The following is a 57,160-nucleotide window of genomic DNA, read 5'->3' as shown; positions in this document are numbered from 1 at the left end:
GGCACATGGCGCGGTCGTCGTCGGAGGCCTTGGCGAAGGCGCGGTTGTAGCTTTCCTTGATCCAAGTCTCCTCGGCACCGGCGCTGTCGCGCGCCAGCGTCAGCCACATCAGGCCGCGCGCGGCCTGCCGCGGCAGGCGGTCGCCGTTGAACAGCATCTGGCCGAGCAGCGCCTGGGCCTCATGCTGGCCCTTCTGGGCGGCAAGGCCGAGCCAGCGGGCGCCATAGCGGAAGTCCTCGCGCGAGGCGTCCGGCGTCTTCAAGTACAGCCGAGCGAGGTCGTACTGGGCGTCCGCGTTGCCGAAATAGGAGGCCGCGTAGGAGAACATCTCCCGCGCCCGCTCCGGATCGGCCTTGATCTTCGAGTTCGGAATGCCGCTGAGGTAGTAGCGGCCGAGCGCGACGAAGGCGTTGGCGACGACCTGTGCCTGCGGCGCCGACGGGCTGTCCTCGGCATGCGCGTTGGCGATCCGGCTGAAATATTCGAACGCCCGCATGTCGTCCTGGGCGACGCCGTCGCCATTGGCATACATGCGGCCGAGCTTCCACTGCGCGATGGGATGACCGCCCTCGGCGGCATATTGCAGGGCGCTGAGCGAGGTTTCCTGGGTCGCCGGCGGCACCTTGCCGCGCACCGCACCCGCGGCGCCCGGCAGCGTGGTCACGACGGGGATGGTCGCGTCCTTCTGGTTGACCGGCGCGCCGTCAAAGGCGAGCGCCGGCGCGACCAGCGCACTGGCCCCCAACACAAACGCAACTATGGCACGCCTAGATGTCCGCATAGCACTGTTTCTCGTGCGCGCCGCCCGGATGGGTCACAGCCCCCCCGACCGCTGGTCCAACCTGCTGAGCATATTTCCAGAGCGCACCCGACGTGTGGTTAGTCGCGCGAGCGCTCCATTTGGTTTTGCGCTGGGTGAGCTCCTGGTCGCTCAATTTTACGTTAAGGGTACCGGCGTCCGCGTCGATCTCGATGATGTCGCCGTCCTCGAGCAGCGCGATCGGACCGCCGATGGCGGCCTCAGGCCCGACATGGCCGATGCAGAAGCCGCGGGTGGCGCCGGAGAAGCGGCCATCGGTGATGAGCGCGATCTTGCCGCCCATACCCTGCCCGGTCAGCGCCGCGGTGGTCTGGAGCATTTCCCGCATGCCGGGGCCGCCCTTGGGGCCCTCGTAGCGGATGACGATGACTTCGCCTTCCTTGTAGGTGCGGCTCTGAACAGCCTCGAACGCGTCCTCCTCGCGGTCAAAGCACCTGGCTGGACCGGTAAACTTGAGGTTGGACATTCCCGCGACTTTCACGATCGCACCTTCTGGCGCCAAATTGCCCTTCAGACCGACCACACCCCCCGTGACGGTGATGGGTTTGTCTGCCGGGTGCACCACGTCCTGGTGCGGATTCCATTTCACGCTTTTGAGGTTTTCGGCGATCGTTCGACCGGTGACCGTAATGCAGTCGCCGTGGAGAAATCCGTTGTCGAGCAGCGTCTTCATCAGAAGCGGTATGCCACCTACTTCAAACATGTCTTTGGCGACATAACGGCCGCCCGGCTTCAAATCCGCGACATAAGGTGTCTTTTTGAAGATTTCGGCGACGTCGAATAAGTCAAACTTAATGCCCGCCTCATGGGCGATCGCCGGCAGGTGCAGCGCAGCATTGGTCGAGCCGCCGGAGGCTGCGACGACGGCGGCGGCATTCTCCAGCGCCTTGCGGGTGACGATGTCGCGCGGCCGGATGTTCTCGGCGATCAGGTCCATGATCTTCTCGCCCGCAGTCATGCAGAAGGCGTCGCGGATCTCATAGGGCGCCGGGGCACCGGCAGAGTAAGGCAGCGCAAGGCCGATCGCTTCCGAAACCGTTGCCATCGTGTTGGCGGTGAACTGCGCGCCACAGGCGCCCGCCGAGGGGCACGCCACGCGCTCGATCTCGTCGAGGTCCTCGTCCGACATGGCACCGACCGAGTGCTTGCCGACGGCCTCGAACATGTCCTGCACGGTGACCTGCTGTCCCCGGAAATTGCCGGGCAGAATCGAGCCGCCGTAAATGAAGATCGAGGGCACGTTGAGGCGGACCATCGCCATCATCATGCCGGGCAGCGACTTGTCGCAGCCGGCAAGGCCGACGAGCGCGTCGTAGGCGTGACCGCGCACGGTCAGCTCGACGGAATCGGCGATGCATTCGCGCGACGGCAGCGACGAGCGCATGCCGTCATGACCCATGGCAATGCCGTCGGTGACGGTGATGGTGCAGAACTCGCGCGGTGTGCCGCCGCCGGACGCGACGCCCTTCTTCACCGCCTGCGCCTGGCGCATCAAAGCGATGTTGCAGGGGGCGGCCTCATTCCAGCACGAGGCGACGCCGACGAAAGGCTGGTGGATCTGCTCGGTGGTCAGACCCATGGCGTAGAAGTAGGACCGGTGCGGCGCGCGCGCAGGACCTTCCGTCACGTGACGGCTCGGCAGCCTCTGCTTGATGTTAGACTTCGCGTCCATACAACCAGTTTCCCCGGTCAACCCTTTCAGACCCGAAAAATCAGAGCCAAGATTTGAATCGACCTTGGGATTTCCCGTCGCCTTCGCGGACCGCCGCTCCCGCTGAAAAACTTAGAGCGATTTTATTCATGTTCGGGTGTGGCCAAAAAGCGGCGGTGATGCGAACGGCCGGCGATGACGGTTTAATCCGGAATGGGTGTGGCGTAGACAGCACAATCGTTACCGGGAAGACACGGAGATAGCTACTTGGGTACCGTCGCGAAGATGACAATCCACAATTTGAGATTTTATGTCGTGGTCGTCTCACCCCGACAAGACGTCAAGAACCGAACACGCCTCAACTGAGTCGGCGGCCCGCATTGCCAACCCCGTCATCCTGACGACCACATGATCGCCCTCCCGATGAGCCGGGATGGGCGACACATACGACAAATCAGAATTCGGTAAAGCGGAATATACTTACGATGACGGTTGACAGCCGGGACACAGCCCAGTGCCGTAGCCCGGATGGAGCGAAAGCGAAATCCGGGACCGCTCGTTCGGCGAGGCAGCTTTCCCGGATTTCGCTTCGCTCCATCCGGGCTACGAGTGGGTCGCTCAGGCCGACATCGCTCCCTTGCGCCCGAACGGAGCGACCAAGCGGACGATCTCGCAGACGGCGACGAGGCCGGCGAGCCAGACTGCGCTGAGGAGCCCAAGCCGCGTCACGGTGGCGGCTGTGAAGGCGCCCTCTCCACCTAAAACCGGCGTTGCGGCGAACAGCACGAGCTCATAGGTCGCGTAGGCGACAGCGAGCGTGCTCGCCAGCATCAGCGGCGTGCGCCCCTGCGGCAGCGCGCGGAGCACGGCGAACGATGCCGCGGTCGCAACCAGCGCAGCGACACCGATCACAAATCCCCAGGCGAGAGTGCTGCCATCGACCGGATAGTGCAGCATCCCGAAGCCGATGCTCTGGTTCACCAGCCATGCGCCGGTGACGACGAGCAGCGCCGGCCGCAGCGGCAACATCGCGGCCGCCACGACGGCCAACGCGGCAAACGGTGTTGCGCAGGCGAGCGCGAAGCTTGCCAGCGCGCATGACGCGGTCAGCAGCGCAAGGCAGAACATCGGCGCAAGGCGCGGCGCGACCGGGTGAAGGCGGAAACGATCAACGTCGGGCGAAAGCATCTCGGCAGGCATCATGGATCTCCGTTGGCGATCCTAGCACATGCGCCGAGGGGGTCGACATGACATGCACGCGAGAAGCGGACCGACCGGGCTACGCCGGCTCTTTCTCCGCAGGCGTCCTGATCATCGCCCGCTCGCCGGCGTCGACGAGCTGGCCGATGCCGGTCCGCCCTGCCAGCGCAGAGCGGATGATGTTTTCGGCGACCGATCTGCGGAAGCCATGGTCCTCGCCGTCGGGGCGATTGCGGCAGACCCGGTCCAGTGCCAGCTTCATGTTGATGCGGGTGCGGGTGTCGAAATGCTCGCTGATCATTCGCACGGCCTCAGTCGCGTTGATATCGGAGGCGGAAACGCTTCGGTGACCGGCCGGGTTCCAAAACAGAAGCGAGCGATGTGCCGGCCGCTACGTCCGGCCTCTCGGACGCTGCGCCAGAGCCCAGGCCACAGCAACGTCGCGCGGCGGGACGTCGACGCGCCGGATCGGCGTCAACTCGCCCGAGGCGGAGACGATCGCGGTCTCCTCGCGGCGGCAGCGCGGGCACACGAAGCGAACCTCATGCGGGGACGCCGACCAGCTCGAACGCTTCACATTGGCGGCCATCGGCCAGGCCTCGCATTGCGAGCACGACACCAGAAACCGCCCGGGATCGAGCATACCCATTCCATCGGACTCCGCGTCCTGCCTGCCCCTTCAATGATTAACCCATGTGAATCGTTCCGGTGCCTTGGCACCGTCAGCCTCGCCCCAGCGAAGCCAATGGACTCGCTGTTCCCGATGCCGGCCTCCGGCTTCGAACGGCTCAGTGCGCGCCCTTGAGGGTGCAGGAGGTGGTGCAGGTGACCGTGGTGCCGTGGTCGCACGCCTTGCAAGCGGCGACGCACTGGTTCATGTCGCGCGCATTGTACGAGCTGTAGTTGCGCATCGGGCAGGTCGACGTCGACCCGGTAATGTCCTGCTCCTGGTTGCAGGCTGCCATTGCGAGCGCGAGACCAAGGACTGCAAGAAGGCGCACGGGATTGCCCTGTAGAAGCGGCAAAGCGATGTCGGCGGGGCACGTCGCACCGCAACGGACCCCGGCATTCCCACTGGAGCAACCGTGGAAGCCCGACGCTCGCATTCCCGGAGGATGCGCGCGAAAGATTAAAAACGGATTGCAGCCGGCATCAGGCCGCAGTTTTGGTCGCGATCGCCTGCCGCATGTCCACCGCGAGTTGGCGGTACTGTTCTGACAGTTTCAGATAGAATGCGCGCTTGGTGCTGTCGGTGGCGAGCTTGGCGATCAGCTCGCATTCGGCCGTGAGCGTCTCGAACCGTTCCAGCCTGTCCTCAAGTTCTGTCATCGGCGTGTCCCCATCAAACGCCTAAGGGACAATGAACCTAAGCCCGGGAAATAGGTCACGGCGAACATCGTTATGGGGTAGCATCAATTTTCGCTGCCGCATGTAGCGAGAAGAGGACGCCGCTACCTATTTCTGCTCCAACCGCCATGCGCCGTCCCATTCCTCGCCCGGCGGATCGGACTCGAACTGCGCGATGCGGGCGAGCAGCGTGCGCGAAGGACCGTCGCCCGGGACGGCTTCGAGCGCCGCATTGAACGCGGCGCGCGCATCGTCGAAACGTTGCGCGCGATAGGCGGCAAGGCCTTCGCTGTAGCGCGTGCGCAGGCTCTCCTGGGGGACGCTGAGTCCGTGCGCCTTGCTCATCACCTCAAAAATGGCCTGCGGTACGCTCTGGCCGGCCACTGCGAGGCGATCGATCTCGCGCAGCTCGAGGTTCGATCCGATCGCATCCGCGGTCGCCTGCGAAATCAGGATTCGGGTTCCGTAGACCTTGTTGACCATCTCGAGCCGCGAGGCGAGGTTCACGGCGTCGCCCATCACGGTAAAGCTCATCATCAGCTCGGAGCCGATGCTGCCGGTCAGGACCTCGCCGGTGGCGATGCCGATGCGCAGGTCGCAGGGACCGGGCATGGCGCGGATGCCGAGCAGGTCCGGCAATTGCTTCTGCAGCGCGGGCACCTGGTCTGCCATCTCGATGGCGGCGTAGCAGGCGAACAGCGCCGGCTCGTCCTCCTCGATGAAGGGCGGGCCCCAATAGGCCATGATGGCGTCGCCGATATATTTGTCGATCACGCCACGATGGCTCCTCACGGGAGCGGACATGACCGTGAAATAGTGATTCATCACCTTGACGAGGCCGCGCGGGGTCATGCCCTCGCTCATCGAGGTGAAGCCGCTCATGTCGCAGAACATGATGGTCATCACCCGGCGCTGGCCGTCGATGGCGACCTCCGGCCGGTCGATCAGGCCCTGCACTACCTTGGGATCGATGTAGCGGCCGAAGGTCTCGCGGATGCGCTCATTGTGCCGGAGCTGCTCGATCATGCGGTTGAAGGCGGCGGCGAGTTCGCCGATCTCGTCTTGGGTGGAGACGGTGATGGGCTTGTCGAAGCGACCGGCCTCGACCTCGCGGGTGCCGGCGAGCAACAGCCGCACCGGTCGCGTGATGCCGCTGGAGACGAGGAGCGCGAAGGCAAATCCGACCACCGCCGCGAGGATGGTGACGATGCCGGAGATGATGATCGCCTTCCGCTGGTGGCTGACCACGGTCGACGTCGAGGCATAGACCTGCTTGAGCATGTCGGCACGAATGCCGTCGATCCTCTGGTTGAACTGGTCGCGCAGCGCGTCGAGATGCTCCAGCGTGCCGCGCGCCTCGGGCATCTGCTTGGCATCGATCTGCTTGAGGAGCTTGGCGTGCGCCTCGTTCATGCCCTGGCGCAGCTCGGTGACGGCGGTCTCGATGCGGGTGTCGATCCGCGCCAGCGCAGCATTGTCCGAGGGCGTCCTGGTGTCGTCGATGATCGCGTTGATGTGGCCGCGCGCGTCCGAGGTCTCCGCCTCGATCTTGCGGTCAGCCTCCTCGAACTCTTTCAGCCGAGCAGCGTACGCCTCCTCGTCCGGGGCTTCCTGCATCTTCATCATGACCATGCGCCGCAGCGCCACCGATCGCTCCAGCGAACGGATGTTGGCGCGCGCCAGATCGCCATAGGCCGGGATGTAGCGATTGGTCAGCTCGTCAAGGAGGACGCCGACCTGGCTCGACATCACCATCGACAGGATCGAGGTGACCAGCATCAGGACGATGAGTCCGAGGGCGATGCCGACGATCTTGCGCCGGATCGACTGGTTGAAAATCGGCATAGGTGCGGGGCAAAGGCTGCAAAGACGGGTTAGGGAACTGAATACACCGGATTTGGCGGCGGGAACACGCGCAATCTGGCCGCTGCGACGCTCCAGACGCCCACAACCGTCGCGCGAGCCCAAACCGTTAACAAAGGTTAAAGCGCCTGCCCTTTTCTCCTTTGCGGAAGTTCCCTTGCATCATCCGTATTTTGCCGCATTGTTGCGACAGCGTGAGACATGCGAAACGATGCCGTGGCATCGTTTTCGGTGTCTTTGATTCTCGAGCCGCATACGATCGCGGACCTTGGTTTGTAGTGGTTTCGCAGGGGGACCATCCAATGAACCAGTGCCTACGCTCGCTCGCGTGTGTCGTTGCCGTGGCCGCTTTGGCCCTCCTTCCGTCGGAGCTGGCGGCGAAGAGCAGTCACAAATCGTCTGCGTCGAAAAAGACGCATGAGGCGAAAGCCGGCAAGCAGCGCCATGCCGCGGCGAAATCCCGTCACGGCAAGCATGCCGAGGCCAAACGCAAGTCGAAGAAGCAGGACGACGCGCCCGCGGACAGGCCGGCCGCCCCGCCGCTCACCGGCGATCTCGCCGCACTGAAGGACGCGATCGATCTCGCGCGCAAGGGCAAGTCCGACGACGCGAGCGCGGCGCGCGACCGCATCGCCGACCCCGCCGGGCAGAAGCTAGCCGACTGGTTCATGCTGCGCCATTCCGAGAGCACCGCGAATTTCAAACGCTATGCCGGCTTCCTCGCCATCAACCCGGACTGGCCGAGCAGCGCCCTGCTCCGCCGCCGCGCCGAGGCCCGGCTGTGGCAGGAGAAGGCCGACGCCGCCACCGTTCACAAATTCACGATGGATCGCCCGACCAGCGCCAAGGGCAAGTTCGCACTCGCCCGCGTGCTGCTTGCTGAAGGCGAGACCGACAGGGCCGCGCGGCTGGTCCGCGAGGCCTGGCGCACGGACGAATTGTCCGAGCGCAGCGAGGAGGATTCCTACGAGGCGTTCCGCGATCTGCTGAACCGCGACGATCATCGCGCGCGCATGGACAAGCGCCTCGGCGCCAAGGACTACGCCGGCGCAAGGCGCGCGGCCAAACGGCTCGGCGAGGATGCGCTCGCGATCGTCAAGGCCTGTGCCGCGGTCACGGGCAAGGCCGACAAGGCCAAGGACTATCTCGACGATGTCGCGAGCGAGGCGCGCCGCGATCTCGGCTATGTGCTGTGCCGCGCGCAATGGCATCTGCAGAAGGACCGCATCGACGATGCGGCCGAAGTGATCCTCGCCGCCGCGCCCGAGACGATGGCGGCGCAGGACACCGACGCCTGGTGGCGCGAGCGGCGCCTGCTGGCGCGCAAGCTGCTCGACCAGGGCAAGTCTAGGACCGCCTACGACGTGGTCCGCACCGCGGCCGTGCCGGCGATGGAGGTCTACCGGGTCGACTATCACTTCATGTGCGGCTGGATCGCGCTGCGCTACCTCAACGATCCCAGGACGGCGATGGTGCATTTCGCAGCGATCGACGAGGGCTCGGCCAACCCGATCGCGCTGTCGCGCGCACATTACTGGCGCGGCCGCGCGGCGGAGGCCATGGGTGCGACCGCCGATGCGCGCATGAGCTACAAGGCCGCCGCGCGCTATTCGACCGCCTATTACGGCCAGCTCGCCCGCGCCAAGCTCGGGCTCGACCGCATCGAGCTGCGTGCGCCCTCGCCCGTGCTGGCCTCTGCCGACACGCCTCCCACTGATGAGCGCGTGCGCGCCGCCGACATGCTGTACGGGATCGGCGAACGCGACATGGTGTTCTACTACGCCGAGGATTTCGCCAAGGAGAGCACCGACGTCGCAGCGCTCGAAGCGCTCGGCGAGCTTGCCGGCCGGCGCAACGATGCGCGCGTGATGCTGGAGGTAGGCAAGTCGGCGCTGGCGCGCGGGCTCGCGCTCGACCATTACGCCTTCCCGACCATCGGCATCCCCGAGCACAAGCAGCTCGCTCCGCCAATCGAGACCAGCGTGATCTATTCGGTGGCACGCACCGAGAGCTCGTTCGACCAGCGCGACAAGTCGCCCGCCAACGCGGTCGGGCTGATGCAGGTGACGCCTGAAGCCGGCCGCGACACCGCAAAACGCTTCGGCCTGACCTATGACTGGGACAGGATGGTCTCCGATCCCGTCTACAACACGCAGATGGGCGCGGCCGAACTCAGTGCGCTGCTGTCGGAATATCGCGGCAACCAGATCATGACCTTCGCCGGCTACAATGCCGGCCGTGGCCGCGTGCGGGAATGGGTGCAGGCGCGCGGCGACCCCAGGGATCCCAATGTCGATCCGGTCGACTGGGTCGAGCGCATCCCGCTGTCGGAGACGCGCAATTACGTGCAGCGCGTGATGGAGAACGTGTTGGTCTACCGCGCACGATTCGAGGGCAGCGGCATGGTCGCGTCGAAGTCCGAGCAGCGCGTCACGACGCAGGAGGTGAGCGCGGAGCCAAGCGTATCGGCCGCAGCCCCGTCGCCCTAACCTCGCGACCGCCGGGGCTGGACGCGGCGCGAGTGGACGCGGTAGCTGCGGCCGACGGCTCTGCGCGGCCGGCAACGGGCAGTTAGCGGTCACCTCCTTCCGTGGTCAGAAGGACGTACTCGCGCAGATAGACCTCAGCCAGTGAGCGCGACAGCGCGCTCATCTGAATCATCCAGCTCCAGCCCGCCATCGCAGTCAGCACCGCGATCGCCTCGAACGGGCTACGCGGCCTCAGCATGTCCATGGCCGTCTGCTGGCGGTAGCAATCGTAGTCGCAATACCGTTCTTGCTTGGACACATGCCGGACGTAACTCGAGCCCAGCGGCTGGGCGCATGCGCTGCAGGCTGAGTTGTGGCTGGGATGTTCCTGATTGACGAGCATGAACCTCAATGTCGTGTCCTCTCTTGCCTAAGGCACGTCCGCCGATGCGTCCCGCCGGCCTGTCTGCTCAGGATGCCGCGCGCGTACGCCCCTCGATCGACCGCCCTGATTCCTGATGAATCGCGTAGCACTCGTAGCCGCAGTAGGGCAGCAGCGTCCTGGCGTCGCGCAGATATCCGCCCTCGATCTCCTCGCAGCACCACAGGCACGACGTCTTGCGGAACGGGGTTCTGCCATTCACCAATATGAATCTCACGTGGCACCTCCCAGCGCGAAGCAGTAGACCGTGTCGATCAGAGAGGCGGACGGCGGCGGCGCGCAGATATGGTTGCGGCCGTCGGGATTGTCTCTGTTGCGCTCGACCTTCTGGGACGGGATCAGGATGTATTTCCCGTCTTCCCGGCGCCGCGCGTAGATCCTGCCGTCGACGTAGCGTACCTCGGTCGGGTAGCAATCCGCATTGTTGCAGCAGCTCAGAACCGGATTGTCCGGCATGTGCCAGTTCGAATAGAACTTCTCGTGGAGCAGCTGATCCTGAGGCGGATGGTGGCGATGTGAACCATCTCGTACGACTTCCTCGGCCTTGACGCCCGTCAGCAGCAGAAGCGGCAGCGCGATCGCCAACAGGAGCTTGCAGCTACGGTTCAACTCACAGCCTCCGGGCGAAGACATGACCTGACGGGCTAGGTGCGGCGGCCGATCCTCATGCCGCTTGACATCGGAACAGCCAGAGCCGGTCGCGTTCGCGACGCGCCCTGAACCGATCGAGACATTTCCGCGAGCAGAGCGGCGCCTGCCAGGAGTAGTATCGAATCAGGCCAAACTTCCCGGCGCAGACGGCACAGCCTTTGGATTCGGAACGGCGCTCGGAGTACTCGGGGCTATCGCACATGATCCTCTCCTCTTGACTTCTTGGGTCCTGGCTTCCTGATGCGCAAAGGCAGAGGTCGCCACGGTCGTCACGGAAAATGCGGGCTTCTCAATCGTGTGGACGCAGAGCCTGGCTCTTTTGGGTGCAACACGCCGGGCGTTCCGGCAATTTGTGCTCCGCAATCGTCTCCTCTCGATTGACTGCAAGACTAGGCTCCTTGCAACGCACCGCTCAATTGTACGGAGGTAAATGCGCGCTAGAACTAGGATTGTGCGAGCTATACGTAGGTTTGTGCCGTAGTTTTCCGGACATCCGCCGCAACGAGACGGCGCAACGCGTGCAAGCTGCACGGCAATCGGGAATTTTGCGAGAGTTCGACTTTGGTCGGAGGGAATTGCCCCTGTAATGGCAAAGTGCTCTACTCGCTTTGACGCCAGCGAGCCGGGACGCTTGCGATGATGCCTGGCCAGATCACGAAAATCGGGAGTTCGGCCGCGCAATTCCTGCTCGGCGGCCTTGCGGCGCTTCGATCATTCGGCAACGGCGTGAAGGACCGCCCCGCCGTCGCGGACGCCTCGCGGCAGAACACCGATCTGCGTGACGCCATGAAGCAATGGCGCGAGGTGTTCGAGCACAATCCGGTCATGTACTTCATGGTCGATCCGGCCGGAACGGTGCTCAACGTCAATACGTTCGGCGCCGCACAACTGGGCTACACCACGGATGAGCTGATCGGCCAATCCGTGCTGAACGTCTTCTTCGAGGAGGACCACGACTTCGTTCGTCAATGCGTCGCCTTGTGCCTGACCACCGTGGACCAGTCGCACACCTGGGAGATTCGTAAATTCCGGAAGGACGGCTCGGTGCTCTGGGTCCGTGAAAACGCCAAGGCGATGCTGCGCGGCGACGGCACGCCGATCCTGCTGGTCGCCTGCGAAAACATCACCCAGCGCAGGGAGACCGAGGACGCGCTGCGCCAGAGCGAGGCCTATCTCGCCCAGGCCCAGGAATTGAGCCACACCGGCAGCTTCGGCCTGAACTTCGCGACCGGCGAGGCGGTCTGGTCGAGGGAGACCTTTCGCATCTTCCAGTGCGACCCGACGAGGAAGCCGACCCTCCGCTTCGTCTTTCAGCGCATTCATCCGGAAGATCGCGACACGGTCCGCAGCACCCTTGAGCGGGCCTACCGCCTGGCTGAGGATTTCGACCACCAATACCGCCTGCTGATGCCCGACGGATCGGTCAAATATCTCCATTCCGTGGCGCGCGCGGTGCGACATCCATCCGGGCGCATCGAGTTCGTCGGGGCCGTGACCGATGTCACGGTTGCCAAGGAAGCGGAACAGAGGCTGCGTCGTAGCGAAGCCTATTTGAGTGAAGCTCAACGCCTCAGCCATACGAGCAGCTGGGCCTGGGACGTTCATCGCCAGGAGTTCGCCTACCGATCGGCTGAACTCTACCGCCTGTTCGGGTTTGAGCCGGACCAGATCGATGTCCCGGCCCGGGCATTTCAGCAACGTATCTTGCCGGAAGACTTTCAGCGGATTATCGAGATGGAACGCGAAGCTATCAGGCAGAAGCAGCCCTTCCAGATCGACTTCCGGATTGCGCGCCCCGACGGCTCGATCAGACGCGTCCATAGCGAGGGACACCCCGTGATAGGCCACGACGGCGAGGTGATGGAAATCATCGGCACGCACGTGGACGTCACCGAGCAGTTCGCGGCAAAAGATGCGCTGCACAAGGCGTTCGACGAGCTCAAGGCATCCGAGCAGCGATTCCGCGACTATGCCGAAACCGCATCGGACTGGTTCTGGGAGACCGGCCCGGACCACCGCATCACGCGGATATCGGAACATGCCGACACCTCCACCGCCCCGCCGACGGGCTTGATCGGCCTGACCCGCTGGGACATCCCACCCGATGCCGAGCTCGAGCCGGAGAAATGGGAGCAGCACCGCGTGGCGCTCGATGCCCATGTCCCGTTCCGCGATCTGATCTACCGCAGCAGGGATCGTAACGGATCTCCAATCTACGTGCGCACCAGCGGCAAGCCCTTCCATGATGCGCAAGGCAATTTTCTCGGCTATCGCGGCGTCAGCAGCGACATCACGGCGGCGATCCGCGTCGAGCAGGCGGAAGAGGCGCTGCGCAAGGCGCAAGGCGAGCTTGCCCATGTCACGCGCGTCACGACGCTCGGCGAGCTGACCACCTCGATTGCCCACGAAATCACCCAGCCTCTTGCCGCCGTGATCTCCAATGCGGACGCCTGCATCGCCTGGCTCGACCGCGAACCGGCCGATTTGAAAGCTGCGCGCCGGTCCGCTGAATGGATTGTCGAGGACGCCAATCGGGCGACCGAGGTGATCCGCCGTATCAGGGCGCTTGCGAAGAAGACCGAGATCGAAGTCGTTCCGCTCGACATCAACCAGGTGGTCAGGGAGGCCGTGGCGCTCGTTCGGCGCGAGCTCGCGACCCACGCGGTATCGGTGCGCATGGAGCTGGCGTCCGACCTGCCCCGGATCTGCGGCGACCGGATCCAGCTCCAGCAGGTGCTGATCAACCTGGTGATGAATGGCATTGAAGCCATGCAGGGCAATCTCGATCGTGCTCGCGAGCTGGCGATCCGCTCGTGCCGGGCGGACGACGACGACCGCCTGCTCCTCACCGTGACGGACCGCGGCGTCGGCCTCGCCAAAGACGTCAAGGAACGCATCTTCACCCCCTTCTTCACGACGAAATCGAGCGGTCTGGGAATGGGACTCTCGATCTGCCGATCGATCATCGAGGCTCACGCGGGCCGGCTTTCGGCCTTTCAAAACGAGGGGCGCGGTGCAACATTCCAGATCGCCCTGCCCTTGCCCTTGCCACACAAGGACATGTCGTGACTGACCATGCCAAGCAGGCCGAGGGGAGCGCCGGTGATCCGATCGTCCTTATCGTCGATGACGATCCGTCGATGCGCCGTGCGCTGACCAATCTTTTTCAATCGGTCGGCCTCAAGGTCGAAGCCTTCAGCTCGGCGGCGGAGATCCTGGAAGCCAAACCGCCTGCGGTCCCCAGTTGCCTCGTGCTCGACATCCGCCTGCCAGGCGCGAGCGGCCTCGACCTCCAGGCCGACCTCGCCAAGGCCAATATTCACACGCCCATCATCTTCATCACCGGTCACGGCGATATCCCCATGACCGTGAGAGCCATGAAAAGCGGTGCCGTCGATTTCCTGACCAAGCCGGTGCGCGACCAGGACATGCTGGACGCAGTGCAAGCAGCGATCGAACGGGATCGCAAGCGGCGCGATGCCGAGAAGTCCATCTCGGGCGTGCGATCCCGTTTCGAGGGGCTGACGGCACGTGAGCGCGACGTCCTCGCTCTGGTTGCATCCGGCCTGATGAACAAGCAGGTCGCCGCTGAACTCGGATTAGCCGAAATTACCGTAAAGATCTATCGAGGGCAGATCATGCGGAAAATGGGGGCAAAATCGTTGGCCGATCTCGTCAGAATGACGGACGCGCTCGGAATCCCGCGCAACAGGGGTCACCTGCAAACCTAAGTATGCTTTCCAAGCTCGCTCTGGTGGCCCACTTTCCCTGAAGCGGCTGAACCGCGGCCGGCGGCTCCCCGTTCAGGAGCGATCATCTTGTCAGTGCCTTCGATCATTTCCGTCATCGATGATGATGCCTCCGTTCGCCTTGCGACGAACAACCTCCTGACGTCGCGCGGGTACACGGTCTACACCTTTGGCTCCGCTCACGAATTTCTCCAATCCGCCGAACTGGAGGCGACCTCCTGCGTGATCGCGGACGTGCAGATGGCGGCCATGAGCGGCGTCGAGCTGTTGACGCATATGCGCGGCCTCGGGCGCATCACGCCCTTCATCTTCATGACGGCTTTTCCCGACGAGGCCGTGCGCGACCGCGCGCTGAAGGCCGGCGCGATCGGCTTTCTCGCTAAGCCGTTTTCAACACGAGCCCTGATCGAGTGCCTCGAGACGGCACTTTCGGACGCCGGTGACGACACGATGTGATGCGGCGCCGCGTCGCGCCGGTCCTCACGGCAAGCACTGCGTGCTGCGGCCACAGCGAGGCACTCAATCCACCTTGATGTTGGCCGCCTTGATGATCGGCCACCACTTTGCAATCTCGGCCTTTTGCCGCGCACCAAGCGCCTCCGGCGCGAGCTGGTCCTGCGGCGTCATCTCCAGGCCCTGGCTTTCGAGCTGCTTCTTCACGGCGGGATCCTTCAGCGCCTCCACGGCCGCGGCGTTGAGTTTCGTCACGATCGCCTTCGGCGTGCCCTTCGGCACCCACATGCCCGACCACAGCGTCATGTTGAAGCCCTTCAGCCCGGCCTCCTCCGCGGTCGGAATGTCGGGCGCGGAGGCCAGGCGCTTGTCGTCGGTGATGGCGTAGGCACGGATGGTGCCGGCGCGGACCTGGTTGATGGAGTTGGAGGTCTGGTCGACGATGATATCGATCTGGCCGGCGATCAGATCGTTCAGCGCGGGCGCGGTGCCGCGATACGGGACATATTGCAGCTTGATGCCGGAAACGCTCTCGAAATAGACACCGGCGATGTGGCTGCCGGAGCCTGCGCCGGCCGTGCCCGCCGTCGGGGGCGAGGGCCGCGACTTCAGCCATTCGATCAGCTCTTTCAGCGAGGTCGCGGGCACCGCGTTCTTGCTGACCACGATCATCGGGTTGCTCGGCAGCAGCACCACGGGTTCGAGGTCCGCGACGAGATCGTAGCTGAGCTTGTAGACGGCGCCGTTGGCGACGTGAGTGCCGAGATGGCCGAAGGAGATGGTGTAGCCGTCGGGCGGCGATTGCACGGCGCGGCCGACGCCGATCGAGCCGCCCGCGCCGGTGACGTTCTCGATCACCAGGGGCTGGCCCAGCGAGATCCGCATCCGCTCGGCGAGCACGCGCGCCATCGCATCCGACGGGCCGCCAGCCGCAAAGGGAACGATGATGGTGATGGGGCGCGAGGGATAGTCGTCGGCGCGCGCGGCGCCTGCGATCGCGAGAATACCGATCAGTCCGGCCCAGACGGCCTTCTTCATTGTGCTCTCCCCAGCGATGTGTCTTTGTTGTTCTTGTGCCCTCCCGCGTACGGGAAGAGGGATCGGTCGTGAAGAGACGAAATGACGCGCCGGAGCGAGATCGCCGCGCTCCGGCAGTATGGTCGTGCCTAGAACTGCGAATAGTCGATCGGCTTATGGCGATCGAGCGTGCGGGTGACCGGCGGCAGCGGGTATTTCAGGCCGGTCGCGCAGTTAAACAGCATCACGCGATCGGTCTTGCTGACGCGGCCGTCGGCGAGGCTCTCCTTGTAGGCGGCGTAGGTTGCGGCGCCCTCGGGACACAGCAGCAGCCCCTCCTCGCGCGCGACCTCGTTCAGCGCCGCCGAGATCTTGTCGTCATCGACTGCAATGGCAAAACCCTTGCTCTCGCGCACGGCGCGCAAGATCAGAAAATCGCCGATCGCCTGCGGCACGCGGATGCCTGATGCGATGGTGTGGGCGTCCTCCCAGCGCGTGGCGTGCTCGGTGCCGGCCTCGTAGGCGCGTACCATCGGCGCGCAGCCCGAGGCCTGCACCGCGACCATGCGCGGGCGCTTGCTTCCGATGAAGCCGATCTTCTCTAGCTCGTCAAAAGCCTTCCACATGCCGATCAGGCCGGTGCCGCCGCCGGTCGGATAGAAGATCACGTCGGGCACGTCCCAGCCGAGCTGCTCGGCAAGCTCGAGGCCCATCGTCTTCTTGCCTTCGATGCGGTACGGCTCCTTCAGCGTCGAGGTGTCGAACCAGCCGACCTTGGCCTTGCCCTCGCCGACGATCTTGCCGCAATCGTCGATATAGCCGTTGACGCGGTAGACGGTCGCGCCCTGCAGCTCGATCTCGCTGACATTCACTTCAGGCGTATCGGCCGGGCAGAAGATCGTGGTCTTGATGCCGCAGGAGGTGGCGTAGGCCGCCAGCGCCGCGCCGGCATTGCCGTTGGTCGGCATCGCCATGTGCTTGATGCCGAGCGCCTTGCCCATCGACACAGCCATCACGAGGCCGCGGGCCTTGAAAGACCCGGTCGGCAGACGCCCCTCGTCCTTGACGATGATCTCGCCGCCGCCGAGCTTTGCGCCGAGCTTCGGCAGGCGGATCAGCGGCGTGGTGACTTCGCCGAGCGAGACGATGTCCTTGCATTTGCGCACCGGCAGCAGCTCGCGGTAGCGCCACATATCGCCGGGGCGCTGCGCCAGCGCGTCCTTGGTCAGCGCCTTCTTCACGCCCGCGAGGTCGTAACGCACCAGAAGCGGCTTGCCGGCCTTAGAGAGATTGTGGACCTGATCGGCGGCGTAGTGATCGCCCTCCATCGCGCATTCGAGATGGGTGACGAAGGTCGGGCGTTCGATGGTGAGGTTGTCGTTGTCGTGCATGGGGTGATTTCCTTCTTATTTTGAAAACGCTCTCTCGGCCCGTCATTGCGAGCGCAGCGAAGCAATCCAGAGTCTTTCCGCAGAGGCAGTCTGGATTGCTTCGCTTCGCTCGCAATGACGGCGGCGGGCGACGCGCTCGTCCATCAAATATTCAACACCCGTCCATACGCATCCAGCACGGCTTCCTTCATCATCTCCGACAGGGTCGGATGCGGGAAGACCGTGTGCATCAGCTCTTCTTCCGTGGTCTCCAGGTTCATGGCGACGACGTAGCCCTGGATCAGCTCGGTCACTTCCGCGCCGACCATGTGGGCGCCGAGGAGCTGGCCGGTCTTCTTGTCGAAGATCACCTTGACCAGACCCTGGTCCTCGCCGAGCGCGATCGCCTTGCCGTTGCCGACGAAGGGGAAGCGGCCGACGCGGATCTCGCGGCCGTTCTCCTTGGCCTTGGCTTCCGTCAGGCCGACAGAGGCGACCTGGGGATGGCAATAGGTGCAGCCCGGGATCATGTTCTTGTCCATGGGATGCGGATGCAGGCCCTTGATCGCCTCGACACAGATTACACCCTCGTGCTCGGCCTTGTGCGCGAGCATCGGGGGACCGGAGACGTCGCCGATGGCATAGATGCCGGGAACGTTGGTCTTGCCGTAGCCGTCGACCACGATGATGCCGCGATCGGTTTTGACACCGAGCTTTTCGAGTCCCAGATTCTCGATGTTGCCGACGACGCCGACGGCCGAGATCACGCGCTCGAACTCGGTGGTAACCGGCTTGCCCTTGCCGTCGTCGATGGTGGCGACGACGCTGTCGGCCTTCTTCTCCAGCTTGGTCACCTTGGTCGAGGACATGATTTTGATGCCCATCTTCTCGAAGCGCTTGCGGGCAAGGCCTGCGATCTCGGCGTCCTCGACGGGGAGGATCTGCGGCAGCACCTCGACTACCGTGACGTCGCTTCCCATGGTGTGGAAAAAGGAGGCGAACTCGATGCCGATCGCGCCGGAGCCGACCACCAGCAGCGATTTCGGCATCCGCTCCGGCACCATCGCCTCAAAATAGGTCCAGATCAGCTTCTTGTCGGGCTCGAGCCCGGGCAGCACACGAGGCCGTGCGCCGGTCGCAACGATGATGTGCTTGGCCTGATAAGTCCCCTCGCCCAGCGCGCCCTTCGGGCCCTCGACATCGGACTTCTTCACGGTGACCTTGCCGGGCGCATCGATCGAGGCCGCGCCCCAGATGACGCTGACCTTGTTCTTCTTCATCAGGAAGCCGACGCCGTCGTTCAGCCGCTTCGAGACGCCGCGCGAGCGCTGCACCACGGCCTTCGGATCGAACGAGACTTTCTCCGCCGACAGGCCGTAATCCTTGGCGTGCTGCATGTAGTGGTAGATCTCGGCCGACCGCAGCAGCGCCTTGGTCGGAATGCAGCCCCAGTTCAGGCAGATGCCGCCGAGATAGGATTTTTCGACGATCGCGACCTTGAACCCGAGCTGGGCGGCGCGGATCGCGGTGACATAGCCGCCGGGACCGGAGCCGATGATGATGACGTCGAAGGATGTATCGGCCATGGCGGCTCCCATTCAACTCAAGCGGTCGTTGCGCCGCGGGCGCGGCGTTTGAAGATGTAGGTTCTGATCAGCCATTCGATGAGAATGACCACCGCCATGATGGCGAAGATGGTGAGCGCAATCGGCGCCCAGATGTTGCGCGACAACGCCTCGCCGGCAAAGAAGGCGGCCTCAATGATCTCGCGGCCATGCGGGCTGAGCGTGAGGATCAGCGAAATCAGCATCGAGATCCAGGGCCAGCGCGACGTCATGCGCCATCTCAGACCATCATCATGACGGGGTTTTCGATCAGCTGCTTGAACGCGCCGATCAGCTCGGCGCCGAGCGCACCGTCGATGGCGCGGTGATCGCAGGACAAGGTCACGCTCATCATGTGCGCGACCTCGATCTTGCCGCCGCGCACGACGGGACGCTCCTCGCTGGTGCCGACCGCGAGGATGGTCGCATGCGGCGGGTTGATCACGGCGGTGAAGTGGCTGATGCCGTACATGCCGAGGTTGGAGACGGCCGTCGTGCCGCCCTGGTATTCCTCGGGCTTGAGCTTGCGCGAGCGGGCGCGCGCGGCAAAATCCTTCATCTCGTTGGAGATGGTCGAGAGCGTCTTGGTCTCCGCTTTCCGGATGATCGGCGTGATCAGGCCGCCGGGCATCGCCACGGCAACGCCGACGTCGGAATGGTGATGCTTGACCATGCCGCTTTCGGTCCAGCTGACATTGCAGTTCGGGATCTTCTGCAGCGCGACCGCCATCGCCTTGATGACGAAGTCATTGACCGAGATCTTGTAGAGCGGCTTCTTCTCCTTGTCCTTCGGCGCAGCGGCGTTGATTTCCTCGCGCGCGGCGAGCAGCTTGCCGATGTCGCAGTCGATGGTGAGGTAGAAGTGCGGGACATTCTGGATCGACGCGGTCAGGCGCTGCGCGATGGTGCGGCGCATGCCGTCATGCGGGACGATGTCGTAGGAGCCCGGCTCGAACAGCGACAGGATCTGCTTGTCCGACATGGTCGGCGCGATCGACGGCGCACCTGACGGCGCCGCGGCAGGCGCCTTGAGGCCCTTGCCGGACTTGGCCTGCTCGACGTCGCGCGCGACCACGCGGCCGTGCGGACCGGTGCCCGTCACCATCGACACATCGATGCCGGCATCCTTGGCGAGACGGCGCGCCAGCGGCGACGAGAACACGCGGCCGCCATGGCCGTTGCTCTGCGCAGCCGGCGCTGCCGCCTGCGGCGCGGCAGCGGGCGGCGGTGCGGCCTTGGGCGCGGCCGGCGCGGGAGCCGGTGCGGCGGGAGCCTCCGCGGCCTTCGGAGGCGCGGCCGAGGCGCTGGGCTTGGCGCTACCCGCAGCCTTCACGTCCTCGCCCTCGCCGGCGAGGACCGCGATCACGTCGTTGACCGGGACGTCCTGCGTGCCCTCGGGCACGAGGATCTTAGCGATCGTGCCCTCGTCGATGGCCTCGACCTCCATGGTCGCCTTGTCGGTCTCGATCTCGGCGATGACGTCGCCGGATTTGACCTTGTCGCCTTCCTTCTTCAGCCACTTGGCGAGGTTGCCCTTCTCCATCGTCGGCGAGAGAGCGGGCATCAGGATGTTGATGGGCATGCTGACCTCAAGAAGAACTTTGCAAAACGTCGTCTCCGACAGCGGAGACGAACAGACCAGGTTTAGTTGCCGATGTCGCCCTGCCAGAGGCGCTCATTGGCAGGGATGGAACGCCAATTCTTCATCATGGTGATGGAGCGGTCGTCGGCAAGGTCGATCCAGGGGATACCGAACTTGTCGAGGATGTCCTTGGAGCCCTCGAAGGTGACGGACTCCCCGATCACCACCAGCTTGACCTTGAACAGCGCGAGCGCGCCGGCGCACATCGAGCAAGGCGACAGCGTCGTGTACATGACCGTGTCGTGGAACGTGATCGCACCGGCCTCGCGCAGGCAGCTCATCTCGCCGTGCAGGATCACGTTGTTCTCCTGCACGCGATTATTGTGGCCGCGCGCGATGATCTTGTTGTCGCGCGTCAGCACCGCGCCGATCGGCAGGCCGCCCTGCGCGATCGAGGCTTCCGCCTCGCGGATCGCCTCGAGCATGAAGTCGAAATGATAGGATTCGATCGCCACGTTCAGTGTCCCTTCCCGCGCGGCGTCGTGGTGCCGGTGTCCGTGGGACGCTCGATCTCGGCCTGGAACATGTCGAGGATCCGGTTCAGCGCATCCTCCTCGGTATATTCGCTCTCGCGCGCATAGGCGCGCGCGGCGTGGCGGGCGAGATCGACGAGCAGCAGGCCCCACATGTCGGGTTCCTCGAAGGCGCGCTGGAACGCCATCGACAGCCCGCCGTCCAGCACGAACACGCGCAGGATCTCGACCGCGTCGTCGCGGGTCATGACGTCAGGCGGCAGTGGCTGCTCCTTCGGGCCCGCCATGGTCTACCTGTAGCAGACGGCTTTGGCGGCCTCGACGACTTCTGCCGCCGAGGGCAGCGCGAGCTTCTCCAGGTTGGCGGCATAGGGCATCGGCACGTCCTTGCCGGAGACGCGCGCGACCGGCGCATCCAGATAGTCGAACGCGTTCTCCATGATGCGCGCGGCGATCTCGGCGCCGACGCCGCTCTGGGCCCAGCCCTCTTCCACCGTGACGGCACGGCCCGTTTTCTTCACGGAGTTGATGATGGTCTCGGTGTCCATCGGACGCAGCGTGCGCAGGTCGATCACCTCGGCCTCGATGCCCTCCTTGGCGAGTTCGTCGGCGGCCTTGAGCGCATAGGTCATGCCGTTCGACCAGGAGATGATGGTGACATGGCTGCCGGAGCGCACGATGCGCGCCTTGCCGATCGGGATGATGAAATCGTCGAGCTTGGGCACTTCGCCGGTGTGGCCGTAGAGCACCTCGTTCTCGAGGAAGATCACCGGATTGGGATCGCGGATCGCGGCCTTGAGCAGGCCCTTGTAGTCGGCGGCCGAGAACGGCGCGACGACCTTGAGGCCCGGGATGTTCGAATACCAGGCCGAATAGTCCTGGCTGTGCTGGGCGGCGACGCGCGCAGCGGCGCCGTTCGGCCCGCGGAACACGATCGAGCAGCCCATCTGGCCGCCGGACATGTAGAGCGTCTTGGCCGCGGAGTTGATGATCTGGTCGATCGCCTGCATGGCGAAGTTGAAGGTCATGAACTCGACGATCGGCTTCAGCCCGGTCATGGCGGCACCGACGCCGACGCCGGCAAAGCCGTGCTCGGTGATCGGGGTGTCGATGACGCGCTTGGCGCCGAACTCCTGGAGCAGGCCCTGGGTGACCTTGTAGGCGCCCTGATATTCAGCGACCTCTTCGCCCATCACGAACACGTCGGCGTCGCGGCGCATCTCTTCGGCCATGGCGTCGCGAAGCGCTTCGCGGATGGTCTGCGTCACCATCTCGGTGCCGGCGGGCACTTCGGGATCGGGCTCGGCGACGGCTTGCGGCGCAGGCGCAGCCTTGGGCGCGGGTGCCTCGGCCTTTGCTGCGGCAGGCGGCGCGGACTCCGCAGCCTTCGCGGCCGGCGCAGGTGCTTTCGCAAGATCAGCCGCGCTCTCGCCGTCGGCGAGAATAGTCGCGATTGGCGTGTTCACCGCGACATCGGCGGTACCTTCGGGGATCAGGATCTTGCCGAGCGTGCCCTCGTCGGTCGCCTCGACCTCCATGGTCGCCTTGTCGGTCTCGATCTCGGCGATCACGTCCCCCGACTTGATCGTCTCGCCCTCTTTTTTCAGCCACTTGGCGAGGTTGCCCTTTTCCATCGTGGGCGACAACGCGGGCATCAGCACTTGAATTGGCATATCGACTCCAAAAGAAAGCTTGCGCGCGTTCAGCGGTAAACGTCGGTCCAGAGCTCGGCGGCATCCGGCTCGGGATCATGCTGGGCAAAGTCGGCGGACGCGTTGACGATGTCGCGCACCTCGGCGTCGATCGCCTTGAGATCGGCTTCGCTGACCTTGGCCGCCAGCAGGCGATTGCGCACCTGCTCGATCGGGTCCTGGTCGTGACGGACCTTCTCGACCTCCTCGCGCGTGCGATATTTTGCAGGGTCGGACATCGAATGGCCGCGATAGCGGTAGGTCTGCATCTCCAGGATGAAGGGGCCCTTGCCGGCGCGGCACCAGGCCGCCGCCTCCTCGCCCGCCGCCTTGACGGCGCGGACGTCCATGCCGTCGACCTGCTTGCCGGGGATATTGAAGGACACGCCGCGCTTGGAGAAATCCTGCTGGGCCGAGGCGCGCGAGACCGAGGTGCCCATGGCGTAGCGGTTGTTCTCGATGACGTAGATCACCGGCAGCTTCCAGAGCTCCGCCATGTTGAAGCTCTCATAGACCTGGCCCTGATTGGCCGCGCCGTCGCCGAAATAGGTGACGCTGACATTGCCGTTGCCGCGATAGTGATTGGCGAAGGCGAGGCCCGTGCCGAGCGAGACCTGGGCGCCGACGATACCATGGCCGCCGTAGAAGTGCTTCTCCTTGCTGAACATGTGCATGGAGCCGCCCTTGCCCTTGGAATAGCCGCCGCGGCGGCCCGTGAGCTCGGCCATGACGCCATTGGCGTCCATGCCGGTCGCAAGCATGTGGCCATGGTCGCGATAGCCGGTGATGACCTGATCGCCCTCTTTCAGGGCCATCTGCATGCCGACCACCACGGCCTCCTGGCCGATATAGAGATGGCAGAAACCGCCGATCGCGCCCATGCCGTAGAGCTGGCCGGCCTTTTCCTCGAACCGCCGGATCAGGAGCATCTCGCGGAGCGCCTTGAGCTCCTGCTCCCTGGTAAATTCCGGGGGCGATGCGCCGTCGGTCTTGTCCTGTGCAGCGCCTGCGGCGGCTTTCTTGGGTGCGGCCATGGGAATTCCGGGTCAGAGAAAACTTTAGCCCTCTCTAACCCAAGTCAAACGCCCTTGGAAAGCACCGCGGCGGCATGGCACGACTTTCATTATGCCGCACTGCAACGTGGCCGAAACTTTGCAAAACCTTTAGGCTTGATCAGGCAACTTTAGCTCACGCGCCAGCGAACGTGGCGCGTGCCATCCACGCAACGAAATTCGGACGCGTTTATCCGCGGGTCTGAACCCTTGCACACGTCCGAATCGTCGCGTCGCCTACCAGCCCAGCTCGCGCAAATACGCTGCGCGGGCGGCGACGCCGGTATGCGTGAAGTCGCTGAAGACCCCATCGACGCCGAGCCGGAAAAATTTGAGATATTCAAGGCTGGGATCACCGCGATAGTCGGCTGCGAGATATTTCTTCTCGTTCCGGAAGGTGAAGACGTGCACGAACAGGCCGAGCTTGTGCGCATCGGTGACGAGGCTGGTCGGTTCCTGGGTCGAAGCGTCCGGCGTCGATCCCTTGTAGGGCGTGCCGTCGGCATTGCTGTCCTTCCACGGCGCGATCTTGAGTGGAACGATATAGGCCTTCCACGGACCGATGCCGTCGGCATAGGTCTTGATCTCGGCCATGCCCTCCGGGGTCAGCATCGCATCGTAGAGGCGCGCATCGCCCGCGACAGTCCAGTCGAACGGACGCGAGCTTGTGATGTTGTTGAGGAGCACCTCGCCGGTTTTGAAGTCGATACCGTTGCCGTCGATCAGCTGGACCTGCCGCGTCTGGAGCCCGTGGCTGCGCATATATTTCAGGCTGCCGGGCTCGAAGCTCTGGACCAGGATGGGCGCGTCCTTGGTGTTGAGGCCGTTGTCCTTGATGATCTTGATCAGGGCATCTTCGAGCGGACGGCTGCCGGCCGGGCCGCAGCCATTGGCGATCGCTTGGGCATTATTCCAGGTCGGGTTCTTGGTTTCGGGGTAGACGAGGATGGACCGCCCGGTCTCCTTGCTCCTGGCCTTGGCGATGTCGATGACGTCCTGAAAGCTGATGATCGGGAGCTTGCCATTGAAGACCTTCGGCCGCTCGTTGGCCGCGTCATAGGTGGTGCCGGCGATCCATTCCTTCAGCTCGGCCATCGTGAAGTCGGTGATCGACCAGTCGTTGGTGTGGTCCTCGCCGTCCACGATCAATGACTTCAGCACCGATTTCGGATCAGCCGGATCGGTGAGATCCGTCAGGTAATCGGCAGGCGCGCTCGGGGAAGCTGGCGCCTTGACGCGCACGCCGGGCACCGTGCGCTTGCGCGCGGCCACAGTCGCATTGGTCTTCGCGACCTCGGCAATGTCAGTGTTGTCGCTGAGCCAGGGATTATGCCGCACGACCAGCACGCAATCCTTGGTCAGGTGCAAATCCTCTTCGAGCGCGTCGGTCCCGACGGCCGCCGCGAGGTCATACGAGGCCTCGGTCTCTTCCGGCACCAGTCCCGGCAGGCCGCGATGGCCGAGGACGAGCGGCGCCTTGCCATCGACGGTCAGGAAGGGTTTTGCGCCTGATGGCGCAGCAGCGGACTGCGCGAAGGCCATCGACAGCGGGAGCACCGCGGCCCCGAGCAGAATCGCCCCAACATACATTGTCCGCAGTGAACGAATGTTCCGCATCGCCAAGCCTCCGTCTTTGCCCGGCATTGCTGCGAATGCCGGCAGCGCCGAACCCGGATAGGCGCGGCGCTGCCGTCTTGTCCGAATTCTCTGACAGATGGATGACGGTGGAGAGGGCGGCGCAGGGGTGCGCCGCCCTCTCCTGCCTGAACGATTCTTGCTCGATCAGAAGAAACCCAGCTTCTTCGGGCTGTAGCTGACCAGGAGGTTCTTGGTCTGCTGGTAGTGGTCGAGCATCATCTTGTGGGTCTCGCGACCGACACCCGACTGCTTGTAGCCGCCGAAGGCCGCATGCGCGGGATAGGCATGGTAGCAATTGGTCCAGACCCTGCCCGCCTGGATCGCCCGGCCGAAGCGGTAGCAGCGGTTGGCATCGCGGCTCCAGACACCGGCACCTAAGCCATAGAGCGTGTCGTTGGCGATCGCGAGCGCTTCGTCGTCGGTCTTGAAGGTCGTGACCGAGACGACCGGGCCGAAGATCTCCTCCTGGAAGATGCGCATCTTGTTGTGGCCTTCGAACACCGTCGGCTGGACATAGAAGCCCTTGGCGAGGTCGCCGCCGAGCTCGGCACGACCGCCGCCGGCCAGCACCTTGGCTCCCTCCTGCTTGCCGATGTCGATATAGGAGAGGATCTTTGCGAGCTGCTCGCTCGATGCCTGCGCGCCGATCATGGTGTCGGCCACGCGCGGATCGCCCTGCTTGATCGCGGCGACGCGCTTCAGCGCGCGCTCCATGAAGCGGTCGTAGATGTCGGCGTGAACCAGCGCCCGGCTCGGACAGGTGCAAACCTCGCCCTGGTTCAGCGCAAACATGACGAAGCCCTCGATCGCCTTGTCGAAGAAGTCGTCGTCCTCGGCGGTGACGTCCTTGAAGAAGATATTCGGCGACTTGCCGCCGAGCTCCAGCGTCACAGGGATGAGGTTCTGGCTGGCATATTGCATGATCAGCCGGCCGGTCGAGGTCTCGCCGGTGAAGGCGATCTTGGCGATGCGCGGGCTGGACGCCAGCGGCTTGCCGGCCTCAAGGCCGAAACCGTTGACGATATTGAGCACGCCCGCCGGCAGCAGATCGGCGATGATCTCGGCCCAGACCATGATCGAGGCCGGGGTCTGCTCGGCGGGCTTGAGCACGACGCAATTGCCGGCGGCCAGCGCAGGCGCAAGCTTCCAGCAGGCCATCAGCAGCGGGAAGTTCCAGGGAATGATCTGGCCGACCACGCCGAGCGGCTCGTGGAAATGATAGGCGATGGTGTCGTGGTCGATCTCGCCGATCGAGCCTTCCTGGGCGCGCACCACGCCGGCGAAATAGCGGAAATGGTCGATCGCGAGCGGCAGGTCGGCGGCGCGGGTCTCGCGGATCGGCTTGCCGTTGTCCCAGGTCTCGGCGACCGCGAGGCGCTCGAGATTCTCTTCCATGCGGTCGGCGATCTTGTTCAGGATCGCGGCGCGCTCGGCGACGCTGGTGCGGCCCCAGGCGCCCTTGGCGGCATGCGCCGCGTCGAGGGCGGCCTCGACGTCCTGCGCGTCGGAGCGCGCGATCTTGCACACGACCTGGCCGTTCACCGGCGAGGCATTGTCGAAATACTTGCCGGCAGCCGGCGGGACGAACTTGCCGCCGATGAGATTGTCATAGCGTTCGGCGAAGGGATGCTGGGTGACGCCGAGGAATTCCACCTTGTTCATTGATCACTCCCGATGTTGCTGTTTGCGCTTGTCGTCGCATGTTCGCGACTTGCGCAGACGATGATGCGGGAGGCGTTTTCTGTCAGCCCGGTCGGGAGCGATGGCGGCGCGGACCTGTCGCAGTTCTGAGACAGGTCCGGGGTGAGGCAGGTGCAAGATGGAGCGCTCGCAGCCTCCACTCGTCATTGCGAGCGCAGCGAAGCAATCCAGACTGCGACCGCGGAGGGATTCTGGATTGCTTCGCTGCGCTCGCAATGACGGCTGAGGAAACAGTAGCTCAGTGGTTCAGCTCGAACCGCTTCAGCTTCCGGTGCAGCGTGGCGCGGCTGACGCCGAGGGCCTTGGCGGCGGCGGAAACATTGCCGCCCGCGCGGAGCAGCGCCCGCTGCAACACCGCGCGCTGACCGCCGGCGAGGTGGTCATGCGCGACATCGCCGCCGAGCAGATCGGCCGCAGGCACTGGCCGCAACGGGCGGCCGGGCGCGATGCCAAGTCCAATGCCAAGTCCCATCCGGGCGGAGCGGGTCGCACCGATCACGAGGTCGTCCGCATCGACGGCCACGAGGCCGCCGCACTGGCCGTCCGCAGCCGGCGTCAGCACGATGCGGGCATGGGCGAAGGCGCGGCGGAACATGTCGGCCTCGATGCGTTTGGCCGCCTCGCCCGCCGCCAGTGCGATCAGGCTGGAAAACGCATCGGTGCGGTCGGCGCGGCAGGAGGAGACGTCGAGCACACCGGCGAAGGCCGCCTCGTGGTCGTAGATCGGAACCGCAGTGCAGCTCAGAAGCGTGTTGCGGGTGAAGAAGTGCTGGTCGCGGTCGATCGTCAGCGGCCGCTGCTCGACGACGCAGGTGCCGATGCCGTTGGTTCCCTCGTGCTCCTCGCTCCAGAGCGCGCCGGTCCACAGGCCCCAGGATTGGAACGTCGCATCGTCTGCGGGCGTGCCGCGACGGTCGACCGGGACCCCCTCGCCGTCGGCGAGCAGCACACAGCAGCCGGCCGCGCCGACCGCCTGATAGAGCCGGTCCATGGCGCCCTGCGCGGCGGCCAGCAGGGGCGCGATGCGCTCGCGCGCCGTGCTGAGTTCCGCCTCCGTCAGCCGCTTCGGCAGGCCGCGGCCAGAGGGGTCGAGATGATGCAATCGGGAGGAACGGCGCCAGGAGGCCACGAGCGCGGAACGAGCCGCCTGGCCTGATGCGATGGCGGCCTCGACACGGGCCGCGTGATGCTGGGGGGCTTGCCCATTCATCACCGTTTCCTCCGGGTGGCATTCTTAAGACGTGCCGGCGGGGCCTTGTTGATCTCCGTCAATCCTGGAGGCCGCGCGCCGCACAAGCCATGCCCCCGCCGGCGCCGCCCCGTCAAGGCGGCAAGCCGGCTGCCGCCTTGCGACCTTCGAGTGATGGAGATGGACCGCGAGGAGTCCCGACGCCAGCTTGCGAGGCTGGTTTCGAATCGCGCGAAAGCGCTAGTTCGGGGGGATCATCCGGACGAGATCATGCGGATTGACGTAGTCGAGCTGGAACCGGGCCCGCTCGTCCAGCATGTCGGGATCGATCCTCGAGGTGCGCAGCAGCGAGACGCGCTGCTCGCTCCTGGCGCGCTCGCGCTTGAGCTGCGCCAGCTCGCTGGTCAGCGCGATGATCTCCTGGTCGAGCTCCTGGCGCGCGTTGAGGCCGTATTTGCCGGTATAGGCGTTGACGCCGAAATAGCCGACGATGGCGGCCGCCATCACATAGAGGGCAAGACCGGTCAGGATCGATTTCAGGCGCGCGCGGGAGACCATCTCGGGAAGATGCGGCACCTTGGTTAAGGGAGCGCTAACGCCCTACCCGCGTCGTAGTCATGGCCGGGTCAGGCCCGGCCATGACGAGAGCGTGTGCTCACCCGTGATGCTTCGCCACGTGGGCGGCAAAGGCATCGATGTAGGCCTGCAGCACACCCTTCAGCGAGTCCTTGGTGAGGTTGCCCTCCGCATCGAAGGCATCGCCGACGGCGTTCAGATAGGTCTCGGGCTGCTGCATGATCGGGCCGGCAATGCCAGGCAGGATGTTCTGCAGCGTCTTGGCGGCGCTGACGCCACCGAGCGGTCCGGGCGAGTTCGAGATGATACCGACCGGCTTGCCGTTGAACGAGCTCTTGCCATAGGGCCGCGAGGCGACATCGATGGCGTTCTTCAGGGCGCCCGGAATGGCGCGGTTGTATTCGGGGGTGACGAAGATGACGCCGTCCGACTTCTGCAGCTTGTCGCGGAAGGCCAGCCAGTCCGCGGGCGGCGCGCCCTCCAGGTCCTGATTGAAGTGGGAGATGCCCGCCGGCGTGATGACCTCGAGCTTGAGCGAGGCCGGCGCGAGCTTGGCGAGCGCATTGGCGATCTTCAGCGAAAAACTGTCCTTGCGCAGGCTGCCGGCGATAACGACGATGTTGTAGGCCATGGGTGTCCTCGAGGGCTTGAGCGGGAGTGCCGGGGCGGCACTTAAGCGATCTGGCGCAGTGGATGCAAGTGCATGAACCGGTACGATCTGGAAACGCTGAGTTTCTCGAAAGCAGACGTTGAGGCCCGGCTACCGTAGCCCGGATGGAGCGCAGCGTAATCCGGGACCCATGTAGCTTATGGCACGATCCCGGATTACGCTGCGCTCCATCCGGGCTACGCTGCAAAACAGTCAGGCCGCCATGCGGCGGCCCGATCTTTCGCACAAACGTCTGGCCCGGATCAGATGGTCGGATTCCACGCCGACGGGATCAGCCGGTACTTGGCGCCGTCCTTCTCGACATGACCGACCGAAGGGAAGGTGAAGTGGAAGCCGATCACGGTGGCCTTCTCCGCCGCCGCCATGTCGTAGAATTTATGGCGAGTAGCCTGCGCCATCGCGGCATCGTTGTCGAACATCACGTGCCAGTCCGGATTGCGCAGAAAGAACTCCGGAATGTTGGTGACGTCGGACTGGATCAGCACCTTGGCATCGCCCGAGGCAACTGCGAACGAGGTGTGGCCCGGCGTATGGCCGGGTGTCGCGATCGAGGTGATGCCGGGTGCGACCTCCTTGCCCCAATCGTACTTCGTCACCTTGGACTCGAGTCCGGCGAAGGTCTTCTTCACGTTGGCGAAGTAGTTCTTCATCATCGGATTGGACTCGGCCTTTGCGGCGTTGTCCTCGCTGGTCCAGAACTCCCAGTCCTTGCCCGGCACCATGATCTCCGCGTTCGGGAACGCGAGCGCGCCGTCGGCGAGACGGATGCCGTTGGTGTGGTCGGGATGCAGATGCGACAGCAGCACGACGTCGATGTTCTTGGGATCGACGCCGGCGGCCTGGAGGTTTTGCAGGGTGCGGCCGACGGCGCCCTTGCTCGGCTCGAGATTGGCGACGCCGTTGCCGGTATCGATCAGCACCAGCTTGGAGCCGGTGTTGATGAGCTGCGGGTTGAACGGCACCGTGACCATGCCCTTGGGCATGTAGGCGGCCTCGCCGGCGGCTGCGGCTTCTTCCTTCGGTACGTTGACGACGAACTTGTCGGGCATCGGAAAGGTGCGCGCGCCATCGTTGATCGAGGTACACTCCAAGCTGCCGACCTTGTAGCGATAGAAGCCTGGCGCCTGCGTCCCGGCTGGCGGCACTGAGGCATTGGCAATGGTCGGGCGAAGTCCGGTGGCGGCAGCCGCACCGACGGCGGCGACGCCTGCGAGCAGGTGACGACGATTGAGATCGGTCATGGAATGAAGTCCCCTTCTGAGCGCCTTTGCGGTTTTTCCGCTTTCAACGGCGGCGGGAATAATCCCCGGCTTCGCTCAGAAGGCAAGTCCTTCTTTCGGTGATGCGCCGTCGCGCATCACGATAATTTATTTGAGGCGTTGGGGAATTTTTCGCCCGTAGCCTGTCCGCGCCAGTATCGCTTCGGCGCATGGCCGTAGACTCGCTTGAAGGCGTGTCCGAAGGCGCTCTCGGACGAATATCCGAGCTGCGCGGCCGTTGCCGAAACGGTCGCGCCACGTCGAAGCAGATCGCGTGCAAGTCGCATTCGCCATCGGAGCAGGTAGTCGAGCGGCGCCAGCCCTACCAGCGACTTGAACCGCTTCGAAAATGCGGATCGCGACATGGCGATCGCTTCGGACAATGCTTCCAGGGTCCAGGGTTGAGCGGCGTCTTCGTGCATCAGCCTGATGGCCTTGCCGATCCTGGCGTCGACCAGCGCGTTGATCCATCCCAAACCCTCGCCGGCACTCTGATCCAGCGCCGCGCGGAGCACCTGGACGAGCAGGACGTCGGCAAGCCTGTCGGTGAGTACGGCCGCTCCGATTCCCGTCCCCCTGATTTCAAGGTCGAGAATCTCGAGCGTGGAATGAATGACAGGTGCCGACGGACTGCGCGACGGTATGAGCAGGAAACGGGGGAGTGCATCGAGCAGCAATCCGGCGTCCGACGCTTCGAAACCGAAACTGCCGGCAAGCAGAACGGTGTCGCTGCCCGCATGACGCGCGACATCCGACTGCGACCAATCGAACGCCGCCATACCGTCTTCGGGTGCAAGGCGTTGGTCGTTGGCCAGAACATAGGCTGGTGCATTGGCCAGAAGAAAGCAGTCGCCGGTGGCAAGCCGATGATGGGCTTCGTCGCCGAAGTCGATCCAGCAATCACCTCGGATGACCGCGCCGAACTTGAGGGCGGGTTTGGCCGGGAACCGATACGACCAATTGCCGCCCGCCTCGAACCTCGTGCAACGCGCCGCGCGAACGTTCAGGAGCGAGAAGACCTGAGACAGCGGGTCCGGGGTCTTGTGCCTTTCCGAGGATTTGTCCAAGGCTTGATCCGATCTCGACGATTTTCGAGCATTTCGAGCATAGATCATCCTCGCTTCCGATGCGAAGTTCATCTCGCAACGAATTGCATGGAACATCTATGACGGGCATCGCAGGCAAGGTCATCGCCATCACGGGCGCGAGCAGCGGAATTGGCGAAGCCGCCGCCCGGCATCTCGCAGAACGTGGCGCCATCGTGATCCTCGGCGCACGGCGCGCCGACCGGCTGCAGATGCTGGCCGCGAGCATCGCCTCAAAGGGCGGAAAGGCATCATTCCTCGTTACCGACGTCAGGCAACGCGAGGACGTCGCCAGGCTCGTCGGACTTGCCACGGACCGATACGGGAAGCTGGACGTCCTGATCAACAATGCGGGGATTGCCCCGATTTCGCGCCTGGACGATCTGAGGGTCGACGACTGGGACGACATGATCGACGTGAACGTGAAGGGTGTGCTCTACGGGATCGCCGCGGCCCTGCCCGTCTTCCGTCGTCAGGGCTTCGGCCATTTCGTCAACACCCTGTCGACCGCCGGCATCAAGATCGTTCCGACAATGGCCGTCTATGCGGGGTCGAAGAATGCCGTCAGGGCGATTTCCGAAGGACTTCGCCAGGAGGCCGGCCCGTCCCTTCGCGTGACGACCATCTCACCCGGTTATGTCGACACCGAACTGCCGTCCTCCATGACGGATTCCGCGTTACGGGAGCAAGGGCAGGCAAGCATGAAGGCGATGGCCATTCCGGCGAGCGCAATCGCGGAGGCGATGGCCTTCGCGATAGCGCAGCCGGATAGCGTGGACGTCGGCGAGATCGTTATTCGCCCCACGGCTCAGGCCTGAATTCGATCAGGCCCAAAGCATGATCCGGAAAAGTGCGGTTTTCCGAAAAGATCATGCTCAAACAATAACCTAAAGCGCGATGACGATTCATCCCAATCTCATCGCGCTTTAGACGCCGTCGCGCGTCACGACTTATTCGGGTTGATGAGGAATTTTTCGCCGGTGGCGCGTTTGGCGTACGCCGCGACGTTGGCGGGATCGAGTGCCTCGGAAAGCGACACCACCTTGGTGTAGTGGCTGGCGAAGGTGGTCTTCAGTTCATTGACGACGCGCTGGCGCAGCCGTCCGATATCGGCCGGACCGATCTTCTGGAGGAACGGGGTCAGCAGCCAGCCGCCGACGCCCCAGGCCATGCCGAAGCCGCGCGGCAGCTCGATCGGACGGATGTCGAGCGCGCCGTAGACATAGACCTGCTTGTGCACGCTGGAGCCGTAGCGGCTGTATTCCTTGGCGGTCTTGTTGATTGCGATTTCCATGCAGTTGAGGATGTCGCCGGCAAGCTTGCCGCCGCCGATGGCGTCGAAGGCGATGGTGGCGCCGGTCTCGACCAGCGCGGCCGTGAGATCGTCGAAGAAGCTCGGCATGCTGGAATCGACGACGTATTTGGCACCGATCTTCTTCAGGATCTCCGCCTGCTCCTTGCTGCGCACGATGTTGACGAGCGGGATGCCGTCCGCAATGCAGATCTTGTTCAGCATCTGGCCGAGATTGGAGGCGGCCGCGGTGTGCACCAGCGCCTTGTGGCCCTCGCGCCGCATCGTCTCGGTCATGCCGAGCGCGGTGAGCGGATTGACGAACCAGGACGCGCCCTCCGCCGCCGTGGTGCCCTCGGGCAGCGACTGGCAATCCCTGACCTTCATGGTCCGGTACTGCGAATACATGGCGCCGCCGATCATGGCGACCGTCTTGCCCATCAACGCCTTCGCGGCATCCGACGAGCCGGTCTTGATGACGACGCCGGCACCTTCATTGCCGACCGGCAGGGACTGGTCGAGCCGCGCCCCCATCGCGCGCATCGCGCCGTCAGGCACCTTTGCGGTGATGACGGGCGCATCCTTCGTGCGCGAGGCCTTGGCGGTGCTCATGTCGGCGGCGCCGACGAGCAGGCCGAGGTCGGACGGGTTGATCGGCGCCGCCTCGACGCGGACGACGACCTCGTCGTCCGCGGGCTCGGGGGTCGGCACGTCGACGAGCGAGATCTCGAGCTCGCCGCTCTTCTTGATCAGCGAACGCAGTTGCAGTCCGGTCTTGCCGTCGCTCATGTCGATCCTCCCCTGTGTTTGCTAAGGCGCTGGCTTATGCCAGCGCCTTCAGTGCCGCCTTGCCGCCGTAGAGCGCCTGCTTGCCGAGCTGCTGCTCGATGCGCAGGAGCTGGTTGTATTTGGCGGTGCGATCGGAACGCGCAAGGGAGCCGGTCTTGATCTGACCGCAATTGGTGGCGACCGCAAGATCGGCGATGGTGGAATCCTCGGTCTCGCCGGAGCGGTGCGACATCACCGAGGTGTAACCGTTCTTGTGCGCCATCTCGACGGCGGCGAGCGTCTCGGTCAGCGTGCCGATCTGGTTGACCTTGATCAGGATCGAGTTGGCGCGGCCGGCCTTGATGCCTTCGGCGAGGCGCTTGACGTTGGTGACGAACAGGTCGTCGCCGACGAGCTGGCACTTCTTGCCGATGAGGTCGGTCAGCTCCTTCCAGCCGTCCATGTCGTCTTCCGACATGCCGTCCTCGATGGTGACGATCGGATAACGCGAGACGAGGTCAGCAAGGTACTTGGCCTGCTCGGAGATCGAGCGGGTCTTGCCCTCGCCTTCATAGACATACTTGCCATCCTTGAAGAACTCGGTCGAGGCGCAGTCGAGGCCGAGCACGATGTCGGTCCCTGCCTTGAAGCCGGCCTTGCCGATCGCGTTCATGACGAATTCGAGCGCAGCGTCCGCCGACGGCAGGTTCGGGGCAAAGCCGCCTTCGTCGCCGACATTGGTGTTGTGGCCGGCCTTCTTCAGCTCCGACTTCAGCGTGTGGAAGACTTCAGCGCCGTAGCGCAGGCCCTCGGCGAAGGACGAGGCGCCGACGGGCAGGATCATGAACTCCTGGAAGTCGATCGGGTTGTCAGCATGCACGCCGCCATTGATGATGTTCATCATCGGCACCGGCAGCAGCCGCGCCGAGGTGCCGCCGACGTAACGGTAGAGCGGCATGTCGAGCGAGTTCGCGGCGGCCTTGGCGCAGGCCAGCGAGACGCCGAGGATGGCGTTGGCGCCAAGCCGGCTCTTGTTCGGCGTGCCGTCGAGCTCGATCATGATCTGGTCGATCTGCGCCTGCTGCTCGACATCGAGGCCGCTCAGGGCCTCGAAGATCTCGCCGTTGACGGCGCCGACCGCCTTGGTGACGCCCTTGCCGAGATAGCGGGCCTTGTCACCGTCGCGCAGTTCCACCGCCTCATGGGCGCCGGTCGAGGCACCCGACGGCACGGCGGCGCGGCCGAGCGCGCCATCTTCCAGCACGACGTCGACCTCGACGGTGGGATTGCCCCGGCTATCGAGAATTTCGCGGCCGATGATGTCGATGATGGCGGTCATGATGTGCACTTCCGTTCGTTAGAGCTGATCGGTGCCGCGGGTCTTACACGGGCCGCAAGCAAATGTGAACGCTTGGGCGCCCGGCTTCGGCTGACGCGTGAAGCACCCGAGACTAAGCTTGAGAACATCGGGTCTGCGCGTCCATCCTCAATCCCAAGGAGCCGAGGTAACGCCATGAATCGCCGCCAGTTTCTTGCTTCGAGCGCTGCCGTCCTTGCCGCCCGCCCAAGCCTTGCGCAGGAGGCCTCGTTCCGGACAAAATATTTCCCGATCAGCGCCGGCATTGGCTTGCACGATCTCACGCCCGCCCCTGACGGCACGGTCTGGTTCACCGCCCAGGGCAAGGGCCTGCTCGGCAGGCTCGATCCCCGGGATGGCAGTTTCAAGACGGTCGGCCTCGGCCAGGGCGCCGCCCCGCACGGTGTGACGATCGGCCCCGACGGCGCCCCCTGGATCACGGAAGGCGGCCAGAACGCGATCGCGCGGGTCGATCCCGGCGATCTCAAGGTCGCGCTGTTCCGCCTGCCGGAAAAGTTCGCCTCCGCCAATCTCAACACCGGCGTGTTCGACAAGACAGGTACCTACTGGTTCACTGGCCAGTCCGGATACTACGGCCGCCTCGCGCCGAAATCGGGCGAGATGAACGTATTCAAGGCACCGAAGGGGATCGGGCCCTACGGCATCACGGTGACCCCCAAGGGCGATGTCTGGTACGCCTCGCTCGCCGGCAGCCATATCGCCAGGATCGACCTTGCGACGGGCAGCGCCCGTGTCGTCGAGCCGCCGACGCCAAACCAGGGCGCGCGACGGGTCTGGTCGGATTCGAACAGCCGTATCTGGGTCAGCGAGTGGAATAGCGGCCATGTCTCGGTGCACGATCCCGCCGACGGATCCTGGAAGACATGGAAGCTGCCGGGCGAGCGTCCCCGCACCTACGCGGTCTATGTCGATGACAAGGACAAGGTGTGGCTGACGGATTTTTCGGCCAATGCCATCGTGCGTTTCGATCCCGCCACCGAGAAGTTCACCGTCTTCGCCAGCGACAAGGCCAACGCCAATGTCCGCCAGCTCGACGGCCGTCCGGGCGAGCTGTGGGGCTGCGAGTCCGGCAACGACCGGATCGTCATGATCCAGACGACCGCCTCGGGTTGACGACGGCCGCGATTACGTCCATCCCGGCATCCGTAACAGGATGTGACGACGATGGCGAAAAAATCCCTCCAGCTCGGCCGCGCGGTCGAGTGGCCGCACACACCGGACGAAGCCCAGCTCGACCGCGTGCCCAATCCGCAAGCCGGCACGGACTATCTGGTGCGCTTCACGGTGCCTGAATTCACCTCGCTCTGCCCGGTCACGGGCCAGCCGGATTTCGCGCATCTGATGATCGACTACGCGCCCGGCCAATGGCTGCTGGAGTCGAAGTCGCTGAAACTCTACATCGCGAGCTTCCGCAACCACGGCGCCTTCCACGAGGATTGCACCGTGATGATCGGCAAGCGCATCGCGAGCGAGATCAAGCCGAAGTGGTTGCGCATCGGTGGCTACTGGTATCCGCGCGGCGGCATTCCGATCGACGTGTTCTGGCAGACCGGCCGCGTGCCGAAGGGCCTGTGGGTGCCCGAGCAAGGCGTCGCGCCCTATCGCGGGCGGGGCTAATGGGAGAAGAACAACAATGAAATCGATGTCAGCAACATTCCGCAACGTCGCCCTGGGCGTTCTGGGTGCCCTATGGCTCACCGGCGCCTCCGATGCTGCCGAGGTCCGGGTGATGATCTCGGGCGGATTGACGGCGGCCTACAAGGCGCTCGTGCCGGAATTCGAGAAAGCCACCGGCAACAAGGTGCTGACCGAATATGGGCCGTCGATGGGGACCACCACCAACGCGATTCCCGTGCGGCTCGAACGCGGTGAACCGGCCGACGTCCTGATCATGGTGGGTTACGCCCTCAACGATCTCGCGAGCAAGGGCAAGGTCGTTGCCGGCAGCCAGGTCGATCTCACCAAATCGCCGATCGGGATCGCCGTGAAATCGGGCGCGCCGAAGCCGGACATCAGCTCGGTCGACGCGGTCAAGCGCGCGCTGCTGGCGGCGAAGACGATCGCCTATTCGGACAGCGCCAGCGGCGTCTACGTCTCGACCGAGATGTTCGACAAGCTCGGCATTGCCGACGTCATGAAGGACAAGGCGCGCAAGATTCCGGCAACGCCCGTCGGCGAGATCGTCGCGCACGGCGAGGCCGAGCTCGGCTTTCAGCAGATCAGCGAATTGAAGCCCGTGAAGGGCATCGACATCGTAGGTCCCCTGCCGAACGAATTGCAGAAGATCACGATCTTCTCGGCCGGGATCGCGGCCGGTTCGAAGGAGCCCGAGGCTGGCCGCGCTTTGATAAACTTCCTCGCCTCGCCCGCCGCACGCGAAGCGATCATCGCGAGCGGGATGGAGCCGATCCCGGCTGGTGGAGCGAAGTGAGGCACCAGCCCCTCGCTCATGTCCCGGACGCGGTGCAGCGTGAAGCGCTGCGCCGCTGAGCCGGGACCCAGCACCACGAATTCTGGACCCCGGATCAGCAACGCACACGCCGCAAATGCGGCGCGCGGCGCTGCATCCGCGGAACGAACAACGATGTCTCGGTGCAATCAGTAAGCGCTGAGCAGATCGACCTTCGCATTGGCCGCAACCAGCCGCCGCGCCAGAATGGCGGCGAGGTTGCGCATGATCTTCAGCGACGTCTCCGGGTGCAGGCGGCGGTAATCGGCAAAGCTGTCGAGCGGCAGTTCGAGGCAGGTGACGGGCGTATCGGCGAGAACGTCGGCGCTGCGGCTTTGCTCCAGCATCGCCATCTCGCCGAACTCCATGCCGGGGCCGAGGGACGCCAGCCGCACGCCGCTGCGCAGCTTCACGCTGACCATGCCGCTCTGGAGAAAGAACAGCGAATTGGCGGGCTCGCCGGCGGCGATGATGCGCTGACCGGCCGCATAGTGCCGCGTGGTCGAGAGCTTGACGATCGCGGCGATCTCGTCGGCGTCGAGTTCGGCGAGCAGCGCCTGCTCGCCGAGATGCGCGCTCTCCTTGACGTCGGTGAAGCCGCCGAAACGGTAGATCACCTGATCCTCGGCCCATTCGATGGCATCATCGAGCAGCGGAAAACGGCGCAGCCGCCGCGGCTCGGCCGTGCGCGCGGCGATCGCGCTCCACACCGCCGAGTTCTCCTCGAAGCCGGACAGAACGGCGGTGACGCCGGCATTGCCGAGCGCGGTCAGCGTCTCGCCGAGCAGCTCCGCGCCGGCCGCGGTGATGTCGGGGACGCGGCGGAAATCAATGATCAGGAGCGGCGCATTCGGCGGCTCGCTGGTGAGCCTTCGCGTGACGTAGTCGATCGTGCCGAAATTCATCGCACCGACCAGCTCGAGCACGCGGATGTCGCTGTGGCGCTCGTCGAGGATCTGCTGCTCGTGCGGCTGGCGGCTGCGGCGCGAAGAGATGCCGTAGACGTCGTAATCCGCCATGATGCTGGTGCGCACGTCCGCGTTGCGGTTGAGCATGTGCAGGTCGAACCGCGCCGACAGCGCCTCGCAGACCTTCAGGCCGCGCACGCTGTTGAAGTGATTGTCGAGCAGCGGGGAGAAGGTGCCGAGCCCGAGCTGCGAGGGCAGCGCCGCGACGATGCCGCCGCCGACGCCGCTCTTGGCGGGGATGCCGACGCGATAGGTCCACTCACCGGCATAATCGTACATGCCCGAGCTCGTCATCACCGACAGCGTGCGCGCGACGATGTTCGGCGTGATGACCTGGACGCCCGTGACCGGATTGATGCCGCGATTGGCGAGCGTTGCCGCCATCACGGCGAGGTCGCGCGCGGTGACCAGGATCGCGCATTGGCGGAAATAGACGTCGAGCACGGCGTCAACGTCGTCGGGCAGCACCGCGTAATTCCGCAGCAGCCAGGCGATCGCACGGTTGCGATTGCCGGTCGCGGTCTCCGAGGCATGCACGGCCTCGTCGACGCCGAGCTCGCGGCCGGCAAACTGGCTGAGCTTGGCGCGGACACGCTCGAAAGCGCCCTTCCCGTCCGCCTCGTAGATCAGGCCCGAGCAGGCGATGGCGCCGGCATTGACCATCGGATTGAAAGGACGGTTGTCGTTGGTGAGCCGGATCGAGTTGAAGGCTTCGCCGCTCGGCTCGACGCCGATGGTGGCCGCGACGCGCGCCTCACCGACCATCTCCAGCGCCAGCGCGAAGACGAAGGCTTTGGACACCGACTGGATCGTGAACGGCACATCGCTGTCGCCGACCTCGTAGACGTGGCCGTCGATGGTGACGAGCGCGATGCCGAAATGATCGGGATTGGCGCGCTTCAGCTCGGGGATGTAGTCGGCGAGCTCGCCGGAATTGTCGGTCCGGAATTCGGCGTGGCAGTCGGTGAGGAAACGCCGCAGCGGTGGCCTGGTAGGATAACCGGTCGTGCGGGGCGTGCTGGCTGCGTTGGCGGAACGGCTGGTCTGGGCGTCCACGATCTCACACCTCGATTTGCCCAGAATAAAAGCAATTCGTGTGCCATGTATACGTTGCCGGTGGTGTCATGGTGCGGGACGACGCCCGGCTCAAGTCACCGAATGGACTTCAGCGCGCGTCGGAGGGCGCCCGCGGCTTGAGCAGCCGGGCGCAGACGAGGCCCAGCACCACCATGATCGCGGCGCTCGTGAGCAAGGTCGCAACCTTGCCGGCATGCTGCAGCCCGAAGCCGTAGGCGAGCGGGCCGACCGTCTGTCCCATGAAGAAGAAGAACGAATGCAGCGACAGCGCGGTCGCGCGCGCCTCCACCGACAGCTCGCTGGCGAAGACCTGCAGACAGCCATGGGCGATGTAAAAGCCCCAGCCCATCACGATGAGGTTCAGCGCCTGCACCTCCCAGCGCGGGCCAAAGGCCACGGCGATGAGCTGTGAGGCCACCAGCGTCATGCCCGCGATCATCATTCTCTTCATGCCCAGCCAGGGCAGCAGGCGCGACACCGTCAGCGTGTAGAACAGGCCGCCGACCGCAAAGCCCGCGATGACGATACCGGCGATCGACAGCGACGTCTGCCCGAGATCGAACAGGAACGAAGCGATGTAGGGAAACAGGCCGAGCACGCAGCAGCCTTCGATGAAAACGGCCGAGTAGCACACATAGGCATTGGGATTGGTGAAGATGGTGCGATAGCCCGCCTTCAGCGCGGACAGGCTTGTCTTCGGCGGATGCTTGACCTTCGCGCCACGAAAGCCGGCGGCGACCGCGATCGAGGCGACGATGACGAGCACGCCGAGGACCGCCAGCACGCCGCGCCATCCGAGGAAATCGCCGATCAGGCCGGACGCCGAGGCGCCGAGCAGATTGCCGGTCATGGCCCCGGCGAGCGTGCGGCTGATCGCGACCTGGCGCTTCTCCGGCCCGACCAGATCGCTGGTCAGGCTCAACGCCACCGGAAACACGCCGCCGGAGCCGATGCCGGCGAGGATGCGCGTGGCAAACAGCACCGAGAACGAGGTCGAGAGCGCGCCCAGGATGTTGGCAAGGCCCAGCAGCGCCAGGCACGCGATCATCAGCCGCGTCTTGCCGAACAGATCGGCCGCGGCGCCGATCACCGGCTGGATGATCGAGAAGGTGAAGGCGAACACGGCGGCAAAGCCCGCCGCGGCCGCGATGCTGACGCCGAAATCCTCGGCGACGTGCGGCAGCACCGGATCGAGCGCGCGCGCCGAGAGCGCTGCTGCGAAGCTTGCTCCGGAAATGACATAGAGCGCTGCCGGCAAGCCGTGATCGTGCGGCCCCGCCTCGCCTTGCTGCATCAGCGCGGGTTCTTTGCGAGCGCGTCGAACGCCATCAGCCTGGCGATCAGCCCCTCGAACTCGCGCAGCGGTACCATGTTGGGACCGTCGGAGGGCGCACGATCGGGATCGGGATGGGTCTCGATGAAGACGCCGGCAACGCCGACCGCGACAGCCGCGCGCGCCAGCACAGGCACGAATTCGCGCTCGCCGCCGGAGGACGTGCCCTTCCCGCCCGGTTGCTGCACCGAGTGGGTGGCGTCGAAGATCACGGGCGCGCCGGTGGTGCGCGCCAGGATCGGCAGCGCACGCATGTCGGAGACCAGCGTGTTGTAGCCGAAGGAGGCACCGCGCTCGGTGACGAGCACGTTGGGATTGTTGGCGCTGGTGATCTTGGTCACGACATTGGCCATGTCCCAGGGCGCCAGGAACTGTCCCTTCTTGACGTTGACGACCTTGCCGGTCGCAGCCGCCGCCAGCAGCAGATCGGTCTGCCGGCACAGGAAGGCCGGGATCTGCAGGATGTCCACGGCCTGCGCCACCTCGGCGCATTGCGTGGCCTCGTGCACGTCGGTCAGAACAGGCAGGCCGAGCGAGGATCGGATTTCGGTGAAGATCGGCAGCGACTGCGCCAAGCCCAGCCCGCGCGCCGCCGACGCGCTGGTACGGTTGGCCTTGTCGAACGAGGTCTTGTAGACGAGGCCGACGTTCAGCCGCGCCGCGATCTCCTTCAGCGCGGAGGCCACCTCCAGCGCATGCTGGCGGCTTTCGAGCTGGCAGGGTCCGGCAATGATCGCAATCGGCAGATCATTGCCGAATTTGACCCTGCCGATGGTGACGACTGGCGCAGCTGAATTCGAAGAGCTCAAGGCAAATCCCTCGTTTCGGCGCGACCATAGCCGCCGCGAGGGTCGGATCAACCCCATTCGGGCCGGGTCATCCGAATATCAGGGTTGCGCCGGGGCTCCCGGCGCCGCCCGTGCGTCGCAGGTTCCTACTTCACCGCCGAGAAGGCAGTCGGCGTCAGGAGCTGGCTGACGATATTGCCGACGATCTGGCCATCCGCTTCGCTTTCGGCGCGCGCCTTCATCCAGTCCGGATCGGTCATGAACTTGCCCCACTTCGTCTCGCGCTCGGCAAGCGAATCCCAGGCCAGGAAATAGGTCAGCTCCTGGTTGGATTCGCCGATCAGCGTGGTGAAGAACCCGGCTTGCTTGATGCCGTGCTTCTCCCACAACTTCAGCGTCACCGTCTCGAACCGCTTCAAAAGCGCCGGCAGGCGGCCGGGCACGCAGCGATAGACGCGCATTTCGTAGATCATTCATGTCCTCCCTGAACAGGTCCGGCGGTTATAGCGGCTCGCCCCGACGGTGTCTTGAGCCAGGCCCGACCGGCCCTGTGGCGTTCTGCGCATGGCTTGAAAGCTTCTGCCGAACCGCGCGCCGTCAGGCTCCCGCAATGCTGCCGCAATGATCGGGCCGCTACAAAGGCTCAGTTGCGGTTGAGGTGGCTGTCACATGCGGATTTTGCTGGTCGAGGATGAAGCGGAAATGGCCGGCGCGCTGGCCTCGGCGCTGAAGCGCTACGACATGGTGGTGGACCATGCGCCGACACTCGCCGAGGCGGAGGAGGCCATTTCCGCCGACGTCCATGCCGCGGTCCTGCTCGACCGCCAGCTTCCTGACGGCGACGGCCTCACCTTGATCCCAAAGCTCCGCGCACGCGCCGACGGTGTGCCGATCATCGTCCTCACCGCGCGGGGCGAGCTCGCCGACCGCATCGCCGGGCTCGACAGCGGAGCCGACGACTATCTGGCCAAACCGTTTGCGGTCGAGGAGCTGCTGGCGCGGCTGCGCGCCGTGCTGCGGCGGCCCGCGGGCCTCTCACCCGAAATCATCCGTGCCGGCCGCCTCGCCTTCGACCTCAGCCATCGCGAAGCCAGCATCGGCGGCGAGCCGTTCGAGCTGCCCCGCCGCGAGCTGCTGGTGCTCGAAGCCTTGATCCGCCGCATGGGCCGGACCGTGCTGCGCTCGGCGCTCGAAGAGGCGGTCTACAATTTCGACGACGAGATCCAGTCCAACGCGCTGGATACGCATATCTCGCGGCTGCGGCGAAAGCTCGCGGACGCCGACGCTGGGATCGAGATCCACGGCATTCGCGGCGTCGGCTATCTCCTCAAGAGGCTGCCAGCTTGAAGAAGCTAACATGAGCAAACACGACGATCCCTATTGCCTGCGCTCGCGCTTGAGCTGGCGCCTGCTCTCGCTTCAGGCCGCGATCCTGGTCGCGCTGGTTGCAGTCGTCCTGGCCGGGCTTTGCGCCTCCGGCCTCGTGCTGGCCGAGCGCGACGAGGACCGCGTCATCGATGTCGTGCAGCGCGCGCTCACGCGCGAGGCGCAAGGTGGACTGGCCTTGCGCCCGACGGCCGAGCTGCAGCAGTTGCGCAGCGAGACGCCGGACCTCTGGTTCCTGGTGCGCGACAAGCAGGGCCATTCGCTCAGCGAAGGCGCCGTGCCGGCCGAATTCGCTGCGATCGGCGGTGGCCTCGACCAGATCAGCCAGGCGCGGCTCGGCTGGCAGATGTTCGAGGACGATCCGCGCAAGCCGGCGGCGCGGCTGAAGCGTGTCGACACCGATGCGGGCAACGTGCAGGTCATCACGGCGACTCAGGGACGTCTGACCGGCGCCAAGGCGCTGTTCACGACATCGCATGCGTTTCTCGGCATCGCCCTGCCCGGCCTGCTGCTGATGGGAACGGCGACGTTCATTGCGACGCCGATGATCGTGCAGCGCGCCTTCAGGGGGCTCGATAGCGCAGCGGACGAGGCGCGGCGCATCGACATCCATCAGCGCGGCGCGCGGCTCCCGGTGGAGCGCATCCCGCTGGAGGTCGTGCCGCTGGTGACCGCGATCAACGACGCGCTGGCGCGGCTCGATCAGGGCTATGCCCGCCACAAGCGCTTCGTTGCGGACGCCGCGCACGAGCTGCGCACGCCGATCGCGATCCTGAACACGCGGCTGGAGTCACTTGCCCCTGGACCGGACAAGACCCGCCTGCTGGAGGATGCGGCGCGGCTGGCGACGCTTGCCGAGCAATTGCTCGATATTCAGCGGCTCGACCGCTGCGGCCATCCGTTCACGCGCGTCAATCTCGTCGCCGTTGCGCAAAGCGTCGCCGCCGATCTCGCGCCGCTGGCGATTGCGGCCGGCTACGAGCTGGCCCTCGATGCGCCGGCGACACCGATCGAGACGATTGGCGATGCGGCAGCGCTGGAGCGCGCGCTCACCAACCTCGTGCAGAATGCGATCCAGCACGGCCCGCGCCGCGGCACGATCGGGATTCGTCTCAGCAAGCCCGCGAGCATCGAGGTCACCGACGAAGGCGCCGGCATTCCCGCCGGCCAGCGCGAGCAGATCTTCGAGCCGTTCTACCGGCTGACGCCACTCGATCGTGGGGCCGGCCTCGGCCTCAACATGGTGCGCGAGATCGTGCAGCTGCATGGCGGCCACGTCTCGGTGGCGGACGGACCCGATGGCGGCGCCTGTTTCCGGATCACGCTGCCGGAAGTGCGGCAGAGCTGATTCAATTCGCATTCGCGCTCGACAGCGCAATGCTCTCGCAATGCGCTCCCGTGACACTGCATCCGTCTCACCTCTGATCTCAGGAGGTGCAAACCAAGATGCCGGAGTGCGCATGCCCAACGATTTTCTTTCGTTTTTCATGTCCTGGATGTCGTCCCCGCGCCGGGTCGGCGCGATCGCACCATCGGGTGCGGCGCTCGCCGATCTCATCACGCGCGAGATCAGTGCAACGACGGGTCCGATTCTCGAGCTCGGTCCCGGCACCGGCGCGTTCACCTACAAGCTGCTCAAACGCGGAGTCCGTCCGCAGGACCTCACGCTGATCGAATACGGCTCCGACTTCATGAAGCTCCTGCAGATGCGCTTTCCCGGATCGCGCGTGCTCTGGATGGACGCCGGCCGGCTTGCGACCGAGCGCCTCTATGACGGCGCCCCCGTCGGCGCGGTCGTGAGCGGCCTGCCACTGCTCAACATGTCGAGGCGCAAGGTGATCTCGATCCTCGGCGGCGCGTTCAGCTATGTCCGCCCCGGAGGCGCCTTCTACCAGTTCACCTATGGCATGAGCTGTCCGATCCCGCGGCCCATGCTTGACCGGCTGGGCCTGCGCGCAAAGCTCGTGGATCGCGCCCTGCTGAACGTGCCGCCCGCCGCCGTCTACCGGCTGACGCGGCGGCCACAGATGAAGCTGATCACGGGATCGCTCGCGCCTGAATCGTCAACGCAGGTCGCGCTGGCGCCCATGCATCACGCGCGCGACTACTCCGCCGCGCGCTGAAGCCGTCAGACCAGCCGGCTCTGCACCATCGCCGCCTGAATGAACGAGGCAAACAGCGGATGCGGCTCGAACGGCCGCGACTTCAGCTCGGGGTGGAACTGGACGCCGATGAACCAGGGATGATCCTCGTACTCGACGATCTCAGGCAGCACACCATCGGGCGACAACCCTGAGAATTTCAGGCCATGCTGCTCGAGCCGGTCCTTGTAGGCGGTGTTGACTTCGTAGCGATGGCGGTGGCGCTCGGAGATCTCGGTCGCGCCGCCATAGACCTGCGAGACGCGGCTGCCGCGGTTGAGCGCGGCGGGATAGGCGCCAAGCCGCATCGTGCCGCCGAGATCGCCGGCCTGCGAGCGCTTCTCGAGCTCGTTGCCGCGCAGCCATTCCGTCATCAAGCCGACCAGGGGCTCCTTGGTCGGGCCGAACTCGGTGGAGTTGGCGTCCTCGATGCCGACGAGATTTCGCGCGGCCTCGATCACCGCCATCTGCATGCCGAAGCAGATGCCGAAATACGGCACGTCGCGCTCGCGCGCGAACTGCGCCGCCCTGATCTTGCCCTCCGCGCCGCGCTGGCCGAATCCGCCCGGCACCAGGATGCCGTTGACGTGCTCGAGGAACGGCGCCGGATCTTCCTTCTCGAAGATCTCGCTCTCGATCCAGTCGAGATTGACCTTCACCTTGTTGGCGATGCCGCCATGCGAGAGCGCCTCGATCAGCGACTTGTACGCATCCTTCATGCCGGTGTACTTGCCGACGATGGCGATGGTGACGTTGCCTTCGGGATTGCGCACGCGCTCGTTGATCTGCTGCCAGCTGCGCAGCTCGGGCGGAATCCGCGAGCCGATGCCGAAGGCGGCGAGCACTTCGTCGTCGAGGCCAGCGTTGTGGTAGGCCTCAGGCACGGCATAGATGTTGTCGACGTCGCGCGCCTCGATCACGGCGCTTTCGCGCACGTTGCAGAACAGGCCGAGCTTGCGGCGCTCTTCCTTCGGAATCTCGCGATCGGTGCGGCAGAGCAGGATGTCCGGCTGGATGCCGATCGAGCGCAGCTCCTTCACGGAGTGCTGCGTCGGCTTGGTCTTCAATTCGCCGGCGCTCGGAATGTAGGGCAGCAGCGTGAGGTGGATATAGACGGCGTGATCGCGCGGCAGCTCGTTCTTGAGCTGGCGGATCGCCTCGAAGAACGGCAGGCCCTCGATATCGCCGACGGTGCCGCCGATCTCGACCAGCACGAAGTCGTAATCGTCATTGCCGTCGAGGACGAACTCCTTGATGGCGTTGGTGACGTGCGGAACCACCTGGATGGTCGCGCCGAGATAATCGCCGCGGCGCTCCTTGGTGATGATGTCCTGGTAGATGCGCCCCGTCGTGATGTTGTCGGCCTTGGTCGCCGGCCGGCCGGTGAAGCGCTCGTAGTGACCGAGATCGAGATCGGTCTCCGCGCCGTCATCGGTCACGAACACTTCGCCGTGCTGATACGGCGACATCGTCCCGGGATCGAGGTTGAGATAGGGGTCGAGCTTGCGGAGGCGGACCTTGTAGCCCCGGGCCTGCAGCAGGGCACCGAGTGCCGCTGAAGCCAGACCCTTGCCGAGCGAAGAAACCACGCCGCCGGTGATGAATATGTACCGCGCCATGGGACTTAACCTCTAATCCCTCGAATTCGATTCGCCAAAGCGATTCGTATTCCGCCCCAAAGATTTTGCGGGCCTGTGGGTGAGCCAAAACGAAGAGTGGTGACAGTGCCTTGATGGGGATTGTTGATGCAGGACGGTAGCCACCGCCCTGCATGGCCCCCCTGCTTTATTGCGAGCGCGGTACCTGCGGGCCGCTCGGGGCCGGCGCCTGCTGCTGCTCGTCGGCCTTCTTCAGCGTATCCAAGATGCCGCCCGAAGTCGGGGCCGTGATCGGCGATCCGCCGGCCGGCTGGCCCTGCGATGCGGGCGTGCCGATGATCGACGACGGCGCGCGGCTGTAGCCCGCGTGCCAGGACAGGAACATGCTGGTGAGGAAGAAGCCCGCAGCCAGGATAGCGGTGGTCCGCGTCAGGAGGTTCGCGGTGCCGCGGCTCGACATGAAGCCCGCGCCGCCGCCCATGCCGAGGCCGCCGCCTTCCGACTTCTGAAGCAGGACGGCGCCGATCATGACGGCGACGATCATGAGGTGGATGACGATGACAACGGTCTGCATAGTGTCCTTCCGTCACAAGCGGGCGGCGCCTGACGGCGGCCGATCGCGCTTCGCGGGTTTTCCTGAAGTTGCGCGGTGTTACACGATCGGAGGGGGCATTGCCACCCCCGATCGGCCCTGAACCAAAGCTTTGGGTTAGCTAGGGGCAGCCCTTGGCAATGGCAAGGAAATCGGCCGCCTTCAGGCTGGCGCCGCCGACCAGCGCCCCGTCGACGTTCTTCACGGCCATCAGCTCGGCCGCGTTGGAGGGCTTGACCGAGCCGCCGTAGAGGATTCGCATCTTCGCACCCTCAGCCTTGAACCGGGAGATCAGGAACTCCCTGATAAACCCATGAATCTGCTCGACATCCTGGACCGTGGGGGTCAGGCCGGTGCCGATCGCCCAGACCGGCTCGTAGGCCACGACCAGATTGGCCGCGGTCGAGGCATCGGGAAGCGAGCCTTGGAGCTGGCCGCGAAGGATGTCCAGGGTCTGGCCGGCGTCGCGCTGGCCTTGCGTCTCGCCGATGCAGACGATTGCCGTCACCCCTGCCCGCCAGGCCGCTTCGGCCTTCTGCCTGACCAGGGCGTCACCCTCGCCGTGATCCGCGCGCCGCTCGGAATGGCCGACGATAATGGCGGTCGCCCCTGCATCCGCCAGCATTTCGGCTGCGATATCGCCGGTATGAGCACCGGAGCTCTTCGGATGGCAATCCTGGGCTCCGACCGCGACCTTTTGGCCCCGCGCCTTATCGGCAAAGGCGGCGACCAGCGTCGCCGGCGGACAGACCAGCAGGTCGGCCTTGGCGACCACATCTGCCGCGCCATTGAGCATGGCGTCGAATTCGGCAGCCTGGGCCTTCAGGCCGTTCATTTTCCAGTTGCCGGCGATCAGCGGTCGGATGGCGTCGGTCATGTCAATTTCCAGCGATATGAGGTTTGTTCATGCGCTAGCAGAGGACCTGCCGCAGTTCCAGATTCTTGTTCTGACCCGTTTTCTGACGGAAAACGCTTTGGGGCTTTTAACCGCAGCTTCTCGCAGTCGCATGACCTGAGGTTGCGGGGGGAAAGCCGCCACTTTATGATGATCTATCAATTTGGTGACGCGCTTTTGCGGAATCTGCATTAAGACGCGCTCCCGTTCCCCTCCTGACCAAACAAGTTGGACCAAATGCTTCGAGGAATGCGCAAGGCCTCATCAAACTGGCTCGGCAAGACCATTATGGCCGTGGTGATGGGCGTGTTGATCGTCAGTTTCGGCATTTGGGGCATCGCCGACATCTTCAAGGGCTTTGGCCAGTCCACTGTGGCCAAGGTCGGCCGCACCGAGATCTCGCTGAACGAGTTCCGGCAGATCTATACCGACCGCCTGCAGCAGATCAGCCGCCAGTTCGGCCGTCCGCTGACGCCCGACCAGGCGCGCGCCTTCGGCCTCGACCGTCAGGTGCTACAGCAGACGATCGCCGAAGCCGCCCTCGACGAAGAGGCACGCCGGCTCGGACTCGGCCAGTCCGACGAGCAGATCCGCCAGGTCATCATGAACGACCCCAACTTCAAGGGCGTCGGCGGCAACTTCGATGCGAACCGCTTCCAGGCCATGATCCGCAATTTCGGTTACACCGAGCAGCGTTACGTCGCCGAGCAGCGCAAGGTGTCGCTGCGCCGGCAGATCACCGGCACGATCGGCGCCGGCCTCGAGCCGCCGAAGGCCATGATCGACGTGCTGACGCGCTTCCAGAAGGAGCAGCGCTCGATCGAGTTCGTCAGGCTCGACGCGGCCCAGGCAGGTACCATCGACGCGCCCTCGCCCGAGGCGCTGGCCGCCTATTTCGAGGATCACAAGGTTCAGTTCCGCGCCCCCGAATATCGCAAGATCGCCTTCGTCGTGATCTCGCCGGAAGAGATCGGCAAATGGTCCGAGGTCTCCGACGAGGACGCGAAGAAACTGTTCGAGCAGCGCAAGGACCGGCTCGGCACGCCGGAGAAACGCCAGATCCAGCAGCTTGTGTTCCCCAGCGTCGCCGAGGCGCAGGCCGCGCGCGAGCGGCTCGTCGGCGGAATGTCGTTCGAGGACCTCGGCAAGGAGCGCGGGCTCAGCGCCTCCGACGTCGATCTCGGGCTCGTGACCAAGTCCTCGCTCGACTCCGCGGTCGGGAATGCCGCCTTCGCGCTGCCGGCAGGTGAGATCAGCCAGCCGATCCAGGGCGCCCTCGGCACCTCCATCGTCAAGGTCGACAAGATCGAGCCGGGCAATGAGGCCGACTACGCGAAGCTTGCCGGCGACATCAAGCGCGAGATTGCGGCCGACCGCGCGCGCGTCAAGGTCGCCGACCTCCGCGACAAGATGGAAGACGAGCGCGGCGGCGGCTCCAGCGTGATCGACGCGGCGCAGAAGCTCGGCCTCACCGCCGTGACCATCGACGCCGTCGATCGCTCCGGCCGCGCCCCGAACGGCCAGCCGGTGGCCAACATCCCGCAGGGCCTCGACGTCGTGTCGCAGGCCTTCAACACCGATGTCGGCGTCGACAACGACGCGATCTCGTTCAAGGGCGGTTATGTCTGGTACGACGTGCTCGCCATCACGCCTTCGCGCGACCGTAGTCTCGACGAGGTCCGCGATCAGGTCGAGGCGCGCTGGCGCCAGGACCAGATCGCGACCAAGCTGAAGGTTAAGGCGACCGAAATGGTGAAGAAGCTCGAAGCGGGCGGCAAGCTCGCGGATGAGGCGGCCTCGATCGGCGCCAAGGTCGAGACCGCGACCGGCTTCAAGCGCGACGACTCGCCCGCCGGCGTGCCCGGCACCGTCGTGGCGGCCGCGTTCCGCACTGCCAAGGACGGCGTCGGACAGACGCCCGTGAGCGGCGGCAGCGAGGTGATCGTATTCCGCGTCACCGACATCATCGACCCCGCGGTCGATGCCGCCTCCGAGGCGGTCAAGAAGCTGAAGGACAGCCTCGACCGTGCCCTGACCGAGGAGCAGGTCGCCTCCTACGTCAACAAGCTTGAAACCGACATCGGGACCACCATTAATCAGGCCGCCTTCGCGCAGGTGACCGGCGCGAACCAGTGAGTTGAAAGCACGCGATGGACGACCTGAAATCGATCATTGGAAAAGTGGCGACCGGCGCCAGCCTGTCGCGTGACGAAGCCGCATCCGCCTTCGACGCCATGATGTCAGGCGAGGCAACGCCCTCGCAGATGGGCGGTCTGTTGATGGCGCTGCGGGTGCGCGGCGAGACCGTGGACGAGATCACCGGTGCAGTCGCGGCGATGCGCTCCAAGATGCTGACCGTGACGGCACCGCCCGACGCGGTCGATATCGTCGGCACCGGCGGCGACGGCTCCGGCTCGGTCAACGTATCGACCTGCGCCTCCTTCATCGTGGCGGGCGCCGGTGTGCCGGTGGCCAAGCACGGCAACCGCGCGCTGTCGTCGCGCTCCGGTGCTGCCGACGTCCTGGCTTCGCTCGGAGTGAAGATCGACCTCAAGCCGGAGCAGGTCGGGCGCTGCGTGCGCGAATGCGGCATCGGCTTCATGTTCGCCCCCGCCCACCATCCCGCCATGAAGAACGTCGGCCCGACCCGGGTTGAGCTCGCGACCCGTACGATCTTCAACCTGCTCGGCCCGCTGTCGAACCCTGCCGGCGTGAAGCGGCAGATGGTCGGCGTGTTCTCCAGGCAATGGGTGCAGCCGCTGGCGCAGGTGCTCAAGAATCTCGGCGCCGAATCCGCCTGGGTCGTGCACGGCTCCGATGGTCTCGACGAGATCACCCTCACCGGCCCGACCTTCGTGTCCTCGCTTCAGAACGGCGAGATCCGCAATTTCGAGGTGACACCGGAGGAAGCTGGACTGACGCGCTGCGAGACCGGTGCGCTCAAGGGCGGCGACGCCGACGCCAATGCGATCGCGCTGCAAAGCGTGCTCAACGGCAAGCCGAGCCCCTACCGCGACGTGGCATTGATGAACGCCGCCGCCGCACTGATCGTGGCCGGCCGTGCCAAGGACCTCAAGGAGGGCGTTGCGATCGGCACAAAGTCGCTCGACAGCGGCGCGGCGAACGCGCGGCTGAAACACCTGATCGCGGTCTCCAACGGCTGAGCCTGACATGTCGGATATCCTGACCAAGATCGAGGCGTACAAGCGCGAGGAGATCGCCGCCGCCAAGCGCGCGCAGCCGCTGTCGGCGGTGGAGGCCAAGGCCAAGGCGCAGTCCGCGCCGCGCGGCTTCTTGCGCGCGATCCGGGCCAAGCACGCCAACGGCGATTACGCGCTGATCGCCGAGGTCAAGAAGGCCTCGCCCTCGAAAGGGTTGATCCGCGCGGATTTCGATCCGCCTGATCTCGCCAAGGCCTATGAGGCCGGCGGCGCAGCCTGTCTCTCGGTGCTGACCGACACGCCCTCGTTCCAGGGCCATCTCGACTTCATGGTGGCTGCGCGCGCGGCGACCTCGCTGCCGGTGCTGCGCAAGGATTTCATGTTCGACACCTACCAGGTGGTCGAGGCCCGCGCGCATGGCGCCGACTGCATCCTGATCATCATGGCCGCGCTCGACGACGCCACCGCAAAGGACCTCGAAGATGCCGCCATCGCCCATGGCATGGACGTGCTGATCGAGATCCACGACCGCGCCGAGCTCGACCGTGCGCTGAATCTTCGTTCGCCGATGATCGGCGTCAACAACCGCAATTTGCGCACCTTCGAAACCACGCTCGCGACCAGCGAAACGCTCGCGCCGCTGATCCCCGAGGGGCGGCTGATGGTCGGCGAAAGCGGCATCTTCACGCCCGCCGATCTCGCCCGCCTCGAGCGGGTCGGCATGTCGACCTTCCTCGTCGGCGAGAGCCTGATGCGGCAGGCCGACGTCACCGCCGCCACGCGCACGCTGCTCGCGCGTGAGACCGGCGCTCGCGCGACGGGCACGCGCTGACATGGCGCGCAAGGCCTCCACGACCAAGCCATCGAAGACCAAGGCCGGCCCTGCCCTCACCCATATCGGCGCCTCCGGCGAGGCGCGGATGGTGGATGTGTCGGCCAAGCCCGCGACCGAGCGGCTCGCGGTCGCCGAAGGCCGCGTCGTCATGACCAGGGCGACGCTCGATCTGATCGTGTCCGGCAACGCCAAGAAGGGCGACGTGCTCGGCACCGCGCGCATCGCCGGCATCATGGCGGCAAAGCGCACCTCGGAGCTGATCCCGCTCTGCCATCCGCTCGCGCTGTCCAAGGTCACCGTCGACATCGAGCCCGATGCCAAGCTGCCGGGCTGCCTCGTCCGCGCCAGCGTCAAGGTGACAGGTCCAACCGGCGTCGAGATGGAAGCACTCACGGCCGTGTCGGTCGCCTGCCTCACCATCTACGACATGATCAAGGCCGTCGAGCGCGGCGTCCGCATCGAGGGCATCCATCTCGTCGAGAAGCTCGGCGGCAAGTCCGGCCATTACCGCGCCTGATCTTCTACTTCAGCGATGTGCTGATCGATCCGAACTTCAGCTTCAGCGTCGAGCCGAGATTGTTGACCACGGCGATGATCGCAAGCGCGATGCCGGCGGCGATCAGGCCGTATTCGATCGCCGTCGCACCGGATTCGTCGGCAATGAAGTTCTTCAAAACGGTTTTCACGATCAACTCCTCACTGTGTCGTTGGCAGGCATGTTCGCAAATCACGTGCCAATGGCGACTTGAGGATCGCCAACGCCTTAGATGGTTAAGCCTTGGTTGATCGCGGCATGGTCGGCAGGAACTGTCCGGCAGCGCAGGTGTCTTGCGGCAATTCCTGCACGGCTTGCTCCCGTTTTTCTGCGTGATGATTCATGTCGCATTAACCGCGCTTCCTAACTTCTGCTCCATACCGTTCCCGTAAACCAACGGATGTCTCGAGGATCAAGAATTGATCCTGGCGTGTGCGCGGCAGCGATCGACATGATGACGAAATTCGGCAGTCGCCTTTACGACCAGGCCTTCGCGCGCAGCGGACCGATCCGCTGGCTGGTCGTGGGCGGCACGCTGCTGATCGCCGCGATCGCCGTCGGCGCGACGCTGATGGCGCAGAACTTCCGCGAACGCGCGCTGCGTAATTCCGGCCGCGAGCTGGAAAACACCGTCTTGATGCTGGCCCATCATTTCGATCAGCAATTGCAGGATTTCGCGGTCATCCAGAAGGATTTCGTCGACCACGTCCGCACGATCGGCATTTCCAACGCGGAAGACTATCGCAAGCGCCTCTCGGGTCAGGACATCCACCGGATGCTGCGCTCGAAGATCGAGGCGCTTCCTTACATCGGCGGCGTCAACATCATCGATGCCGACGGCAATCTGATCAATTCATCGACGGCATGGCCCGCCCCCAAGGTGAACGTCGCCGATCGCGCCTATTTCCGCACCTTCAAATACGACCCCTATTCGCCTGATGTCCTGATCGAGCCGCTGCACAGCCGGATCTCCGGCGCCTGGACCATCCTGCTCGTGCGCAGGATCGTCGGCCCGAACGGTGAGTTCATGGGCGTGGTCGGACGCGGCATCGAGCCGGCCAATTTCGAGAAATTCTTCGAATCCGTGGTGCTCGGCGAAGGTGCGACGATCTCGATGTTGCATCGCGACGGCACGCTGCTCGCCCGCTATCCCCATTCCAGCGAATTGATGGGGCGGAATTTCAGGACCGGGCCCTTCGAGCAGCAGCGGGTCTTCGGGCTCGATCACTTCGCCGGACGCTTCATGAGCCCGGTCGACGGCGAGGACCGCCTGATCGCTTCGCACGCCCTGCCCCACTACCCGATCCTGATGATGGCCACGACGACACGCGCGGCGGCTCTGACGGACTGGCGCGAGCAGATCGGCATCCTGGTCTCGGTCGCCGCCTCTTCCGCGCTCGCCATCGCCGGCGTTCTGATCGCGATCGTGCGCAAGCTGCTGGAGCAGCACCGCCTCTCCAGGGAACGGCTGACGCTGGAGAAACAACGTCTCGACCGCGCCGTGAACAACATGACCCAGGGCTTGCTGCTGTTCGACGCGGACCGGCGGCTCGTGGTGTGCAACCAGCGCTACATCGACATGTACGGCCTGTCGGCCGCCGTGGTGGCGCCGGGCTGCAGCTTCCACGACATCATCGCGCATCGCAAGACGACCGGCTCGTTCACCGGCGACGTCGATCAATATTGTGAACGCGTGCTGCGCGACATTCATGTCCGCAATTCCATGGTCGTGGACACCGCCGACGGCCGCTCGATTCAGGTCCTCAACGAACCGCTCGTGGACGGCGGCTGGGTGGCGACGCACGAGGACATTACCGAGCGCCGGCGCATCGAGGAGCGCATCACCCACCTTGCCCATTACGACGCGCTGACCGATCTGCCCAACCGCGCCATGTTCCACGAGCATCTGCGGCAGGAGCTGGCCGCCATCGTCGATGGCGAAGAGGTCGCGGTCCACTATATCGACATCGACGAGTTCAAGGGGGTCAACGACGCGCTCGGCCATCTCGTCGGCGACGAGCTGCTGAAATCGATGGCAGCGAGCCTCAGCCGCTGCGCCGGTCCGACGGATTTCGTGGCACGGCTCGGCGGCGACGAGTTTGCCATCGTGCAGAGCGCGGTGACCTCGCCGGACCAGGTCAACGATCTCGTCGCCCGGATCTTCCAGGCCATCCGCACGCCATTCGACTGCATGGGCCATCATCTCACCAGCGACGCCAGCATCGGCATCGCACTGGCGCCGGGACACGGCACGGCGCTGGACCAGATCCTGAAGAACGCCGATCTTGCGATGTACGCCGCCAAATCCGCGGGACGCCGCACCTACCGCTTCTTCGAACCCGAGATGGACGCCAAGGTCCGCGAGCGGCGGCAGCTCGAGATCGACCTGCGCCACGCCATCGCGCGTGGCGGCCTCGAGGTCTATTACCAGCCTTGCCTCGGCCTGAAGGACGACCGCATCACCGGCTGCGAGGCACTGGTGCGCTGGCGCCATCCCGAGCGCGGCATGGTCTCGCCGGCCGAGTTCATCCCGATCGCCGAGGACACTGGCCTGATCAACGAGATCGGCGAATGGGTGCTGGCGACCGCCTGCCGGGATGCTGCCGGCTGGCCCGACGACATCCGCCTCGCCGTCAACGTCTCGCCGGTGCAGTTCAAGAGCGGCACGCTGGCGCTGAAGATCATGGCGGCGCTCGCCGCTTCCAACCTTCCGGCGAGCCGGCTCGAGCTCGAGATCACCGAGGCGGTGCTGATCCGCGACGATGACACGGCGCTCGCGATCCTGCACCAGCTCCGCGCCATCGGCGTGCGCATCGCGCTCGACGATTTCGGCACCGGTTATTCCTCGCTGAGCTATCTGCACCGCTTCCCGTTCGACAAGATCAAGATCGACCGCTGCTTCGTCGAGGATATCGCCGGCCCCGACGGCTCCGCCAGCATCGTCCAGGCCGTGGTCAACCTCGCCAGCGCCCGCCGCATGGCGACCACCGCCGAGGGCGTCGAGACCGAAGAGCAGCAACGGCTGCTGCGCACGCTCGGCTGCACCGAGATGCAGGGCTATCTGTTCAGCGCCGCAAAACCTGCCGACAAGATGCTGGAGCTGTTCGCGCTGCATCGCAGCCGGCTCGCCCGGCGCGAAGGCAGCGAGAGCCGCCGACGGGAAGCAGGCTAGATCGGAATGTCGCGAGCGTAGCCCGGATGGAGCGAAGCGTAATCCGGGTCCGTGTAGTGTGAATCCCGGATTGCGCTTCGCTCCATCCGGGCTACGGATCACCGAGACAATCCCCCAAACGAAATCGCCCGGGAGCGGTATCCACTCCCGGGCGATCGGTGTCTGGAGATCGCAAGGTCTAGTTCGGCACCGCGGCCTTCGGCGCGGGCTTTGAGGCGACGGCATTCGCGGTGACGCCGTGGAGGAAGTCATAGGCCGCGTGCAGGGCCTTGTCGTCCTTCTCTTCCGGCGGGACGTAGGACTGCGATCCGGTCTGCTCGGTGCCGTCGGCGGCTTGCAGATGGCCGCGCATCTGGGACTCCGCCATGGTGTCCATCCGGCCCTTCAGCTCGGGCGGCACATCCTGGAGGATCTCGATGTCGGGCGCGATGCCCTGGGCCTGGATCGAGCGGCCTGACGGCGTGTAGTAGCGCGCCGTAGTCAACGCCAGCGCGCCGTTGCCGGAGCCGAGCGGGATGATGGTCTGCACCGAGCCCTTGCCGAACGAGCGCGTGCCGATGATCGTGGCACGCTTGTGGTCATGCAGCGCACCGGCCACGATCTCCGAGGCCGAAGCCGAGCCGCCATTGACCAGGATCACGAGCGGCTTGCCCTTGGTGAGGTCGCCGCCATGCGCGGTGAAGCGCTGGGTCTCTTCCGGATTGCGGCCACGCGTCGAGACGACCTCGCCGCGCTGCAGGAAGGCGCTCGACACCGACACGGCCTGGTCGAGCAATCCACCCGGATTGTTGCGCAGGTCCATCACGTAGCCAACCAGCTTCTCCTGCGGCACCTGCTTGGAGATCGAGGCGATCGCCTTCTTCAGGCCGTCGGTGGTCTGCTCGTTGAACGAGGTGACGCGGATATAGCCGATATCGCCGTTCTCGACATGGAAGCGGACGGGGCGCACGTGGATGATCTCGCGCGTGATCGCCACGTCGAGCGGGGCGTCCGCGCCCTTGCGCACGATGGTGAGCTTGGTCTTGGTGTCGACCGGGCCCTTCATCTTGTTGACGGCCTGCTCGAGCGTCATGCCCTGCACGGCGTCGCCGTCGATCTTGCTGATGAGGTCGCCTGACATGATGCCGGCCTTCGAAGCCGGCGTGTCGTCGATCGGCGAGACGACCTTGACGAGGCCGTCCT

The 57,160-nt window shown here is 65.0% G+C and carries 54 protein-coding genes (2 of these 54 running past the window's edge); 16 read left to right on the top strand and 38 right to left on the bottom strand.

From position 1 onward, the window contains the following. The 8 genes from IQ16_RS17510 to IQ16_RS17480 form a co-directional block, all read right to left on the bottom strand. Positions 1–781, bottom strand: the 5' portion of a protein-coding gene (locus IQ16_RS17510) for a tetratricopeptide repeat protein (RefSeq protein WP_018642210.1). 41 nt of this gene lie to the left of the window's left edge; 781 of the gene's 822 nt are visible here — the first part of the coding sequence; the start codon lies at positions 779–781; its stop codon lies beyond the left edge, outside the window. Continuing rightward, positions 768–2,492 carry a dihydroxy-acid dehydratase gene (ilvD, locus tag IQ16_RS17505; RefSeq protein WP_018642211.1) on the bottom strand — a complete coding sequence of 575 codons (1,725 nt, stop codon included), beginning with the start codon at positions 2,490–2,492 and terminating at the stop codon, positions 768–770. Before ilvD ends, IQ16_RS17510 begins: the two co-directional genes overlap by 14 nt. 597 nt (positions 2,493–3,089) lie before the next feature. Beyond that, complete coding sequence (locus IQ16_RS17500) at positions 3,090–3,674, bottom strand: hypothetical protein (RefSeq protein ID WP_018642213.1); 585 nt, start codon at positions 3,672–3,674, stop codon at positions 3,090–3,092. Positions 3,675–3,750: 76 nt separating this feature from the next. Then, positions 3,751–3,972, bottom strand: a complete 222-nt coding sequence (locus IQ16_RS17495; protein WP_018642215.1) for a hypothetical protein — start codon at positions 3,970–3,972, stop codon at positions 3,751–3,753. A 90-nt stretch (positions 3,973–4,062) separates the two neighbouring features. Beyond that, entirely contained in the window at positions 4,063–4,320 is a 258-nt protein-coding gene (locus IQ16_RS17490) for a hypothetical protein (RefSeq protein ID WP_018642217.1), read from the bottom strand. Positions 4,321–4,459: 139 nt separating this feature from the next. After that, complete coding sequence (locus IQ16_RS17485; protein ID WP_026311873.1) at positions 4,460–4,672, bottom strand: hypothetical protein; 213 nt, start codon at positions 4,670–4,672, stop codon at positions 4,460–4,462. Positions 4,673–4,823: 151 nt separating this feature from the next. Further along, a complete protein-coding gene (locus IQ16_RS45655) occupies positions 4,824–5,000 on the bottom strand; it encodes a hypothetical protein (protein WP_018642221.1) in 177 nt (58 codons plus the stop codon). A 126-nt stretch (positions 5,001–5,126) separates the two neighbouring features. After that, positions 5,127–6,863: an adenylate/guanylate cyclase domain-containing protein gene (locus tag IQ16_RS17480; protein WP_018642223.1), complete on the bottom strand. Its 1,737-nt coding sequence runs from the start codon at positions 6,861–6,863 to the stop codon at positions 5,127–5,129. A 320-nt stretch (positions 6,864–7,183) separates the two neighbouring features. Here IQ16_RS17480 and IQ16_RS17475 point away from each other — a divergent pair, with 320 nt between their 5' ends. Beyond that, on the top strand, positions 7,184–9,370 hold the full coding sequence (locus IQ16_RS17475; protein ID WP_018642225.1) for a lytic transglycosylase domain-containing protein: 2,187 nt from the start codon (positions 7,184–7,186) through the stop codon (positions 9,368–9,370). Between the two features lie 82 nt (positions 9,371–9,452). On the opposite strand, the gene IQ16_RS46560 is transcribed toward IQ16_RS17475, so the two are convergent. From IQ16_RS46560 to IQ16_RS17460, 3 genes are all read right to left on the bottom strand, one after another. Next, positions 9,453–9,614 carry a hypothetical protein gene (locus IQ16_RS46560; protein ID WP_244635732.1) on the bottom strand — a complete coding sequence of 54 codons (162 nt, stop codon included), beginning with the start codon at positions 9,612–9,614 and terminating at the stop codon, positions 9,453–9,455. 205 nt (positions 9,615–9,819) lie between these two features. Next, positions 9,820–10,008: a hypothetical protein gene (locus tag IQ16_RS17465; protein ID WP_145831632.1), complete on the bottom strand. Its 189-nt coding sequence runs from the start codon at positions 10,006–10,008 to the stop codon at positions 9,820–9,822. Further along, a complete protein-coding gene (locus IQ16_RS17460) occupies positions 10,005–10,400 on the bottom strand; it encodes a hypothetical protein (RefSeq protein WP_018642227.1) in 396 nt (131 codons plus the stop codon). Before IQ16_RS17460 ends, IQ16_RS17465 begins: the two co-directional genes overlap by 4 nt. A gap of 678 nt (positions 10,401–11,078) precedes the next feature. Here IQ16_RS17460 and IQ16_RS17450 point away from each other — a divergent pair. From IQ16_RS17450 to IQ16_RS17440, 3 genes are all read left to right on the top strand, one after another. Further along, the gene (locus tag IQ16_RS17450; RefSeq protein ID WP_018642229.1) at positions 11,079–13,511 is read left to right on the top strand and encodes a PAS domain-containing sensor histidine kinase; all 2,433 of its coding nucleotides are present in this window, start codon (positions 11,079–11,081) and stop codon (positions 13,509–13,511) included. Continuing rightward, positions 13,508–14,173, top strand: a complete 666-nt coding sequence (locus tag IQ16_RS17445; RefSeq protein ID WP_018642231.1) for a response regulator transcription factor — start codon at positions 13,508–13,510, stop codon at positions 14,171–14,173. Before IQ16_RS17450 ends, IQ16_RS17445 begins: the two co-directional genes overlap by 4 nt. An 87-nt stretch (positions 14,174–14,260) precedes the next feature. Then, positions 14,261–14,647, top strand: a complete 387-nt coding sequence (locus IQ16_RS17440) for a response regulator transcription factor (RefSeq protein ID WP_026311874.1) — start codon at positions 14,261–14,263, stop codon at positions 14,645–14,647. A gap of 63 nt (positions 14,648–14,710) precedes the next feature. Here the strand turns inward: IQ16_RS17440 and IQ16_RS17435 are convergent, their stop codons facing one another. The 16 genes from IQ16_RS17435 to IQ16_RS17360 all read right to left on the bottom strand — a co-directional run bounded on the left by IQ16_RS17435 (position 14,711) and on the right by IQ16_RS17360 (position 31,593). Continuing rightward, positions 14,711–15,682, bottom strand: a complete 972-nt coding sequence (locus IQ16_RS17435; protein WP_018642233.1) for a tripartite tricarboxylate transporter substrate binding protein BugD — start codon at positions 15,680–15,682, stop codon at positions 14,711–14,713. A gap of 128 nt (positions 15,683–15,810) precedes the next feature. After that, the gene (locus tag IQ16_RS17430; protein WP_018642234.1) at positions 15,811–17,052 is read right to left on the bottom strand and encodes a threonine synthase; all 1,242 of its coding nucleotides are present in this window, start codon (positions 17,050–17,052) and stop codon (positions 15,811–15,813) included. 143 nt (positions 17,053–17,195) lie between these two features. Then, positions 17,196–18,617 (bottom strand): dihydrolipoyl dehydrogenase, encoded by a 1,422-nt coding sequence (lpdA, locus tag IQ16_RS17425; protein ID WP_018642235.1) that lies wholly within the window; start codon positions 18,615–18,617, stop codon positions 17,196–17,198. 17 nt (positions 18,618–18,634) lie between these two features. Then, positions 18,635–18,868, bottom strand: a complete 234-nt coding sequence (locus IQ16_RS17420) for a hypothetical protein (RefSeq protein ID WP_018642236.1) — start codon at positions 18,866–18,868, stop codon at positions 18,635–18,637. Positions 18,869–18,876: 8 nt separating this feature from the next. Then, positions 18,877–20,217 carry a pyruvate dehydrogenase complex dihydrolipoamide acetyltransferase gene (locus IQ16_RS17415; protein WP_018642237.1) on the bottom strand — a complete coding sequence of 447 codons (1,341 nt, stop codon included), beginning with the start codon at positions 20,215–20,217 and terminating at the stop codon, positions 18,877–18,879. A 62-nt stretch (positions 20,218–20,279) separates the two neighbouring features. Beyond that, a complete protein-coding gene (locus IQ16_RS17410) occupies positions 20,280–20,732 on the bottom strand; it encodes a nucleoside deaminase (protein WP_018642238.1) in 453 nt (150 codons plus the stop codon). Positions 20,733–20,734: 2 nt separating this feature from the next. Next, entirely contained in the window at positions 20,735–21,037 is a 303-nt protein-coding gene (locus tag IQ16_RS17405; protein WP_008547332.1) for a DUF5076 domain-containing protein, read from the bottom strand. Between the two features lie 3 nt (positions 21,038–21,040). Continuing rightward, on the bottom strand, positions 21,041–22,423 hold the full coding sequence (locus IQ16_RS17400) for a pyruvate dehydrogenase complex E1 component subunit beta (protein ID WP_018642239.1): 1,383 nt from the start codon (positions 22,421–22,423) through the stop codon (positions 21,041–21,043). 29 nt (positions 22,424–22,452) lie between these two features. Continuing rightward, positions 22,453–23,475, bottom strand: a complete 1,023-nt coding sequence (gene pdhA / locus IQ16_RS17395) for a pyruvate dehydrogenase (acetyl-transferring) E1 component subunit alpha (RefSeq protein ID WP_018642240.1) — start codon at positions 23,473–23,475, stop codon at positions 22,453–22,455. Positions 23,476–23,730: 255 nt separating this feature from the next. Continuing rightward, on the bottom strand, positions 23,731–25,110 hold the full coding sequence (locus IQ16_RS17390) for a glycerophosphodiester phosphodiesterase family protein (RefSeq protein ID WP_244635731.1): 1,380 nt from the start codon (positions 25,108–25,110) through the stop codon (positions 23,731–23,733). Positions 25,111–25,275: 165 nt separating this feature from the next. Then, a complete protein-coding gene (gene adh, locus IQ16_RS17385; protein WP_145831631.1) occupies positions 25,276–26,793 on the bottom strand; it encodes an aldehyde dehydrogenase in 1,518 nt (505 codons plus the stop codon). Between the two features lie 277 nt (positions 26,794–27,070). Further along, a complete protein-coding gene (locus IQ16_RS17380; protein ID WP_026311875.1) occupies positions 27,071–28,042 on the bottom strand; it encodes a GAF domain-containing protein in 972 nt (323 codons plus the stop codon). Between the two features lie 219 nt (positions 28,043–28,261). Next, on the bottom strand, positions 28,262–28,579 hold the full coding sequence (locus IQ16_RS17375; RefSeq protein ID WP_018642244.1) for an FtsB family cell division protein: 318 nt from the start codon (positions 28,577–28,579) through the stop codon (positions 28,262–28,264). Between the two features lie 97 nt (positions 28,580–28,676). Then, complete coding sequence (locus IQ16_RS17370; RefSeq protein WP_018642245.1) at positions 28,677–29,228, bottom strand: NADPH-dependent FMN reductase; 552 nt, start codon at positions 29,226–29,228, stop codon at positions 28,677–28,679. A gap of 281 nt (positions 29,229–29,509) precedes the next feature. After that, complete coding sequence (locus tag IQ16_RS17365) at positions 29,510–30,508, bottom strand: MBL fold metallo-hydrolase (protein WP_018642246.1); 999 nt, start codon at positions 30,506–30,508, stop codon at positions 29,510–29,512. Positions 30,509–30,624: 116 nt separating this feature from the next. Then, on the bottom strand, positions 30,625–31,593 hold the full coding sequence (locus tag IQ16_RS17360) for an AraC family transcriptional regulator (protein WP_018642247.1): 969 nt from the start codon (positions 31,591–31,593) through the stop codon (positions 30,625–30,627). A gap of 98 nt (positions 31,594–31,691) precedes the next feature. Here IQ16_RS17360 and IQ16_RS17355 point away from each other — a divergent pair, with 98 nt between their 5' ends. Further along, positions 31,692–32,429: an SDR family oxidoreductase gene (locus IQ16_RS17355; RefSeq protein WP_018642248.1), complete on the top strand. Its 738-nt coding sequence runs from the start codon at positions 31,692–31,694 to the stop codon at positions 32,427–32,429. Between the two features lie 125 nt (positions 32,430–32,554). On the opposite strand, the gene IQ16_RS17350 is transcribed toward IQ16_RS17355, so the two are convergent. Both IQ16_RS17350 and eno read right to left on the bottom strand, forming a co-directional pair. Next, positions 32,555–33,691, bottom strand: a complete 1,137-nt coding sequence (locus IQ16_RS17350; protein WP_018642249.1) for a zinc-binding dehydrogenase — start codon at positions 33,689–33,691, stop codon at positions 32,555–32,557. 34 nt (positions 33,692–33,725) lie between these two features. Next, positions 33,726–35,009, bottom strand: coding sequence for a phosphopyruvate hydratase (gene eno, locus IQ16_RS17345; RefSeq protein ID WP_026311876.1), 1,284 nt, complete (start codon positions 35,007–35,009; stop codon positions 33,726–33,728). Between the two features lie 174 nt (positions 35,010–35,183). Here eno and IQ16_RS17340 point away from each other — a divergent pair, with 174 nt between their 5' ends. From IQ16_RS17340 to IQ16_RS17330, 3 genes are read left to right on the top strand one after another with little or no spacing between them, the layout of a single operon-like run. Continuing rightward, on the top strand, positions 35,184–36,161 hold the full coding sequence (locus IQ16_RS17340) for a Vgb family protein (protein WP_018642251.1): 978 nt from the start codon (positions 35,184–35,186) through the stop codon (positions 36,159–36,161). A 51-nt stretch (positions 36,162–36,212) separates the two neighbouring features. Beyond that, positions 36,213–36,665: a preQ(1) synthase gene (queF, locus tag IQ16_RS17335; RefSeq protein ID WP_035666153.1), complete on the top strand. Its 453-nt coding sequence runs from the start codon at positions 36,213–36,215 to the stop codon at positions 36,663–36,665. Positions 36,666–36,681: 16 nt separating this feature from the next. Beyond that, positions 36,682–37,479, top strand: coding sequence for a substrate-binding domain-containing protein (locus tag IQ16_RS17330; RefSeq protein ID WP_018642253.1), 798 nt, complete (start codon positions 36,682–36,684; stop codon positions 37,477–37,479). 167 nt (positions 37,480–37,646) lie between these two features. Here IQ16_RS17330 and glsA read toward each other — a convergent pair whose 3' ends face one another. The 4 genes from glsA to IQ16_RS17310 form a co-directional block, all read right to left on the bottom strand. Beyond that, on the bottom strand, positions 37,647–39,521 hold the full coding sequence (glsA, locus tag IQ16_RS17325) for a glutaminase A (protein ID WP_018642254.1): 1,875 nt from the start codon (positions 39,519–39,521) through the stop codon (positions 37,647–37,649). Positions 39,522–39,630: 109 nt separating this feature from the next. Beyond that, on the bottom strand, positions 39,631–40,836 hold the full coding sequence (locus IQ16_RS17320) for an MFS transporter (protein ID WP_018642255.1): 1,206 nt from the start codon (positions 40,834–40,836) through the stop codon (positions 39,631–39,633). Next, entirely contained in the window at positions 40,836–41,684 is an 849-nt protein-coding gene (gene kdsA / locus IQ16_RS17315; protein WP_018642256.1) for a 3-deoxy-8-phosphooctulonate synthase, read from the bottom strand. Before kdsA ends, IQ16_RS17320 begins: the two co-directional genes overlap by 1 nt. A gap of 125 nt (positions 41,685–41,809) precedes the next feature. Next, positions 41,810–42,136 (bottom strand): NIPSNAP family protein, encoded by a 327-nt coding sequence (locus IQ16_RS17310; protein WP_018642257.1) that lies wholly within the window; start codon positions 42,134–42,136, stop codon positions 41,810–41,812. A 196-nt stretch (positions 42,137–42,332) separates the two neighbouring features. Between IQ16_RS17310 and IQ16_RS17305 the strand changes: the two genes are divergently transcribed. The 3 genes from IQ16_RS17305 to IQ16_RS17295 all read left to right on the top strand — a co-directional run bounded on the left by IQ16_RS17305 (position 42,333) and on the right by IQ16_RS17295 (position 45,172). Next, complete coding sequence (locus IQ16_RS17305; protein ID WP_018642258.1) at positions 42,333–43,010, top strand: response regulator; 678 nt, start codon at positions 42,333–42,335, stop codon at positions 43,008–43,010. Positions 43,011–43,020: 10 nt separating this feature from the next. Continuing rightward, a complete protein-coding gene (locus IQ16_RS17300) occupies positions 43,021–44,397 on the top strand; it encodes a sensor histidine kinase (protein ID WP_018642259.1) in 1,377 nt (458 codons plus the stop codon). Positions 44,398–44,509: 112 nt separating this feature from the next. Next, entirely contained in the window at positions 44,510–45,172 is a 663-nt protein-coding gene (locus IQ16_RS17295) for a class I SAM-dependent methyltransferase (protein WP_035666045.1), read from the top strand. Between the two features lie 5 nt (positions 45,173–45,177). Here the strand turns inward: IQ16_RS17295 and pyrG are convergent, their stop codons facing one another. The 3 genes from pyrG to tpiA all read right to left on the bottom strand — a co-directional run bounded on the left by pyrG (position 45,178) and on the right by tpiA (position 48,257). Next, positions 45,178–46,809, bottom strand: coding sequence for a CTP synthase (gene pyrG / locus IQ16_RS17290; RefSeq protein WP_018642261.1), 1,632 nt, complete (start codon positions 46,807–46,809; stop codon positions 45,178–45,180). Positions 46,810–46,975: 166 nt separating this feature from the next. Continuing rightward, complete coding sequence (secG, locus tag IQ16_RS17285) at positions 46,976–47,362, bottom strand: preprotein translocase subunit SecG (RefSeq protein WP_018642262.1); 387 nt, start codon at positions 47,360–47,362, stop codon at positions 46,976–46,978. A gap of 139 nt (positions 47,363–47,501) precedes the next feature. Continuing rightward, positions 47,502–48,257, bottom strand: coding sequence for a triose-phosphate isomerase (tpiA, locus tag IQ16_RS17280; protein WP_018642263.1), 756 nt, complete (start codon positions 48,255–48,257; stop codon positions 47,502–47,504). Positions 48,258–48,512: 255 nt separating this feature from the next. Between tpiA and IQ16_RS17275 the strand changes: the two genes are divergently transcribed. Genes IQ16_RS17275 through moaC form a run of 4 tightly spaced genes read left to right on the top strand, consistent with a single transcriptional unit; the run spans position 48,513 to position 52,788 of the window. Beyond that, positions 48,513–50,411, top strand: coding sequence for a SurA N-terminal domain-containing protein (locus IQ16_RS17275; RefSeq protein ID WP_018642265.1), 1,899 nt, complete (start codon positions 48,513–48,515; stop codon positions 50,409–50,411). A gap of 14 nt (positions 50,412–50,425) precedes the next feature. Beyond that, positions 50,426–51,439, top strand: coding sequence for an anthranilate phosphoribosyltransferase (gene trpD / locus IQ16_RS17270; protein ID WP_018642266.1), 1,014 nt, complete (start codon positions 50,426–50,428; stop codon positions 51,437–51,439). A gap of 7 nt (positions 51,440–51,446) precedes the next feature. Next, positions 51,447–52,268, top strand: a complete 822-nt coding sequence (trpC, locus tag IQ16_RS17265; RefSeq protein WP_018642267.1) for an indole-3-glycerol phosphate synthase TrpC — start codon at positions 51,447–51,449, stop codon at positions 52,266–52,268. 1 nt (position 52,269) lies between these two features. After that, entirely contained in the window at positions 52,270–52,788 is a 519-nt protein-coding gene (moaC, locus tag IQ16_RS17260; RefSeq protein WP_018642268.1) for a cyclic pyranopterin monophosphate synthase MoaC, read from the top strand. Positions 52,789–52,792: 4 nt separating this feature from the next. Here the strand turns inward: moaC and IQ16_RS17255 are convergent, their stop codons facing one another. After that, positions 52,793–52,957: a Flp family type IVb pilin gene (locus tag IQ16_RS17255; protein WP_026311877.1), complete on the bottom strand. Its 165-nt coding sequence runs from the start codon at positions 52,955–52,957 to the stop codon at positions 52,793–52,795. 300 nt (positions 52,958–53,257) lie between these two features. Between IQ16_RS17255 and IQ16_RS17250 the strand changes: the two genes are divergently transcribed. Further along, complete coding sequence (locus IQ16_RS17250; RefSeq protein WP_026311878.1) at positions 53,258–55,978, top strand: bifunctional diguanylate cyclase/phosphodiesterase; 2,721 nt, start codon at positions 53,258–53,260, stop codon at positions 55,976–55,978. Between the two features lie 178 nt (positions 55,979–56,156). Here the strand turns inward: IQ16_RS17250 and IQ16_RS17245 are convergent, their stop codons facing one another. Beyond that, positions 56,157–57,160, bottom strand: the 3' portion of a protein-coding gene (locus tag IQ16_RS17245) for a S41 family peptidase (protein ID WP_018642271.1). Its footprint extends 334 nt past the window's final position; the window shows 1,004 of its 1,338 coding nt (coding positions 335–1,338); its start codon lies beyond the right edge, outside the window; the stop codon is at positions 56,157–56,159.

Origin of the sequence: Bradyrhizobium huanghuaihaiense (genome assembly GCF_007830635.1) — a bacterium.
Classification (GTDB): Bacteria; Pseudomonadota; Alphaproteobacteria; order Rhizobiales; family Xanthobacteraceae; genus Bradyrhizobium; species Bradyrhizobium huanghuaihaiense.
Note: the sequence above shows the minus strand (reverse complement) of the source record. Positions and strands in the feature narration are given on the sequence as shown.

Coding starts and splice junctions, on each gene's coding strand:
- ilvD (WP_018642211.1), bottom strand. CDS start 2,492: ATGGACGCGAAGTCTAACATCAAGCAGAGGCTGCCGAGCCGTCACGTG.
- IQ16_RS17500 (WP_018642213.1), bottom strand. CDS start 3,674: ATGATGCCTGCCGAGATGCTTTCGCCCGACGTTGATCGTTTCCGCCTT.
- IQ16_RS17495 (WP_018642215.1), bottom strand. CDS start 3,972: ATGATCAGCGAGCATTTCGACACCCGCACCCGCATCAACATGAAGCTG.
- IQ16_RS17490 (WP_018642217.1), bottom strand. CDS start 4,320: ATGGGTATGCTCGATCCCGGGCGGTTTCTGGTGTCGTGCTCGCAATGC.
- IQ16_RS45655 (WP_018642221.1), bottom strand. CDS start 5,000: ATGACAGAACTTGAGGACAGGCTGGAACGGTTCGAGACGCTCACGGCC.
- IQ16_RS17480 (WP_018642223.1), bottom strand. CDS start 6,863: ATGCCGATTTTCAACCAGTCGATCCGGCGCAAGATCGTCGGCATCGCC.
- IQ16_RS17475 (WP_018642225.1), top strand. CDS start 7,184: ATGAACCAGTGCCTACGCTCGCTCGCGTGTGTCGTTGCCGTGGCCGCT.
- IQ16_RS46560 (WP_244635732.1), bottom strand. CDS start 9,614: ATGGACATGCTGAGGCCGCGTAGCCCGTTCGAGGCGATCGCGGTGCTG.
- IQ16_RS17450 (WP_018642229.1), top strand. CDS start 11,079: ATGATGCCTGGCCAGATCACGAAAATCGGGAGTTCGGCCGCGCAATTC.
- IQ16_RS17435 (WP_018642233.1), bottom strand. CDS start 15,682: ATGAAGAAGGCCGTCTGGGCCGGACTGATCGGTATTCTCGCGATCGCA.
- IQ16_RS17430 (WP_018642234.1), bottom strand. CDS start 17,052: ATGCACGACAACGACAACCTCACCATCGAACGCCCGACCTTCGTCACC.
- lpdA (WP_018642235.1), bottom strand. CDS start 18,617: ATGGCCGATACATCCTTCGACGTCATCATCATCGGCTCCGGTCCCGGC.
- IQ16_RS17420 (WP_018642236.1), bottom strand. CDS start 18,868: ATGACGTCGCGCTGGCCCTGGATCTCGATGCTGATTTCGCTGATCCTC.
- IQ16_RS17415 (WP_018642237.1), bottom strand. CDS start 20,217: ATGCCCATCAACATCCTGATGCCCGCTCTCTCGCCGACGATGGAGAAG.
- IQ16_RS17405 (WP_008547332.1), bottom strand. CDS start 21,037: ATGGCGGGCCCGAAGGAGCAGCCACTGCCGCCTGACGTCATGACCCGC.
- IQ16_RS17400 (WP_018642239.1), bottom strand. CDS start 22,423: ATGCCAATTCAAGTGCTGATGCCCGCGTTGTCGCCCACGATGGAAAAG.
- pdhA (WP_018642240.1), bottom strand. CDS start 23,475: ATGGCCGCACCCAAGAAAGCCGCCGCAGGCGCTGCACAGGACAAGACC.
- IQ16_RS17390 (WP_244635731.1), bottom strand. CDS start 25,110: ATGCGGAACATTCGTTCACTGCGGACAATGTATGTTGGGGCGATTCTG.
- adh (WP_145831631.1), bottom strand. CDS start 26,793: ATGAACAAGGTGGAATTCCTCGGCGTCACCCAGCATCCCTTCGCCGAA.
- IQ16_RS17380 (WP_026311875.1), bottom strand. CDS start 28,042: ATGAATGGGCAAGCCCCCCAGCATCACGCGGCCCGTGTCGAGGCCGCC.
- IQ16_RS17375 (WP_018642244.1), bottom strand. CDS start 28,579: ATGGTCTCCCGCGCGCGCCTGAAATCGATCCTGACCGGTCTTGCCCTC.
- IQ16_RS17370 (WP_018642245.1), bottom strand. CDS start 29,228: ATGGCCTACAACATCGTCGTTATCGCCGGCAGCCTGCGCAAGGACAGT.
- IQ16_RS17365 (WP_018642246.1), bottom strand. CDS start 30,508: ATGACCGATCTCAATCGTCGTCACCTGCTCGCAGGCGTCGCCGCCGTC.
- IQ16_RS17355 (WP_018642248.1), top strand. CDS start 31,692: ATGACGGGCATCGCAGGCAAGGTCATCGCCATCACGGGCGCGAGCAGC.
- IQ16_RS17350 (WP_018642249.1), bottom strand. CDS start 33,691: ATGAGCGACGGCAAGACCGGACTGCAACTGCGTTCGCTGATCAAGAAG.
- eno (WP_026311876.1), bottom strand. CDS start 35,009: ATGACCGCCATCATCGACATCATCGGCCGCGAAATTCTCGATAGCCGG.
- IQ16_RS17340 (WP_018642251.1), top strand. CDS start 35,184: ATGAATCGCCGCCAGTTTCTTGCTTCGAGCGCTGCCGTCCTTGCCGCC.
- queF (WP_035666153.1), top strand. CDS start 36,213: ATGGCGAAAAAATCCCTCCAGCTCGGCCGCGCGGTCGAGTGGCCGCAC.
- IQ16_RS17330 (WP_018642253.1), top strand. CDS start 36,682: ATGAAATCGATGTCAGCAACATTCCGCAACGTCGCCCTGGGCGTTCTG.
- IQ16_RS17320 (WP_018642255.1), bottom strand. CDS start 40,836: ATGCAGCAAGGCGAGGCGGGGCCGCACGATCACGGCTTGCCGGCAGCG.
- IQ16_RS17310 (WP_018642257.1), bottom strand. CDS start 42,136: ATGATCTACGAAATGCGCGTCTATCGCTGCGTGCCCGGCCGCCTGCCG.
- IQ16_RS17305 (WP_018642258.1), top strand. CDS start 42,333: ATGCGGATTTTGCTGGTCGAGGATGAAGCGGAAATGGCCGGCGCGCTG.
- IQ16_RS17300 (WP_018642259.1), top strand. CDS start 43,021: ATGAGCAAACACGACGATCCCTATTGCCTGCGCTCGCGCTTGAGCTGG.
- IQ16_RS17295 (WP_035666045.1), top strand. CDS start 44,510: ATGCCCAACGATTTTCTTTCGTTTTTCATGTCCTGGATGTCGTCCCCG.
- pyrG (WP_018642261.1), bottom strand. CDS start 46,809: ATGGCGCGGTACATATTCATCACCGGCGGCGTGGTTTCTTCGCTCGGC.
- secG (WP_018642262.1), bottom strand. CDS start 47,362: ATGCAGACCGTTGTCATCGTCATCCACCTCATGATCGTCGCCGTCATG.
- tpiA (WP_018642263.1), bottom strand. CDS start 48,257: ATGACCGACGCCATCCGACCGCTGATCGCCGGCAACTGGAAAATGAAC.
- IQ16_RS17275 (WP_018642265.1), top strand. CDS start 48,513: ATGCTTCGAGGAATGCGCAAGGCCTCATCAAACTGGCTCGGCAAGACC.
- trpD (WP_018642266.1), top strand. CDS start 50,426: ATGGACGACCTGAAATCGATCATTGGAAAAGTGGCGACCGGCGCCAGC.
- trpC (WP_018642267.1), top strand. CDS start 51,447: ATGTCGGATATCCTGACCAAGATCGAGGCGTACAAGCGCGAGGAGATC.
- moaC (WP_018642268.1), top strand. CDS start 52,270: ATGGCGCGCAAGGCCTCCACGACCAAGCCATCGAAGACCAAGGCCGGC.
- IQ16_RS17250 (WP_026311878.1), top strand. CDS start 53,258: ATGATGACGAAATTCGGCAGTCGCCTTTACGACCAGGCCTTCGCGCGC.